This window comes from Bradyrhizobium sp. 956_D2_N1_4, assembly GCF_052076025.1.
Taxonomy (GTDB): Bacteria; Pseudomonadota; Alphaproteobacteria; order Rhizobiales; family Xanthobacteraceae; genus Bradyrhizobium; species Bradyrhizobium barranii.
Genome location: NZ_CP197237.1, coordinates 4,937,247 through 4,992,255, shown reverse-complemented (window position 1 = coordinate 4,992,255; position 55,009 = coordinate 4,937,247). Strand labels below are relative to the sequence as shown.

Annotated in this window: 58 protein-coding genes and 1 pseudogene (1 of these 59 running past the window's edge); 34 read left to right on the top strand and 25 right to left on the bottom strand. The window is 63.2% G+C overall.

Annotated elements, in window-relative coordinates:
* Positions 1-453: 453 nt before the first annotated feature.
* A complete protein-coding gene (locus AB7535_RS23705) occupies positions 454-627 on the top strand; it encodes a DUF3606 domain-containing protein (protein WP_439035344.1) in 174 nt (57 codons plus the stop codon).
* A gap of 34 nt (positions 628-661) precedes the next feature.
* Here AB7535_RS23705 and AB7535_RS23700 read toward each other — a convergent pair whose 3' ends face one another.
* Together AB7535_RS23700 and AB7535_RS23695 are read right to left on the bottom strand one after the other, a co-directional pair.
* Positions 662-847 carry a hypothetical protein gene (locus AB7535_RS23700; RefSeq protein ID WP_014493715.1) on the bottom strand — a complete coding sequence of 62 codons (186 nt, stop codon included), beginning with the start codon at positions 845-847 and terminating at the stop codon, positions 662-664.
* Between the two features lie 167 nt (positions 848-1,014).
* Positions 1,015-1,173, bottom strand: coding sequence for a hypothetical protein (locus AB7535_RS23695; RefSeq protein WP_193560894.1), 159 nt, complete (start codon positions 1,171-1,173; stop codon positions 1,015-1,017).
* A 127-nt stretch (positions 1,174-1,300) separates the two neighbouring features.
* Here AB7535_RS23695 and AB7535_RS23690 point away from each other — a divergent pair, with 127 nt between their 5' ends.
* From AB7535_RS23690 to AB7535_RS23680, 3 genes are all read left to right on the top strand, one after another.
* Positions 1,301-1,615, top strand: coding sequence for a hypothetical protein (locus AB7535_RS23690; RefSeq protein WP_135215132.1), 315 nt, complete (start codon positions 1,301-1,303; stop codon positions 1,613-1,615).
* A gap of 42 nt (positions 1,616-1,657) precedes the next feature.
* Positions 1,658-1,849 carry a hypothetical protein gene (locus AB7535_RS23685; protein WP_231142698.1) on the top strand — a complete coding sequence of 64 codons (192 nt, stop codon included), beginning with the start codon at positions 1,658-1,660 and terminating at the stop codon, positions 1,847-1,849.
* 454 nt (positions 1,850-2,303) lie between these two features.
* The gene (locus tag AB7535_RS23680) at positions 2,304-2,552 is read left to right on the top strand and encodes a hypothetical protein (protein ID WP_014493719.1); all 249 of its coding nucleotides are present in this window, start codon (positions 2,304-2,306) and stop codon (positions 2,550-2,552) included.
* 38 nt (positions 2,553-2,590) lie between these two features.
* On the opposite strand, the gene AB7535_RS23675 is transcribed toward AB7535_RS23680, so the two are convergent.
* The 5 genes and pseudogenes from AB7535_RS23675 to AB7535_RS23655 all read right to left on the bottom strand — a co-directional run bounded on the left by AB7535_RS23675 (position 2,591) and on the right by AB7535_RS23655 (position 5,519).
* Positions 2,591-2,788 (bottom strand): hypothetical protein, encoded by a 198-nt coding sequence (locus AB7535_RS23675; RefSeq protein ID WP_028153017.1) that lies wholly within the window; start codon positions 2,786-2,788, stop codon positions 2,591-2,593.
* Complete coding sequence (locus AB7535_RS23670) at positions 2,785-2,985, bottom strand: hypothetical protein (protein ID WP_439035343.1); 201 nt, start codon at positions 2,983-2,985, stop codon at positions 2,785-2,787. Before AB7535_RS23670 ends, AB7535_RS23675 begins: the two co-directional genes overlap by 4 nt.
* A 213-nt stretch (positions 2,986-3,198) precedes the next feature.
* Positions 3,199-3,576, bottom strand: a pseudogene (locus tag AB7535_RS23665) (SOS response-associated peptidase family protein); the annotation flags it as partial.
* Positions 3,577-4,155: 579 nt separating this feature from the next.
* Positions 4,156-4,470 carry a hypothetical protein gene (locus tag AB7535_RS23660; protein WP_439035342.1) on the bottom strand — a complete coding sequence of 105 codons (315 nt, stop codon included), beginning with the start codon at positions 4,468-4,470 and terminating at the stop codon, positions 4,156-4,158.
* A 446-nt stretch (positions 4,471-4,916) separates the two neighbouring features.
* Complete coding sequence (locus AB7535_RS23655) at positions 4,917-5,519, bottom strand: helix-turn-helix domain-containing transcriptional regulator (protein ID WP_439036990.1); 603 nt, start codon at positions 5,517-5,519, stop codon at positions 4,917-4,919.
* 111 nt (positions 5,520-5,630) lie between these two features.
* On the opposite strand from AB7535_RS23655, the gene AB7535_RS23650 reads away from it, so the two are divergent.
* The gene (locus AB7535_RS23650; protein ID WP_354078568.1) at positions 5,631-6,413 is read left to right on the top strand and encodes an outer membrane protein; all 783 of its coding nucleotides are present in this window, start codon (positions 5,631-5,633) and stop codon (positions 6,411-6,413) included.
* A gap of 1,155 nt (positions 6,414-7,568) precedes the next feature.
* Here the strand turns inward: AB7535_RS23650 and AB7535_RS23645 are convergent.
* Positions 7,569-9,098, bottom strand: a complete 1,530-nt coding sequence (locus AB7535_RS23645) for an FAD-dependent monooxygenase (protein ID WP_439035340.1) — start codon at positions 9,096-9,098, stop codon at positions 7,569-7,571.
* 239 nt (positions 9,099-9,337) lie between these two features.
* Entirely contained in the window at positions 9,338-9,772 is a 435-nt protein-coding gene (locus tag AB7535_RS23640) for a response regulator (RefSeq protein ID WP_439035339.1), read from the bottom strand.
* Positions 9,773-10,234: 462 nt separating this feature from the next.
* Here AB7535_RS23640 and AB7535_RS23635 point away from each other — a divergent pair, with 462 nt between their 5' ends.
* The 4 genes from AB7535_RS23635 to AB7535_RS23620 all read left to right on the top strand — a co-directional run bounded on the left by AB7535_RS23635 (position 10,235) and on the right by AB7535_RS23620 (position 14,489).
* Positions 10,235-10,558, top strand: coding sequence for a hypothetical protein (locus AB7535_RS23635; RefSeq protein WP_049813059.1), 324 nt, complete (start codon positions 10,235-10,237; stop codon positions 10,556-10,558).
* A gap of 671 nt (positions 10,559-11,229) precedes the next feature.
* Positions 11,230-12,498, top strand: coding sequence for a CaiB/BaiF CoA transferase family protein (locus tag AB7535_RS23630; RefSeq protein ID WP_439036989.1), 1,269 nt, complete (start codon positions 11,230-11,232; stop codon positions 12,496-12,498).
* A 188-nt stretch (positions 12,499-12,686) separates the two neighbouring features.
* The gene (locus tag AB7535_RS23625) at positions 12,687-13,916 is read left to right on the top strand and encodes an acyl-CoA dehydrogenase family protein (RefSeq protein ID WP_439036988.1); all 1,230 of its coding nucleotides are present in this window, start codon (positions 12,687-12,689) and stop codon (positions 13,914-13,916) included.
* A 9-nt stretch (positions 13,917-13,925) separates the two neighbouring features.
* Positions 13,926-14,489, top strand: coding sequence for a flavin reductase family protein (locus AB7535_RS23620; RefSeq protein ID WP_354123894.1), 564 nt, complete (start codon positions 13,926-13,928; stop codon positions 14,487-14,489).
* A 24-nt stretch (positions 14,490-14,513) separates the two neighbouring features.
* On the opposite strand, the gene AB7535_RS23615 is transcribed toward AB7535_RS23620, so the two are convergent.
* Positions 14,514-15,422, bottom strand: coding sequence for an NAD(P)-dependent oxidoreductase (locus AB7535_RS23615; protein ID WP_439035337.1), 909 nt, complete (start codon positions 15,420-15,422; stop codon positions 14,514-14,516).
* Between the two features lie 166 nt (positions 15,423-15,588).
* On the opposite strand from AB7535_RS23615, the gene AB7535_RS23610 reads away from it, so the two are divergent.
* From AB7535_RS23610 to AB7535_RS23585, 6 genes are all read left to right on the top strand, one after another.
* Positions 15,589-16,572, top strand: a complete 984-nt coding sequence (locus tag AB7535_RS23610; RefSeq protein WP_038958560.1) for an ABC transporter substrate-binding protein — start codon at positions 15,589-15,591, stop codon at positions 16,570-16,572.
* Positions 16,573-16,647: 75 nt separating this feature from the next.
* Entirely contained in the window at positions 16,648-18,342 is a 1,695-nt protein-coding gene (ilvD, locus tag AB7535_RS23605) for a dihydroxy-acid dehydratase (protein ID WP_439036987.1), read from the top strand.
* 124 nt (positions 18,343-18,466) lie between these two features.
* The gene (locus tag AB7535_RS23600) at positions 18,467-19,312 is read left to right on the top strand and encodes an ABC transporter ATP-binding protein (RefSeq protein WP_439036986.1); all 846 of its coding nucleotides are present in this window, start codon (positions 18,467-18,469) and stop codon (positions 19,310-19,312) included.
* Positions 19,309-20,094, top strand: a complete 786-nt coding sequence (locus AB7535_RS23595; RefSeq protein ID WP_439035334.1) for an ABC transporter permease — start codon at positions 19,309-19,311, stop codon at positions 20,092-20,094. Before AB7535_RS23600 ends, AB7535_RS23595 begins: the two co-directional genes overlap by 4 nt.
* Positions 20,091-20,858 carry an ABC transporter permease gene (locus AB7535_RS23590; RefSeq protein WP_439036985.1) on the top strand — a complete coding sequence of 256 codons (768 nt, stop codon included), beginning with the start codon at positions 20,091-20,093 and terminating at the stop codon, positions 20,856-20,858. Before AB7535_RS23595 ends, AB7535_RS23590 begins: the two co-directional genes overlap by 4 nt.
* Before the next feature lie 39 nt (positions 20,859-20,897).
* A complete protein-coding gene (locus AB7535_RS23585; protein WP_028156630.1) occupies positions 20,898-21,944 on the top strand; it encodes a peptidase M29 in 1,047 nt (348 codons plus the stop codon).
* Here AB7535_RS23585 and AB7535_RS23580 read toward each other — a convergent pair.
* The 5 genes from AB7535_RS23580 to AB7535_RS23560 are packed head-to-tail and all read right to left on the bottom strand — an operon-like array spanning position 21,941 to position 27,650.
* Entirely contained in the window at positions 21,941-22,933 is a 993-nt protein-coding gene (locus tag AB7535_RS23580; RefSeq protein ID WP_439036984.1) for a 3-hydroxybutyryl-CoA dehydrogenase, read from the bottom strand. The genes AB7535_RS23585 and AB7535_RS23580 overlap by 4 nt on opposite strands.
* Positions 22,934-22,936: 3 nt before the next feature.
* Positions 22,937-24,025, bottom strand: a complete 1,089-nt coding sequence (locus AB7535_RS23575) for an NAD/NADP octopine/nopaline dehydrogenase family protein (RefSeq protein ID WP_439036983.1) — start codon at positions 24,023-24,025, stop codon at positions 22,937-22,939.
* Positions 24,022-25,548 (bottom strand): class I adenylate-forming enzyme family protein, encoded by a 1,527-nt coding sequence (locus tag AB7535_RS23570; protein WP_439036982.1) that lies wholly within the window; start codon positions 25,546-25,548, stop codon positions 24,022-24,024. Before AB7535_RS23570 ends, AB7535_RS23575 begins: the two co-directional genes overlap by 4 nt.
* 2 nt (positions 25,549-25,550) lie before the next feature.
* Positions 25,551-26,840, bottom strand: coding sequence for an acyl-CoA dehydrogenase family protein (locus AB7535_RS23565; RefSeq protein WP_085405771.1), 1,290 nt, complete (start codon positions 26,838-26,840; stop codon positions 25,551-25,553).
* A gap of 12 nt (positions 26,841-26,852) precedes the next feature.
* The gene (locus AB7535_RS23560) at positions 26,853-27,650 is read right to left on the bottom strand and encodes an alpha/beta fold hydrolase (RefSeq protein WP_439035329.1); all 798 of its coding nucleotides are present in this window, start codon (positions 27,648-27,650) and stop codon (positions 26,853-26,855) included.
* Positions 27,651-27,860: 210 nt separating this feature from the next.
* On the opposite strand from AB7535_RS23560, the gene AB7535_RS23555 reads away from it, so the two are divergent.
* The 3 genes from AB7535_RS23555 (at position 27,861) to AB7535_RS23545 (ending at position 30,982) form a co-directional block, all read left to right on the top strand.
* A complete protein-coding gene (locus AB7535_RS23555) occupies positions 27,861-28,622 on the top strand; it encodes an SDR family NAD(P)-dependent oxidoreductase (protein ID WP_439036981.1) in 762 nt (253 codons plus the stop codon).
* Between the two features lie 31 nt (positions 28,623-28,653).
* Positions 28,654-29,490 carry an enoyl-CoA hydratase family protein gene (locus AB7535_RS23550; protein ID WP_014493756.1) on the top strand — a complete coding sequence of 279 codons (837 nt, stop codon included), beginning with the start codon at positions 28,654-28,656 and terminating at the stop codon, positions 29,488-29,490.
* Between the two features lie 241 nt (positions 29,491-29,731).
* Entirely contained in the window at positions 29,732-30,982 is a 1,251-nt protein-coding gene (locus tag AB7535_RS23545) for a flavin-dependent oxidoreductase (protein WP_439036980.1), read from the top strand.
* A gap of 9 nt (positions 30,983-30,991) precedes the next feature.
* Here AB7535_RS23545 and AB7535_RS23540 read toward each other — a convergent pair whose 3' ends face one another.
* Together AB7535_RS23540 and AB7535_RS23535 are read right to left on the bottom strand one after the other, a co-directional pair.
* The gene (locus tag AB7535_RS23540) at positions 30,992-31,447 is read right to left on the bottom strand and encodes a cupin domain-containing protein (RefSeq protein ID WP_007601580.1); all 456 of its coding nucleotides are present in this window, start codon (positions 31,445-31,447) and stop codon (positions 30,992-30,994) included.
* Between the two features lie 27 nt (positions 31,448-31,474).
* Positions 31,475-32,650 (bottom strand): ABC transporter substrate-binding protein, encoded by a 1,176-nt coding sequence (locus tag AB7535_RS23535; RefSeq protein ID WP_354246536.1) that lies wholly within the window; start codon positions 32,648-32,650, stop codon positions 31,475-31,477.
* 260 nt (positions 32,651-32,910) lie between these two features.
* Here AB7535_RS23535 and AB7535_RS23530 point away from each other — a divergent pair, with 260 nt between their 5' ends.
* From AB7535_RS23530 to AB7535_RS23520, 3 genes are all read left to right on the top strand, one after another.
* Entirely contained in the window at positions 32,911-33,420 is a 510-nt protein-coding gene (locus AB7535_RS23530; protein ID WP_439035326.1) for a MarR family winged helix-turn-helix transcriptional regulator, read from the top strand.
* Between the two features lie 148 nt (positions 33,421-33,568).
* Positions 33,569-35,260 (top strand): benzoate-CoA ligase family protein, encoded by a 1,692-nt coding sequence (locus tag AB7535_RS23525; RefSeq protein ID WP_439036979.1) that lies wholly within the window; start codon positions 33,569-33,571, stop codon positions 35,258-35,260.
* Between the two features lie 21 nt (positions 35,261-35,281).
* A complete protein-coding gene (locus tag AB7535_RS23520) occupies positions 35,282-35,740 on the top strand; it encodes a RidA family protein (protein ID WP_354123911.1) in 459 nt (152 codons plus the stop codon).
* Positions 35,741-35,758: 18 nt separating this feature from the next.
* On the opposite strand, the gene AB7535_RS23515 is transcribed toward AB7535_RS23520, so the two are convergent.
* The 3 genes from AB7535_RS23515 to AB7535_RS23505 form a co-directional block, all read right to left on the bottom strand.
* Positions 35,759-36,487 carry a CBS domain-containing protein gene (locus tag AB7535_RS23515; protein ID WP_439035324.1) on the bottom strand — a complete coding sequence of 243 codons (729 nt, stop codon included), beginning with the start codon at positions 36,485-36,487 and terminating at the stop codon, positions 35,759-35,761.
* A 91-nt stretch (positions 36,488-36,578) separates the two neighbouring features.
* Positions 36,579-37,553, bottom strand: a complete 975-nt coding sequence (locus AB7535_RS23510; RefSeq protein WP_439035323.1) for a CHAD domain-containing protein — start codon at positions 37,551-37,553, stop codon at positions 36,579-36,581.
* A gap of 25 nt (positions 37,554-37,578) precedes the next feature.
* A complete protein-coding gene (locus AB7535_RS23505) occupies positions 37,579-39,102 on the bottom strand; it encodes an AAA family ATPase (protein WP_439035322.1) in 1,524 nt (507 codons plus the stop codon).
* Positions 39,103-39,285: 183 nt separating this feature from the next.
* Between AB7535_RS23505 and AB7535_RS23500 the strand changes: the two genes are divergently transcribed.
* Both AB7535_RS23500 and AB7535_RS23495 read left to right on the top strand, forming a co-directional pair.
* Positions 39,286-40,125: a universal stress protein gene (locus AB7535_RS23500; RefSeq protein WP_439035321.1), complete on the top strand. Its 840-nt coding sequence runs from the start codon at positions 39,286-39,288 to the stop codon at positions 40,123-40,125.
* A 68-nt stretch (positions 40,126-40,193) separates the two neighbouring features.
* Positions 40,194-42,887: a bifunctional acetate--CoA ligase family protein/GNAT family N-acetyltransferase gene (locus AB7535_RS23495; RefSeq protein ID WP_439035320.1), complete on the top strand. Its 2,694-nt coding sequence runs from the start codon at positions 40,194-40,196 to the stop codon at positions 42,885-42,887.
* 9 nt (positions 42,888-42,896) lie between these two features.
* Here the strand turns inward: AB7535_RS23495 and AB7535_RS23490 are convergent, their stop codons facing one another.
* Positions 42,897-43,379, bottom strand: coding sequence for a phage holin family protein (locus tag AB7535_RS23490; RefSeq protein ID WP_439035319.1), 483 nt, complete (start codon positions 43,377-43,379; stop codon positions 42,897-42,899).
* Positions 43,380-43,655, bottom strand: a complete 276-nt coding sequence (locus AB7535_RS23485) for a hypothetical protein (protein ID WP_354134238.1) — start codon at positions 43,653-43,655, stop codon at positions 43,380-43,382.
* Between the two features lie 176 nt (positions 43,656-43,831).
* Between AB7535_RS23485 and AB7535_RS23480 the strand changes: the two genes are divergently transcribed.
* The 6 genes from AB7535_RS23480 (at position 43,832) to AB7535_RS23455 (ending at position 48,904) form a co-directional block, all read left to right on the top strand.
* On the top strand, positions 43,832-44,968 hold the full coding sequence (locus AB7535_RS23480) for an ABC transporter permease (protein WP_135215101.1): 1,137 nt from the start codon (positions 43,832-43,834) through the stop codon (positions 44,966-44,968).
* 2 nt (positions 44,969-44,970) lie between these two features.
* Positions 44,971-45,738 (top strand): ABC transporter ATP-binding protein, encoded by a 768-nt coding sequence (locus AB7535_RS23475; RefSeq protein ID WP_167768084.1) that lies wholly within the window; start codon positions 44,971-44,973, stop codon positions 45,736-45,738.
* A gap of 3 nt (positions 45,739-45,741) precedes the next feature.
* Positions 45,742-46,845: an ABC-type transport auxiliary lipoprotein family protein gene (locus AB7535_RS23470; RefSeq protein ID WP_439035318.1), complete on the top strand. Its 1,104-nt coding sequence runs from the start codon at positions 45,742-45,744 to the stop codon at positions 46,843-46,845.
* Between the two features lie 127 nt (positions 46,846-46,972).
* On the top strand, positions 46,973-47,686 hold the full coding sequence (locus tag AB7535_RS23465; protein WP_354134236.1) for a helix-turn-helix domain-containing protein: 714 nt from the start codon (positions 46,973-46,975) through the stop codon (positions 47,684-47,686).
* 83 nt (positions 47,687-47,769) lie between these two features.
* Entirely contained in the window at positions 47,770-47,895 is a 126-nt protein-coding gene (locus AB7535_RS23460; RefSeq protein WP_256376474.1) for a hypothetical protein, read from the top strand.
* A gap of 280 nt (positions 47,896-48,175) precedes the next feature.
* Positions 48,176-48,904, top strand: a complete 729-nt coding sequence (locus AB7535_RS23455; protein WP_085405788.1) for a Crp/Fnr family transcriptional regulator — start codon at positions 48,176-48,178, stop codon at positions 48,902-48,904.
* A gap of 3 nt (positions 48,905-48,907) precedes the next feature.
* Here the strand turns inward: AB7535_RS23455 and AB7535_RS23450 are convergent, their stop codons facing one another.
* A complete protein-coding gene (locus AB7535_RS23450) occupies positions 48,908-49,690 on the bottom strand; it encodes a cyclase family protein (RefSeq protein ID WP_085405925.1) in 783 nt (260 codons plus the stop codon).
* 430 nt (positions 49,691-50,120) lie between these two features.
* Here AB7535_RS23450 and AB7535_RS23445 point away from each other — a divergent pair, with 430 nt between their 5' ends.
* The 5 genes from AB7535_RS23445 (at position 50,121) to AB7535_RS23425 (ending at position 54,008) form a co-directional block, all read left to right on the top strand.
* Entirely contained in the window at positions 50,121-50,279 is a 159-nt protein-coding gene (locus tag AB7535_RS23445) for a hypothetical protein (RefSeq protein WP_439036978.1), read from the top strand.
* A gap of 21 nt (positions 50,280-50,300) precedes the next feature.
* Entirely contained in the window at positions 50,301-51,272 is a 972-nt protein-coding gene (locus AB7535_RS23440) for a TRAP transporter substrate-binding protein (protein WP_028149681.1), read from the top strand.
* 76 nt (positions 51,273-51,348) lie between these two features.
* Positions 51,349-51,897 (top strand): TRAP transporter small permease, encoded by a 549-nt coding sequence (locus AB7535_RS23435; protein ID WP_439036977.1) that lies wholly within the window; start codon positions 51,349-51,351, stop codon positions 51,895-51,897.
* Positions 51,888-53,180 carry a TRAP transporter large permease gene (locus tag AB7535_RS23430; RefSeq protein WP_028149682.1) on the top strand — a complete coding sequence of 431 codons (1,293 nt, stop codon included), beginning with the start codon at positions 51,888-51,890 and terminating at the stop codon, positions 53,178-53,180. The genes AB7535_RS23435 and AB7535_RS23430 overlap by 10 nt, the downstream gene beginning before the upstream one ends.
* A gap of 21 nt (positions 53,181-53,201) precedes the next feature.
* A complete protein-coding gene (locus tag AB7535_RS23425) occupies positions 53,202-54,008 on the top strand; it encodes an SDR family NAD(P)-dependent oxidoreductase (RefSeq protein ID WP_439036976.1) in 807 nt (268 codons plus the stop codon).
* A gap of 15 nt (positions 54,009-54,023) precedes the next feature.
* Here AB7535_RS23425 and AB7535_RS23420 read toward each other — a convergent pair whose 3' ends face one another.
* Complete coding sequence (locus AB7535_RS23420; RefSeq protein ID WP_439036975.1) at positions 54,024-54,722, bottom strand: molybdate ABC transporter substrate-binding protein; 699 nt, start codon at positions 54,720-54,722, stop codon at positions 54,024-54,026.
* Positions 54,719-55,009, bottom strand: the 3' end of a protein-coding gene (locus AB7535_RS23415; RefSeq protein ID WP_439036974.1) for a molybdopterin cofactor-binding domain-containing protein. 1,842 nt of this gene lie beyond the right edge of the window; only the last 291 of its 2,133 coding nucleotides appear in the window; its start codon lies beyond the right edge, outside the window; its stop codon occupies positions 54,719-54,721. Before AB7535_RS23415 ends, AB7535_RS23420 begins: the two co-directional genes overlap by 4 nt.

Sequence of the window (55,009 nt, the reverse complement as noted above, 5' to 3'; positions counted from 1 at the left end):
AGGCAGCACCTGCTCGGCTGTCCGCTGTCGCGCGCGGCACGGTTTGATTCTCATGCCAGTGGCGTCCGCCGACCGGTGGGGTTATCGTTGCTGTGATTCGCGCCTTCCGAAAACCTGGAACCAAAGCTGGATGAGCGCGTCGCGGTGCCGCTCGACGGGCCGTTCCAACCCGCCCCGGCAGCAAAGTCACGGTGCGGTCCTGCCCTTTCCAAGGCGGGGCCGGGCGCCGTACGAGCAAAGAATTTGCAACGACAAAAGGGGGCACATTTGGCCGCCGATCTGGTTTTCAGAATTGCAATTGTCGGGCTGTTTCTGTTTTCAGCGGTGCTCGCTTCCATGCTGTGGCTGAACGTGTGAGCCTCGACGCGTGAGCTCCGACGTATGGTCTCGTCCTGCCGTTTGGAACGGCCGGTCCATGGTGGCGTTTTGCTCTTCCATGAGGGAGGACACGCGATGGACAATCTGACGAAGCGCGGGCAACCGGACCGCAGCAAGATCAACATGCACGAGGCCTTCGAGGTCAAGTACTGGACGCACGCGCTCGGCATATCGAAGGAGGATTTGCAAAAGGCCGTCGACAAGGTCGGCAATTCCGCCGCCGCCGTCCGCAAGGAATTGGCGAGGTAACGCGCCCAATGCATGCGTGCCGACGCGCGTGCCGCTACTTGATGCTGACGAACATGCCCCAGGCGGCGGCCAGCGCGCCGCCGGTGAAGACGACCACCGGGTTGTCGCAGAACGTGCTGCCATAGCTGCACACGTTCGCACCGAACTGGCCGAGCTCGTGATGGCTCGCGGAGTAGAACAGTCCCGACAGCACCAGCAATGCGGCGGCGACGTAATACATCGACGGAATCTCCAGCTTGCCCATGCGCCCTCGCAAGGGACATGTCCCAGCATGACGCGGGGAGATTTCATTCCGCCGAATCCGCTTCGCTGCATTTGGATAAAGTTCGAAGCGTCAGGTAGCAGAGTGAACCGTGTGCCAACGCGCGGGCCACGACGGGCGACCCACTAGGCGCGCAGGCCCTGCCGGGTCGAAATCCTCTTCATGCCGCCGCAGGCGCAATGGACGATCGCATCATCGGCGTACATTCCCAAAATCGTTTCGATGTCGCCGGTGCGGTAGGCATCAAGCCAGTCAACCGCAGCGGCCATCGGGTCAAAGGACATGTTTCCTACCTACGTGCCGTTATTGGCCGCAGCTTTAGGCAAGGCACCGTGAACCCGAAGTGAAGATCGTATTGACTCATTGTTCATGATTTGTTCTTATTGTCCCGTCGTCAGGTGGAGATGGGCCGTGGATAACCGCATCAATGAAATCCGCAACATCGTCAGAGCGTTACGCGTCAGCATGCGAGAGGCCGAGGCCATCATGCATGAGCAGATCAATCGCGACGAGGACTGCACCTTCGTGGCGGAAGAGATCATGAAGATGCGCGTCGTGATGAGCGGCCTGGTTCACGAGCGGACACGGCTCGGCGACAGCGAACCTATTCTTGTGAACAGCCTCTTCGTTCCGCGCCGGCCGCCGGCAGCGCCGCGGACTGGTCTTGCCAAGCGCCGCCTCGTACCGCGCGGAATTGAGCAGCAACGGGGCCACGCACGCCAGTGATCATGGATGGACAATCTCAGGCGGTTTCCGGCGCCGTGGGTCATGATCGCGGAAGAGGAGTGCTTCCGAGTCAAGGACGCGAACGGCTTCACGATCTGCTGCGTTCTTCATCGCGATGATCTGCACTCGTGGGGCTACCAATATGCCCACCAGTATCTATCGCGCGACGAGGCGCGACGGATCGCAACGGCAATCGCGCGATTGCCGGAGCTGTTGAAGCGTCCTCAGTATTGAGCTGTTCGCTTTGCCAGGTCGCCCATTGGAACTTCTTGCTCCAAACTGGAATTAGCTTTGTGGTCGGCCCACCGCCGATGGCCGGCCTGGAATGGCGGCTCCGGCGCCCCCAGCCCCCCGTCCCGCGCCGGGGCCGTTTTCAGGAGTTAGGGCTGGTCCGACAAAAACATCGGCGCAGGCCCTTTGCATCATCGGCAGACCTTCAGCAGGCACCGGTAGATCGTGTTCTGGAGATCGTTTTCGGTCTCGACGAAACACGCCTGAAACATTGCTGAAACCCGATTGTCCTGAACGCCGCGCCCGTTGGCCCCGACCAACGGAGCGAGAAGGAGACAAGTCATGATCCAGGTCGGTTCGAAGGAAGAAGTCGCGTTTCTGCTGGCGCTGTTCGGCACCCACACCCAGCCGGTCAAGCGACCGAACCCGAAATCGCAGCAACGCTGAAGGCTGAGCCATGCCCGGTTTGGCCGATTGCCAGAGCCTCTTGCGTCTCTTGATCGCAAGGGGCGATCCGAGGGCTATTCCGCTCGCCAAAGGCGCCATCGATCAATATTTGAACACCGCGCCGGCCAGCCTCCGGGGGCGTGGCCTGCGTGTGCTCCAGCGCGACGCGCTCGACCAGCATGGTGCCGCGGTGGGGGTGCAGCGCTCCTTCGCCGAGACGGTGGACGCCTATATCGAGCGCAAGCTTGCGGAGGAGTGACGCCTTCCGGTGCGGCGGTTCAGGCGCGTGGCTGCCAGTCAGGCTGCGATGGGCGGCGTGGCTTGCGCCAGCAACAGCCCGATCTTCCGGTCGAGCTGCCAGACCTCGACGTTGCCCCGGCGCGTGAACTGTTGTGCAACGCGAAGCGCGGATGCATCGGAATCGGCCTCGAACGCTTCGGCGGAGCGAAACACGCCGTTCTCGCCGACCAGATAGGCGCGGTATTGCCGGCTCATGTCGGCGCCCTCAGGCCCGGCGAATGCAGCCAGGACTCGATCTGCATGGCCGTCTCGTCCTGTCGCGCCCGGCGCAGCAGGATCTCGCGGCGGCGTCCCGGCGCAAGCGCCTGGGCCTCCTCGCGAAGGCGAACGGCCTCGTCAGCGAGCCGCTCCTTGAGAGTTTTGGACTGTTTGTAACGACGTCGCTTCAGCATGGCATTGCTCCCTCGTTCGAGTGGGGCGGGAGCGCAACTGGCGTTCTCATCACCGACCGATGCCAAGTGCCGCTGCGGTGACATTTCAACTCTACGCTTCGGGCCGAGGAGAGTCAGTATCATTTGTTAAGTGGTTCGAAGAATCTCTCGGGCGTCATCGCAGCTCGGTTTGAGCAGTTTATTCCTGTCGCGTGCAGGTAGTTCCAAAGTTCACTATTGAACGGAAGTGGCGTCGGCGATTGAAGGGCTATCCTCCTTGTCTGCGCCCCGCGCCACGATTTTAAGCGCTTGATCTGACAAAGGCCGTTGCAGCGCCTTGGCCTCGTCCCATGGCGCCCGCAGCCAAACATCTCGTTCTTCGGCCGTCGTCAGGATCACCGGCATTGCCTTTGGATGAATGGGCTCGACAACGGCATTTGGCGCCGTCGTGAGAAAGCCATAGACCTGATGAGGTCCAGGCACGGGCTTTGACTTCGTACCGCGATCGCCCTTGAAAGTCGTCCAGATACCGGCGAACGCGAACAGTGGCCGCGTCTCGTCTATCGCAAACCACACGACGTCTTTCTTCTTTGTTTCCGGATTCGGCTCAGGCCGGCACGATCGAGGGCGAGGAACGCATACGTTACTCCGATACGATAAGGGCGGAGAGACGGCCCCGGCTCCGGGGGCAAAGGCAGGAGTCGCTCCGCCGGCTCTGGCAGCGAGCCAGCGACGACTCAAATATTCGCGCGCGGTTGTGGTTCCTTTTAAAACTCAAGCCGGCGCTGTCCGTATTTGACCCAGTGTCCGAAGCTGATTCAACGGGGCCTAACATGGTAGAAGGCAAGCTAGCGGGGAAAGGCGCTCCCACGTCCCGCGCGGGCAACAGGAAGGCTCAGCAACGGATCAACTTTGCTGAGTGCCGAGAACATGCTGACCACTATAAGAGACTTTCTCGCGCGAGCGGCATTTCCAAGGATCGCGCCGCCGTCCTGAAAAACATCGCCCGTAGTTTCGTGGGTTTGGCCGGCCAACTCGATAGACTGGCGTCGCTCGCGAGGAACGAGCAGAGGTAAGGCCACGGCCTCGGTAACGCTGCGATGTAGTTGCCGGCGTCGAGCAGCGTCACCAGCCTGCGGCCGTCCGGCAGCGCGATCAGTTCATTGAAACTTCGGCTCCATCCTGTCGGCCTCATCCGCGCTTGTGCCACGGCCGGCTGCGGTCGCCACCGATCGCACGCGCCTCCTTGATCTGGTCGTAGCTGAGCGGCGATTCCAGGTCCGTCCAGGCAGCCGGGAAAGCCGCCTTGGCCGCCTCGAGGCTGCCGGCACGCCCGCGGTGCGTGCTCGGCTGGGGCACATTTGGCAGGCACGACCATGACCATGCTTCCTTGCCCCCGACGGTGGTCGTCTTAAAGATCCGGCCGATCGAGAGGCGATCCCAGGTCACAATATAGTCGTCATAGTCGTCGGGCGCAGTTTCGCCGCCGATCACGGTTCGGCGCATGGAGAGGTCGTCGGGTGTGGGCCTTCATGAAAGCTTGTCTGGTCAGTGCGGATAGAACCGGCCGGTTTGCGGCGATTTTGCTGCGCGCAATGACTTGCGGTTCTCGCGACGGTTGAGTATTGACCACGCGGGGCTGTAGGAATGAATTCTCGCACGCATATATTGTGCGCGAGCATACTGTGTATGCTTGCGTGTTATTTTTTGGTTTGGCCGGTCTGGCGGGCTCAATTCCCGATCGAGATTTGGTTCACCGAGTCGTGGAACGCATTCCATCAGGATATCGCGGCCGCTGGGCTGAGGTACTCGCCCGCCGCCGCACTGGTCGCAGGACGCGGTCCTGCACATCATGCAAGGCCAGCGGGTTTTCTTTGCCGTTTTCTGGCTTGAAAGAGTTTCCCGTACGAGGCCGCATATAGGTGCCGGAACGGGGCTCAACTTGAGAAATGCTAAGGCCGCTCGACCAGGGTCTTTCGCGGTCGACCAAGCTTCGGACGGGGTGGTCTGACCTTGGGCTCAGTCGACGGCGCGACCTCCAGCCTGACCCGGAAAGTCTCAAAGAGACTTAGGACCCGGCTTAGTTGCGGATCCACGGTTCCTCCGAACGTCTTGTAGACCGTCGTCCGCATAATGCCGAGTTCGCGCGCGAGCGAGGTGACGTTCTGCGATTTGACGACGGTGCTCAGCTCCCGGATGGTGTCAGTCGGATCGTCGAAAGCGAAGGCTTGACTGAGCCGTGTAGCGATCGCGCTCGGGCTGGCGATCCTGGACGCAGGCGTAACCCGGGCCTTTACGTTCAGCGCTTCGAGCAGCCTAAGAACCCGGCTGAGCTGCGGGTCGATTCGACCGCCAAACGTCCTATAGAGGGTGTCGCGTCGAAGGCCCGCGTCCCGTGCCAGGATCTGTACGTTATGAGCTCGCGTGACGAGGCTGAGCGCCGTCTTAGCCTTTAGTATCTCGTTTTCTTCAAAGTTATCAGATAGATAGATGGCGATAGCCGCTGGATTGTCGCGGACTAAATTGGCTATGTCTTCTTCGTTGCCAGCCAGCATTTCCAGAGCGTTTGTCCGTCACTGTGGCCTTCCAGCTACAGCATTATCGGCCAATCCGTCTAGATTACCTCACAGACATCGACGACGCTTCCACTTGGGGTAATTTTGACAATGAAAAAGACTTTGCTCGCTCTCGCCGCGGTTGTGGCGATGACCGGTTCGGCCTCGGCCGCTGACCTGGCTGCCCGTCCTTACGTGAAGGCTCCGATGCCGGCGCCGGTCGCCAACTGGACCGGCTTCTACATTTTCGGCGGTGGCGGTGGCGGCCTCTCGAATGCTGACCAGAGCGTTGTGGATACGGTTTCCGGTACGCCGCTGACGATCACCCAGCGCCAGGGCGGCTCGGGCTGGTTCGGCACCGTGGGCGCCGGTTACGACTGGCAGTTCAGCGGCACCTGGGTCGCTGGCGTGTTCGCTGACGGTCAGTTCGGCAGCATCCGCGCCACCATCCAGGATCCGCTCAACGGTATCACGGGCAACCAGAAGCTGGAAACCTCCTGGGCCGCTGGTGTGCGCCTCGGCTGGCTGGCCGCTCCGAACGTTCTCACCTACGTCAACGGCGGTTACTCGGGCGCCCACTTCGGCCAGACCAACTTCACGGACCTCGCCGGCGTTCCCGTCGGTGCCCACCTCAACAGCTACAATCGTAACGGTTGGTTCATCGGTGGTGGCGTCGAGAACAGCCTGAACTTCTTCGGCATCAGCTCGCCGGGCTGGTTCATGAAGACCGAGTATCGTTCGGCCTTCTACGACCAAAAGACCCAGACCGAACTGCTCGACGTTGGCAACGTTCCGCTGGCCAACAGCATCCGTGCCAACAGCTGGAATCAGACGATCTCGACCTCGCTGGTCTACCGCTTCAATTGGACCGGTCCGGTCGTCGCGAAGTACTGATCTGAACTCAACTTCAGACGTCAAAGCCCCGGCATCGCCGGGGCTTTTTCGTTTGTCCTGAACGCTCGTGCAACACGAAGTGCGATGGGATCCAGGCAAACGCCTAGCGCTGGAATATGCAAAATGACCTGCACGATCACATTGAATGCCGAATTACGCTCGCCCGGACCTCCGCGGCGGGCTTTGTCGTTTCGGCCGGTAATGAAGGTCGGGGGTGCTTTCGGCCTCGGCTACGTTGCCGGCGGCTGTGGCTGAGCGTTCTTGGAAGCTTCGGCGCGACGGGCGATTTCGACGAAGAGCTTTGGCTGCGTTCGCAGGAGAATACATGAGCACTGACCGACAGAAGCGTAAGCGCTGTTCAGCGGCCACCTACCGGATGACGGGGTGATCTGCGAGTCTGCGGTTTGTTCGGACCGTTAGGCTTAGAATGGACACAGTGCATAGTGCTATCGCGGAGCCGGTGCGGCGGCTTGCCGATACCTCTCCCAACGCATTCCCGTACGAAACTGACCAGCGATATGATCGCGTAATTCGGTATGGTCGCAGCCGACCGCATAAGCGGGGCTGACGCGGCCCCTCAGAGCCATGCCAGTCCGTCTCAGCGTATTGCGGTACATCCTGAACGACGGATCTCTGAAGCCTCTCAGCGCCTCTCACTGGCGTGCCTTCTCATTGGTGACGTTGTCGCGATAGCGCGTGAGAAGCTGCGCAACAGTGATTGTATTGAGAGATCGTACGTCATTGGGGATCAAAGTCCGATCTAACTCGGCTTCGATCTGCCGTGCCCAACGTTGTGCATCAGATTTTGATTGAAACGACTTGGCTTGTTGTGTGTGTCCGTGGCGTCTGACTTGGACCTGCCACTTCCCGTTCCTGAACCGTAGGCTTGCCATTCAAAAAGCTCCTCACGCGTGACCAGCTTGTGACCGGCCGGTCTGAGGAGCTTTTGAGGAGCTACCACCAACGCTCTAAGAGGTTGGTAGATCGAGAGAAACACTGGCGCACCCGACACGATTCGAACGTGTGACCTTTGCCTTCGGAGAGCAGCGAGCGGCGTAATGTTCGGATATTGAGCCGTGTTTCGAAAACCTGATGCCAATCAAGCCCGCGGAATCCCGCGGGCTTTGTTTGTATGGCGCCTCTGACGTTCGCGCGCTACACCGCAGCAGCCGGTCCAAACCAGGTGGTCAGCGCGTCCTCGAGTCCTCGTTGGCTTTCATCGCCGACCCACGCCACGTGCCCGTCTGGCCGAACCAGCACGGCTTCGGGCGCGGCGACCTGCCCGATGGCGGGGAGCTCCCACGCGCCGTCGTGGCTGGCGTTGACGACCCTGATGCGGTCTGCCCAGGGTGCGATGTCGAACCCGCCGGACTTGCCGAAATTGATCAGCAGGGCCTGCGCTCCGTGCAGCAGCGTGAACAATCTCTGCGGATGGCCCTCGACGATCAGGTCGAGATCGGGCATCCGGCGCCCGAGCAGTTCGTGTCCTTCGCCGAGATCATAGCGGATGTCGAGTCCGCTCATCATCGCGCCAAAACGTTGGCGGGGCTCGTCCATGGCGAGCAGGTCGGACACCACGTCGCGCGCGGCCTTGAGGCCAGCCTCGCCGCGGCGGAGCATGGCGATTTGCGCCAGGGTGTTGCGCAAGACGCGCGCAGCAACGGGATGACGCTCGGCGTGGTAGGTATCGAGCAGGCCGTCGGGCGAAATTCCCCTGACCACCTGCGCCAGCTTCCAGCCGAGATTGACCGCGTCCTGCACGCCGGTGTTGAGGCCTTGCCCGCCGACGGAGTGATGGATATGCGCGGCATCGCCGGCGAGCAGCACGCGCTCCCGGCGATAGGACACGGCCTGCCGCGCCGCATCGGTGAAGCGGGAGATCCAGGCGGGATTTTGGAGCCCGAAGTCGGTGCCGTACACGGCGACGAGCGCATCGCTGAGATCGCGCAGGCCGGGTTCGCCGGTGCGGTCGAGCGTCGCTTCCGTCACGACGACCAGCACGCGACCGCTCTCCGCCTTGCTGAGGCCGTGAAAGCCGATGGCGTCGTGGCGGAGACCCCATACCGGCTCGTCGCGCATCTCGACTTCGGCCATGAGATTGCTGAGCGTCGGATCGGAGCCGACGAAATCGATGCCGGCCTTCTTGCGTACCCGGCTGCGACCGCCGTCGCAGCCGACGAGGTAGCTTGCGCGCAATGTCTTGCCGCCGGCGAACGCAACGTCGATGCTGGTCGCATCCTGAACGAAGCCGATCACTTCGGAGTTTCGATAGATCGGCACCGCGAGCTCCTCGACCCAGTCGGCCAGGATGCGCTCGATGTGGCTCTGCCGCAGCGCGAGGCCATAAGCGTGCCGGCTGGGGAGATCGCCGATGTCGAGCCTGGTCCAGGCGAAGCCCGCGAGCTGGGTGACTTGCCCCTCGCGCAGGAAGCGCTCCGCGACGCCGCGCTGATCGAGGATCTCGATGGTCCGCGCGTGCAATCCGCCGGCCCGCGTACCGACGAGCTCCTGATCCGGGCGCCGCTCGACCACGGCGACGTCGACATCCGCGAGCGCGAGCTCGGCGGCCAGCATCAAACCGGTCGGGCCGCCGCCGGCGATCAGCACGGCATGGTGACTCGCGCGGCTGGCGCCGGCCCGCTTGGTACGGCCGCGCGGCCGGGACGACGGAAGCAATACAGGCATGTGGACCCCCTCGCGTTGCTGCTTTGGATGCTCATTGGGGCGGGGGTTCTACGGCAGGGCGGGGGACTTGAAGCAAGCCCCTTGCGCACCACATATCAAACTGGGAGGAAGGGCTCCTTCTTCCGCGTTCGCCGTGTTGACACGTCGGGCAAAACACCGGCAGAATGGCATCATCGACCTGAGTTTGGTTCGACCCGCGCGGGAGCTCCCGCCGCGGGTTTTCTTTTGGGCTCTGGCGTTCAGCGAACGCCGGTGGTTCGCCGCATGGTGTCGGGGAGCTCCTCGAACGAAAACGGCTTCCTGATCATTGGCAGGCCCCCGCGCCGCGGTTCGCGCCCCGATAATTGCAGGATCTTCAATTCCGGGCGTAGCTGCTTCGCCAGTTCGGCCAGTTCGTGACCGTCCATGCCCGGCATACTGATGTCCGTGATGAGGATGGAGATGTTCTCGTTCTGCCTGAGCCGATCAAGCGCATCCGGGCCGCTTTGGGCGCTTGTCACCTCGCAGCCGAGATCTTCCAGCATGCCCACGATGACGTCGAGGACGCCGGGATCGTCGTCAACAACCAGTACAGTATGGCTCATCGCGCGCACGGTCCTTTGACCGAAGGAATAAACGCGCCGCTCTTCGGCTAAGTTCCGGCACGGTGTGGTCGAACGAGGGATGTTTGACATGTCGAAACACTGGCAAATGACATCATCGAGACGAGTTTGGTCACCCGCGCTGGAAGCACCCGCCGCGGGTTTTTCGTCTCGATTTTGAGATCGGACGGTGGCCGCGCATCCGGCCACGCACTCGCTAGACCACGTTCAAGGAACGCCGACCGGCGCGGCGCCGGGTCCGTTGCTCGCGCCGCTGCGGTCTCGGGGCTCACGGACATAGGGTTCGCGCCCGAAACGATCGCGCTTGGTCACGCGATCTGCCGCTTTTTTCCTTTTTAGTGGAGAGACGATGACCGCCTAACTGATATCGCTCGCACTCGCGGGCTTGGTTGCAATCGTGTTGTGGGAGACATTTTCTTGAAAGATGAGATCGAAGGCGAGCTCGCGAGCGAGCCGGCCCGCCCGCCCGCGCGACGGAAGACGTCTAAGGCGCGGATGCTGACCGAGACTGATTGTATCCTTCTACTTCGCCAAGTGTGGTTTCGAGAACGTTGCAAGGATCATCAACCAGATGATGAAATCAGGGCGATCGTGGCTGAGACACTTGCCGAGCAACACAGGCTGCAACAGGAGAGCATCGATGCCTTCGTACTGAAGGCCGTCGCATCGGTGCTAACTTCCTTCGGAATCGAACACGACGACCGGAAGGAGCTAAGGGCTGATCTCCAACACGTGCGGAGGTGGCGAAAGAGCGTGGAGCAGGCGCAGAGCTACACCTTCAAGGCCGTTATCACGGTGATCGCGACCGGACTGATGGGGGCCGTTTTGCTAGGCGTTAGGGTCGTGCTGGGCAAGTGAGCTCCCACGGTGCCGACATCTCTGCACTTGCACGCACGCTATTTCCCGCAAACGGGCCGTACAAAATTCGTATCGTTGATGCATCCGATGACGACGTCGTCGATACGTTGGCTGATCTGCATCGGTCGACGCTCTTCGACGCGGCGGCCATGCCGCAATTCGAGTTGGGAGCGTGGTGGCTTGCCTAACATGGCGATGAGGCGGTCGCATTTGCCGGCGTCATACCGTCGACGCACATTCGAAACGGCGCTACTTCTCGAGGGTCGGCGTGCTGCGACGGCATTCGGAGCGGGGACTTCAGGGGGCTGCGTATCGAAAGGGATGCCATTCTCTTGAATACGACGGACAACTTCATCCAGGCGGGCTATCGGCTCTTCGAGCCAGAGGTACCCGAGGCCTCGGCGCACACGCTCTATTGGCGGAAGTGGCTTCGCTGAGCGGGGTTTCCCGTAATGCGGAACGAGTTTTTCTCGGTGCAGGATGGCCAATGCGAGACACAGCGTAGCTCGCACTCCCAAAATGTTCGGGCCCGACGGCTTGATGGCTGCCGGGCTCTTTTTGCGTATTGAAGCGATGCGGGTGAAGCACTTGCGAAGTTGGCGGCGCCGGGCTTTAAGTTTGCTCTTGCAAGAAATTCGGCAACCATAAGCCGATGTAAGGGAGCGCCGTCGATGCCCACCAAGCCTCAATTGCCCGAACGTTCGTCGCGGGCGACGGGCGCGCCTACCGCGCTCGACGGTCTGTTGGTCGTCGATTTTACGCGCGTCGTGGCGGGGCCGGCCTGCACGCAGACGCTTGCCGATTTCGGTGCACGCGTCATCAAGATCGAGAATCCGGATGGCGGCGACGATACGCGCGCCTATGAGCACGCCGAAATCGGCGGCGAAAGCGCCGCTTATCTGAGCCTGAACCGCAACAAGCGCGGTATCGCGCTCGACCTAACCGTGCCGCAGGCTCGCGAGATCGCACTGGACCTGATCCGGAAGGCGGATGTGGTCGTGGAGAACTTTTCAAGCGGAGTCATGAAGAAATTCGGCCTCGACTACGAGGCGGTCGCGCCGCTCAACCCGCGGCTGGTCTATTGCTCGATCTCGGCTTACGGACGCTCAGGACCATTTGCCGCGCGGCCCGGCTTCGATCCCATCACGCAGGCGGAAAGCGGCTTCATGTCCCTCAATGGGTTTGCCGATGGACCTGCGGTTCGTACCGGCCCGCCGATCGTGGACATGGCGACGGGGATGTCCGCCTGCAACGCCATCCTGCTGGCGCTGTTGGCGCGCGATCGGCTCGGCCGTGGGCAGCATGTCGAGGTCGCCCTGTTCGACGTCGCCATGGGCATGACCGGCTTCTACGGTATGGCCTATCTGATCAACGGCGAGAACCCTGGCCGGTTCGGCAATTCGCCGAACGGGTCCCCCACTGTCGGTGTCTATGAAGCTTCCGATGGGCCGCTTTACATGGCCTGCGCCAACGATCGGCTCTATCGTCGGCTGGTGGTCGAGGTGCTGAACCGGCCCGATTTGATCACTGATCCGCAGTTCGCGTCGCGCAAGGCGCGCTCTGAGAACAAGGAGCTCCTGCGGGCAGCCATTGCAGCGGTCTTCGCGAGCGATACCCTCGAGAACTGGATGGCAAAGATGAAGCTTGCCAATATCCCGGTCGGCTATCTTCGAACGGTCGAGGAGGGGTTCAATGCGCCCGAGGCCCGCGAGCGCCATCGCCTGAACAGGATACCGCACAGTACGGCAGAGTGGGTCCCCAATATCGAACCTCCGATCAATATGAGCCTGACGGGAGCGATTGATCCCGTCGCTGCGCCCCTGTTAGGCGAGCATACCGAAGACGTCCTGCGTGATACGCTCGGTTACGACGAGCGCCGGATTTCGGAGTTCACTCAGAAGGGCGTCTTTGGATCAGGCAAGCCATCGACCTCAGGCTAAGCTCGAGCGGTCAGCTCCGTGGAGCCAGGCATCGCAAAGCTTGCGGAAAGCTGCTTTGAGAAGACGGTGTACGCGACATCGCATTCCTGCGAACAGCCGGGGTGCAGGGCGACCGCGCAACGTTAACTCTGCCCAGCTTGATTTGACGAAGTTCCCGCCGCATAACTATGTGAAAGCGAGGGACACGAATGGCGCCTGGTCAAGAGCCGAGCATGGGCCAGCCGACGGGGCAGGAAGCCGGCGAACGCGCCTATGCGGCAATGATCGCGAGGACCCGGGCGCTCGTGCCGCGGCTGCGAGAGCGGGCTGCCCGCACGGAGGAACTGCGGCATCTTCCGACGGAAACCGAGAAGGATCTCCACGACGCCGGCCTGTTCCGCATGCTGCAGCCGAAGCGCATCGGCGGTGCCGAGCTTGACTATGTCGCTCTTGTCGACTGCGCCGAACTGCTGGGAATGGCGGATGCGTCAGTGGCGTGGAATCTCGCTAACCTGGCGAGCCACCATTGGATGCTCGGCATGTTCGAGCAGAAGGCGCAGGATCTGGTCTGGCGCCGTGATCCCGACGCGCTGATTGCGTCCTCGTTCATTTTTCCAGCTGGTCGTGCCACGAGGGTCGAGGGCGGTTACAGGTTGCACGGGAGCTGGCCGTTCTCCTCGGGCGTTGCCTCCTGCGAATGGAACATGCTTGCAAGCGTCGTTTACTCCGACGACGAGGCGGATGGCATCGAGTATCGAATCTTTCTGCTGCCGAAGGACGATTACAAGGTGTTGGACACCTGGAATGTCACGGGACTGCGCGGTACCGGCTCCTGCGATGTCGAAGTCAGGGACGCTTTCGTGGCCGACTATATGACGGTCGCGGTTGGTGATCTTGCCGGCGGCCCGACGCCGGGAAGCAAGGTCAATCCCAATCCGCTGTATTCGCTACCTGTGTTCTCGCTTTTTCCTTACGTCCTCTCTGGCGTCGCGCTGGGGAACGCTCAAGTATGTCTCGACGATTATGCGGAGGTCGCGCGTCATCGCATCTCGACCTACAACCGTGCCAAGCTCAGCGACTTTCAAAGCACGCAGATCAAGATCGCGGAAGCCTCGGCCAAGATCGACGCTGCGCGCCTGATCATGCGTTCGGCCTGCGTCAATGCAATGGAAGATGCAAGGCGCGGCCGTACTCCCGATATGGCGACCAAGACCAGATATCGTCGCGATGGCGCATTTTCCGTGAATCTGTGCACCGACGCGGTCTCGATGCTGTTTGCGGCGAGCGGAGCGCGCGGTCTGTTCACGACGGGCGTGTTGCAGCGGCAGTTCCGCGATGCGCACGCGATAAACTCGCATCTTGCGTTCAACTTCGATGCGGCCGGAACCAATTACGGACGGGTGGCTCTGGGCCTGCCGTCCGAGAATCTCACGCTGTGAGGCCGGCCGATGAATGATCTGCCGAAGCAGCCGGCCATTTCCGATCCAGCCAACGAACTCGCCAGCGACAGCTCGCCGATCGATCCTCGTGATTTTCGCAACGCGCTTGGAACATACGGAACGGGCGTAACGATCATCACGGCCATGGCCGCTGATGGAAAGCCCTATGGCATCACCTGCAATTCGTTCGCGTCAGTCTCGCTGAATCCCCCTCTGGTCCTCTGGAGCCTCGGATTCTATTCCTCAAGCCTCCCCGTGTTTCAGAACGCCAGCCATTTCGCCGTTCACATACTCGGCACGTCGCAGCAGGCGCTTGCAAACAAATTTGCAAAATCGTCCGAGGACAAGTTCGCCGGGGTCGACTGGACCCCGGGCCTCGGGAACGCGCCGGTCCTTGCCGAGAGTGTCGCCAACTTTCAATGCCGATCGGTCAATCGCTATTATGGCGGTGACCACGTGATCTTTCTCGGCGCGGTCGAGGCCTATGCCTACAGTGCCAAGGAGCCCCTGCTGTTTGCGCGCGGGGGGTATGGCCGGTTCCTAGCTGATGATGAACGCAAGAAGTTGCCATAAGGCGATTCAAGGACGCGCGTCGGCTCAGCGGTCTGTGGCCGAGAGCTTGTAGATTTCCAAAGCGTCCGCGTCGGCGCCGCGTGCAGCCTTGGCCAGCCTGAATATCTGTCCCGCGAGGGTCGCCATCGGCACCGGCGTTGACGTCGCCTGGGCGACATCGGCGACCGTGTCGAGATCCTTGAGCATTGTCGCGATATGGCCAAGCGGCGGCGAGTGGATGCCCTGGACCATGCGCGGCACGAAGAGCTGAAGCGGGATGGAATCCGCAAAGCCGCCGGCGAGCGCCTCGGGCAGCCGGCTTGCGTCAATTCCTGCGTTCGAGGCAAGACGCGTTGCTTCCGCCAGAACGGCCATCGCGCATCCGACGATCACCTGGTTGCAGAGTTTTGTGGTTTGGCCAGCCCCGATCGGGCCCATGTGGGTGAACCTGCGTGCCATGTGCAGCACGTAGGGCCGTGCCCGCTCGATGTCAGCAGCTTCTCCGCCGGCCATGATGGCGAGCGTGCCTTCCTCTGCGCCCTTGGTGCCGCCGGACACCGGCGCATCTATCCAGCCTGCGCCATTCGCGTCTTTCAGCCGCGCTGCAAGATCGCGCGCGGCGTCGGGATGGATTGACGAGAAGTCAACGACGAGCTTGCCTGCGCCGGAAGCCGCTGCAAGACCGTCGGGGCCGAAAATCACGTCTTCGACGGCGGCGGCATCGGTTACGCACATAAAGACGATATCCGCGTTCGCCAACATGTCGCGGGGCGTGGCTGCGCGCCTGGCGCCGGCCGCGACGAGCGGAGCGACCTTGCCCTCCGAACGATTCCAGACAGCGACCTGATGGCCGGCTTTGAGCAAGCGCCGGGTCATCGGCGTTCCCATCAGTCCAAGGCCGAGATAGCCGAGCCTCTCGACGCCCTGCGGGTTTGTCTTGCTCGCATCAGCCATAGGTTGCCTCCTTCTGTCGCAGCGCAAACGCCGCCTTACCATACATTGCGGGTCGGACAGCGAAACCGTCCGGCTCGCATGGCTTGCCTGATTGTTTGAACCATGAAACATTTGAGTGGTCGGGTTGGGCGGCGCCGGTCGGCGCCGGAGCAGCGGAGTGGGCACGATGCGAACCGTTTCGAAGTGGATCCTGGCTTTGGGAGCGGCCGCGGCTGCGAGCGCGGGGGCAGGCCCGTCATGGGCACAGCAGACCATTCGCGTCGGCTGGACCATTCCGGCCGAGGAATCCAAGTACTGGATGATGCGCAGGCCGGCTGAGTTTCCCAATATCGGCAAGGCCTACAACATCGAATGGACCCAATTTCAGGGCACCGCGCCGATGACGCAGGCATTGGCGGCCGGCGCGCTGGACTGCGCGACGCAAGCGCCGCTGTCGCTCGCCAACGGTGTGGTTGGCGGCAATCTCAAGGCCTACATCGTGGCGCAGCACGTCTTCGAGAAGCCCGGCGGTTTCTCGGTCTATTGGGCGGTGATGGATGACTCGCCGATCAAGACGATCGCCGATCTCAAAGGCAAGACGGTCGGCATTTCCGTGATCGGCGGCGGCACGCAAGGCCCCTTCAACCTGTTGCTCAAGCAGAATGGCGTCGATCCGGCCAAGGACATCAAGCTGGTCGAGGTCGGATTTGCCGTCTCCGAAGATGCTCTGCGTCAGGGCCGCGTCGACGCAGTCAACATGAACCAGCCGTTTGCCGCACGTGCGGAGGCGAAGGGGGGCACAAGAAAGCTGTTCTCGTTGTCGCAGGCGATGCCGAACATCGTGCACATCCTGGAAGCCTGCCGCGCTGATTTCGTCGACAAGAACCCCGACTTGGTGAAGGCCTACGTGCGTGACATTACCTCAGGTATGAAGAAAGCGCTGGCCAACCGCGAAGAGACGCTAAAGGTCGTCAATGAGGTTCTGAAGGCGCCTATTCCGGTGCTCGAGACCTATCTGCTAAAGGACAACGATTTCGGCCGCGATCCGGGTGCGGCGCCGAACTTCCCCGCGATCCAGAAGATGCTGGACATCTACGCGGAGACCGGAATGCTGCCGAAGCTGGATGCCATGCAGTTCAAGCACGCGACGATCGTCGCGCCGCTGGAATAGGCGACGGGCGAATTGTCCCAACAAGGGGCGCGGCGTCCTGGATCATCCCGGACGTTGCATGAAAAAGATGCGCGCATGAAGAAGTTGCGATCACGGGTCACGACTGACGGCCTCGACCGGGCCCCGCACCGCGCTTTCATGCGCGCAATGGGGCTCGACGACGCAGCGATCGCCAAGCCGATGGTGGGCGTCGTCAGCATGAAGGGCGAGCAGACGCCCTGCAATATGACCCACGACTTCCAAGTGGCCGCGGCAAAGACGGGAATCGAGGAGGCTGGTGGCACGCCGCGCGAATTCTCCACCGTGTCGGTCTCCGACGGCATCAGCATGAATCACGAGGGAATGAAGTTTTCTCTCTTTTCGCGCGAGCTGATTGCCGATTCGATCGAGGCCGTCGTTCATGGTCTCGCCTATGACGCGCTGATCGGGTACGGCGGATGCGACAAGACGCTTCCCGGCGTGATGATGGGCATGGTTCGTTGCAACGTACCGTCCATTTTCATCTACGGCGGCAGCTCGCTGCCTGGCCGGGTGGATGGGCGGACTCTCACGGTGCTCGACTCCTATGAAGCTGTCGGCAGCTTCATGACCGGAGAGATCGACGGTGCCACGCTCGAGCGGATCGAGCGCGCCTGCCTGCCGACCATTGGCGCGTGCGCCGGCCAGTTTACCGCGAACACGATGGGGATGGTGTCGGAGGCGATGGGGCTGACCATTCCCAACGTCTCAATGGTGCCCGGTGTCTATGCGGAACGTGCACAGATCTCGCGCCGCGCCGGGCGGCTGGTGATGGAGATGCTGGAACGTGGCGGCCCGCTGCCGCGCGACCTCGTGACTCGGAAATCCCTCGAGAACGGTGCGGCGATTGTTGCCGCCACGGGCGGCTCGACCAACGCTGCGCTGCATCTGCCGGCGATCGCGAATGAGGCCGGGATCGCATTCACGATTGATGACGTCGGCAAGGTCTTTGCCAGGACGCCGCTGATTGGAAACTTGCGGCCGGGCGGCAAGTACACTGCGAAGGATGTCTACGACATCGGCGGCGCGGCCGTCGTGATCCGCGAGTTGATCCAGAGCGGGCACATCGATGGGAGCTGCTTGTCCGTCACGGGGCGCACGCTCGCCGAAGAATATGGCGCGGCCAACGCTCCCGATGGTGAAGTCGTTTACGCGTCTCGTGCGCCGATCATGCCTGATGGTGGCGTGGCGGTTCTGAAGGGCAATCTCTGTCCAGACGGTGCGGTGATCAAGGTCGCAGGTTTAAAGAGTCAGCACTTCGAGGGCGTTGCGCGCGTCTTCGAAGATGAGGAGGCGTGTGTCAAAGCGGTCCGTGACCGCGCCTACACGGCGGGCGAGGTGCTGGTGATCCGCAATGAAGGGCCAGTCGGCGGCCCGGGCATGCGTGAGATGCTCGGCGTTACCGCGCTGATCTACGGCCAGGGTATGGGCGAGAAAGTGGCCCTGATCACCGATGGACGGTTCTCCGGCGCTACTCGCGGCATGTGCATCGGCTACGTGTCCCCCGAAGCGTTCGTCGGCGGTCCGTTGGCGCTTGTTCGCGACGGCGACAGGATCCTGATCGATGCCGCAAACCGGCGGATGGATATGCTGGTCGACGAGCAGGAACTCACGGCGCGCCGACGCGATTGGAAGCCGAGGCCGCCCCGTCACCGTGCAGGTGCGCTCGCAAAGTATGCGCGGCTGGTCGGACAGGCGCCGGGCGGAGCCGTGACACACGAGGGCCCTGCAGAATGGCCCTGGTTCGAATGATGCGCCGCTCCCGCGCGAGAATGACCGCCTGTCTGGCAAGTTTCTTGCTAAGCTCGATCGGCTGATGGAGGACATCAGCGGATCGGCTGCGTGACGTTCGCGCGTGAGTCAAGCGAGAGACGGAATGAGGGTAGTGCCTTCGAGATCGAGCGAATGGGTGAATCCGGTGACGTCACAAAGGCCGGCTTCTGCGATCATCGAGATCGACCGCGTCTCCCAGGTTTTCCAGACCTCGGCGCGCAAGGATCATTTGGCGCTATCGGACATCTCGCTGACGATCGAGGAAGGAGCCTTCGTCTCCATCCTTGGTCCGTCCGGCTGCGGCAAGTCGACACTTCTTTATATCGTCGGCGGCTTCGTCCGCCCGACCAGCGGCGTGGCGCGGATGAAGGGACAGACGATCACGGGCCCGGGTCCGGATCGCGGACCAGTGTTTCAGGAGTTCGCTCTGTTTCCCTGGAAGACCGTGTTGGGCAATGTGATGTATGGCCCGCGCCAGCAAGGTGTGCCTGCCACCGAGGCCGGAGCACAGAGCCAGGCCTTGATCGAGATGGTCGGCCTCAAAGGCTATGAGAACTTTTATCCCAAGGAGCTCTCGGGTGGCATGAAGCAGCGCGTCGCGCTGGCCCGGACATTGGCTTACCACCCTGAAGTTCTGCTGATGGACGAGCCGTTCGGCGCGCTCGACGCGCACACCCGTACACGTCTCCAGAATGATCTCCTGAACATCTGGGAGCGTGACCGCAAGACGGTGCTGTTCGTGACCCATTCGGTCGACGAGGCCGTCTTCCTGTCGGACAAAGTCGTGATGATGTCGAAATCTCCCGGCCGCATTCGGCAGGTGATCGACATCGATCTGCCTCGGCCGCGTCGCCGCAACGAGCTGTTGCTCGATCCGCGCTACCAGAAATACGTCGTCGACATCGAGCGCATGTTCGACGAGGTCGACGAGACCGGATCGCCGTCATGACATCGCTGGCTGCCGCCGCCAGACGTGCCGCCCCGGTGTTCGCTTGCATCGGGCTGCTGGCGGTGTGGCAGGTCGCGTCGCTCGTACTGAAGAATGACAGCTTTCCGACGGCGATCGAGGCGATCCGCGCAATCCCGGATATCCTTGGCGACAAGGAGTCGCTGATCAACATCCTGGCCTCGCTTCGCCGCATGGCGATCGGGTTCGGCGTAGCCGTGCTGGTTTCGATCCCGCTGGGTCTGTTGATGGGGCGCAGTCGTGCCGTCGCGGCCTTCTTCAACCCGCTTCTAATGGTGATCTATCCCGTGCCGAAAGCGGCGCTGATGCCGATCATCATGCTTTGGCTGGGCGTCGGCGACATCACGAAGACGCTGGTGATCTTCCTCGGCGTCAGCCTCCCCGTGATCTATCACAGCTTTGAGGGAGCCCAAGCCGTCGAAGAGAAGATGCTGTGGTCGGGCGCCGCGATGGGACTTTCGCCGCTGCAACGGCTGGTGCGGATCGTGCTGCCGGCGGCGCTGCCGGAGATCCTGACCGGATGTCGCACCGGTCTCGTGCTGGCGCTGATCACGATGATCACCAGCGAGATGATCGCCCGCCAGTCCGGCGCCGGCAACATTCTGTTCAATGCGCTGGACATGGGCCAATACGACACCGTCTTCGCGATGATCATCATCGTGGGGGCGATGGGAATTTGCCTCGATGCGATTTTCGAGCGGGTCCGCGCACGGCTGGTGCGCTGGTCCGAGCCTCAGTTCGACATGCCGCTGAGCTTCTCATGACATCGCGTCTTCCCTCAGCAAACGTCGTTCTCGGGCTCACGCCAATTGTGCTGGTGATCGCGGTTTGGCAAGGCCTCGTATCGTTCGGCTTTGCGCCTGCGGTCTTGCTGCCGCCGCCGGGATACGTCTTCAGCAGGTTGCTCCAGCAACTCGTGACGTGGACGTTTCAGCAGGAGATCGCGGCGACCCTGATCCGGCTGTTTGCCGGCTTTACGATTGCGGTCGTGCTCGGTGTAAGTATCGGCATCGCCGCGGCCGCCAATCCAGCGATCAATGCCGTGGTTCGGCCAATCGTGCGCGTATTGGCGCCGTTGCCTAAAGTCGCACTCTATCCGGCGCTGCTGCTTCTGCTCGGCTTCGGTCACGGATCGAAGATTACGCTGGTGGCTGCGGATGCGCTTTTTCCCATTTTGCTGTCCACCTATTACGGCGCGTCAGCCGTCGAGCAGAAGCTGATCTGGTCGGCGATGGCAGCGGGAACGCCGCGCTATGAAATCTTGTTCAAGGTGGTCTTGCCGGCGGCGATGCCGTCGATCCTGACGGGCTGCCGGATCGGCCTTGTCATTTCCTGCATCGTGGTGTTTCTGGCCGAGATGATCACGTCGACGGACGGGTTGGGGCACGTGCTGGTGACGGCGGCCCGAACTTTTCAGGCCGTCGACATGTTCGTACCGCTGATCACGATTTCGCTGCTGGGGTTGATCCTGAACGGCTTGCTGGGTGCCCTGCGATCGTATCTCTTGCGGGGCTTCCCCGAAGAGTGATCTGACTGAACAAAGAAACCAGAAGACCGGGAGTGAACCATGCTGGCGGATCGCATCGAGGCAAAATGGATCGACGCGTTTTGCGAGATCTTTGAGCGCTGCGCCGTCAAGGCCGGCGACACCGCGGCAATCCTCTCGGAAACCCAATCGCGCGCGCTGAACGTTCATTTGGCGGAGCTCGCCCTGCTGCGGATGGGCGCGCGGCCGTTTCATGTGGTGATGCCGACGCCACGTAACCGGAATATCGTGCCGGTTCGCTCGACCGGGGCAAGCGAGGCAATCCAGCGGCTTGGTCCGGTCATCACCGCACTCCAGCAGGCCGGCTTTGTGGTGGATTGCACCATCGAGGGCCTGATGCATGCGGTGGAGACGCCGGAGATCCTCAAGGCCGGTGCGCGGATACTGGTGATCTCCAACGAACACCCGGAAGCGCTGGAGCGGATGGTGCCGGATCCCGCACTCGAGAAGCGCGTTCGCGCGGCGGCGAAGTTGTTGCGTGGGACGAAGCGGATGCGCGTGACATCGAAAGCCGGCACGGCGCTCGACGTTGACATGGTCGGTGCGTCCACGGTCGGCGTGTGGGGCTGGACCGACAAGCCCGGCACGTTGGCGCACTGGCCCGGTGGCATTGTGGTCAGCTTTCCCAAGAGCGGAACGATCAACGGGACCTTGGTGATGGCGCCCGGTGACATCAATCTGACCTTCAAGCGCTACCTGGCGTCCCCGGTGAAAATGACGCTGAAGGACGATTATGTCGTCGAGCTGGAGGGCGAGGGCACGGATGCGGCGATGATGCGCGCCTATCTCGCGGCGTGGGGCGATCGCGAGGCCTATGCGGTCTCGCATGTCGGGTTCGGCATGAATCCGGGAGCCCGCTACGAAGCCCTCTCGATGTATGACCAGCGCGACACCAATGGCACTGAAATTCGTGCCGTCTCCGGCAATTTCCTGTTCTCGACCGGCGCGAACGAATTTGCCGGCCGCTACACGGCGGGCCACTTTGATTTGCCGATGATGGGAACGACGATCGAACTCGACGGCGTCGCGGTCGTTCGCGAAGGCGTGCTGCAGGACGTCTTCGGCTAGCTGCGGTCGAGGACCGGCGGGCGCGCGAGGCCGAAATGCCGGAGCAGGTCGACCATGGCCTGAAGCCGCTTCACGCGATAGGCGTCGACGTCCATGCTTGAATAATCGAGGAAGCCGGCACCCGTTCGCAAGCCGATGCGGCCTTCTTGCATATTGCGGGCAATGACGTCCGGCGCGCGATAGCGGTCGCTGCCGAGCGCGCCCTCGAGATACCGGCTCGCGTAGTACAAGATATCGCCGCCGCCCCAGTCGATGAACTCGAGCAGTCCGAGCACGGCATAGCGGAAGCCAAAGCCGTAACGGATCGCTTTGTCGATCTCCTCGGCGCTGGCGACGCCTTCCTCGACCATGCGTGCGGCCTCGTTCATCGCAAGCGCCTGAATGCGCGGGACGATGAAGCCGGGCGTCGCCGCGCAGACCACGGGGACCTTTCCGATGGCTTCGAGCAGCGCCTTGACCTCATCGATGATGGCGGGATCGGTGGCTTTGCCGGGTGAAACCTCGACCAGCGGGATCAGATAGGCCGGATTGAGCCAGTGCACATTGAGGAAGCGGCGAGGGTTCACGATCGCACCGGAGAGATCGTCGACGAGGATGGTCGACGTGGTCGAAGCGATGATCGTATCCGGGCCGACTTGTTTTGAAGCCGCCCCCAGCACCTCGCGCTTGAGCTCGACGACCTCAGGAACGCCCTCGAAAACCATTCCGGCGCCGGACAGCGCTGTGCCGCTTCGGCTGGCTGGTACCACCGAGACCCGTGCGATAAGCGGATCGACATCTGCCTCGCTCAGCAGTCCCAGCTTCGACAGGCTGGCAAAGGTCTTCCTGACTTCGTCGAGCGCGTCCGCCTCCAGCCTGGCGAAATCTTCCGCGGAACGGCCCTTGATATCGATCATCGTGACCGTATGCCCTGCGTAGGCGAACGCGACGGCGATGCCGCGCCCCATGCGGCCGGCCCCGAGGCAGGCAATGTTGGCGCGGCTGGTCATCGGTCAAAATCCCCTGCGAAGAAGCGCCTGGAGCTCGGCCTTGCCAAGATTACCAAGCCCCAGCGTCTCGAGCGTTCGGCCGCCCTGTGCAAAATCCTCGCCGCAAATCGCGCCGCCGATGGCCAGAAAGGCCTTGGCCAACGGCGTGGGCGTGCCCGCCAGGGCAGCGACTGAGACCAGCAGCGACAGCCCAAGCCGCAGATCCTCACGCATATAGCGGTGCTCGGTCAGCATGATCCGCTCACGCCAGTCGCCGGAATCGGTCAGCCGGTCGTGCGAGCCACGGCCATACATCCAGATCTCGCCTTCTTTGGCGTAGTGGTGGGCCAGCGGAAAATGCGGTGCGCCATAGCCAAGCGCTTCGCGCACCGCGATCCGTTCTGCGTCGAACGCGTCGGTCACCCGGCGGATCGCGGCCTGCGTTCCTTCCTTGTGGATGTCCCATCGTTCGAAATGCTCGATCGCGCCCGCGTTCATCACGATCAGCGGCGGGTGAATAATGGGCCCAGCATTCATCAGCGCGCCGGAGAGCGCATCGCCGCAGGGTTCGATCGCATCAGGGAAAGCGCGTCCGATCACTTCGAGTGCATGCGCGGCCTGATCGAGCGGAAACACGCCGACCGGCAGCCGCTTGGCACGGATGGTGATTGCGACCTCGAACGGCCCGTGCTTGCGGGTCAGCCAAGGCAGCGTGCCGGTCTCGGCAAAGCTTGCCTTGGCGTGGTTTCCGGCATCCCGCGCGGCTTGGGCGAAGATCATCGAGCCGAATGTGGCGGGCGGCAGGAATACGACCTGGCCGTCCCGCAAATGCGGAGCGAGCAAACGAGCAATGTCCGGCTGCGCGAAGGCAGGGGCGGGGCACAGAATCAGCTCGGTGCCATCAATTGCTTCGGCGATGTCCGTCGTCACCAGCGCGAGCTTCACATCGTGCCGGCCATTATGATCCTTCACCAGGATGCGCGAGCCGGCCGCGCGATGCGCCGTCACCTGATCGGTGTCGCGGCGCCAGAGCCGGACCTCATGTCCCGACAGCGCAAAATCGCCCGCGGCCGCGAAAGAGCCGTTTCCCCCACCCAGAACTGCAATCTTCAAGATGCTTCTCCTTGCGCGCGCGACTGCGCATCAAGCTGCTTCAGCAGGAAATGCTGGACCTTGCCCAGTGCCGTGCGCGGCAGGTCGTCGACGAAGACGATGTCGCGCGGAACCTTGTAACGGGCGAGCTGCGTCTGAAGATGCGCTCTCAGCTCGTCCACTTCGAGCCGGGAGCCGGACCGCCCGATGACATAGGCGATCGGTACCTCGTCCCAGCGCGGGTCCGGCCGGCCGATCACGGCGCATTCGCTGACATCGGGATGTTCGAGCAGGACGCGCTCGACCTCGGCCGGATAGACGTTCTCGCCGCCGGAAATGATCACATTCTTCTTGCGGTCGCGGACCCAGAAATACCCGTCGGCATCGCACAGGCCGATATCGCCGGTGCGATACCAACCGTCGTGCAGCGCATCGTGCGTGGCATCCGCATTGCCCCAATATTCGAAGAACACGTTGGGCCCGCGCACGGCGATTTCGCCCGGCGTACCCGCAGGGACCTCATTGCCGGCCTGATCGATCACCTTCGCTTCGCAGCACAGGCCGGCAAGTCCGGTCGATCCCGCGCGCGAAAGATCGCCGCCAAGCCGGGTGTAGACTGCGATGGGGCAGGTTTCCGTCGATCCATAAACCTGAAGCACCGGAACATCGCGCGCCACGAAGCGATCGATCAGGTGCGGTGGCACGATGGTCGAGCCGGTCGAGACGGCTTTGAGCGACGAGAGATCGGTCGTTGTCCAGGCGGGATGCTCGCTCACGGCCTGGAGGATTGCAGGCACCATCACCGTCAGGGTCGGTCTTTCCCGTTCAATGGCCGCGAGCGCGGTATCCGGCGTGAAGCGGGCGTGGATCGTGACGGTCGCACCAAGCTGCAGCGCCGGCGTGGTCTGGATGTTGAGGCCGCCGACATGGAAGAACGGCAGCACCGTCAGCACGTGATCATCCGACGTCATGTTGTGCATGTGCTGGCTCATGACGCCGTTCCAGAACAAGGCTTCTTGCCGCAGAACTGCGCCCTTCGGCCGTCCCGTCGTTCCTGACGTGTAGACGATCAGAAGCGGGCAGGAGAGATCAGTGTGCGGATTGCGGCCGCTGCCTTCGCTGCGAGCCAGCAACGCCTCGAATATCGCGCCACGAGGTGGCGTGAAGTCGAGTCCGATGACGGCCGTCCCCGGCGCAAGCTCCGGGAGAACTCCCGCAAATGCCTGCTCGAGTACCAGGACCTTTGCGCCCGCATCGGTGAGAATAAAGCGCTGCTCGGCAACCGCCAGCCGCCAGTTCAGCGGCACCAGAATCGCACCAAGTCGCGCGCATGCGTAGAGCAGAACCAGATAGTCCGGTCGGTTCAGGCTCAGGATTGCGACGCGGTCGCCTCGGCCGACGCCGAACTCCTGCTTCAACGCCGTGGCGGTCCGTTCGATGCGCGCGGCGAGTGCGCCGTAGCTCAGCCGCTCACCTTCGAAGGCGATCGCCGTCTTGTCTGGCGCGAACGCCGCGTTGCGATCGATCAGACTACAGAGGTCCACCGTCAGTCGTCCGTTTCACCGGCCTCGTACAGCGCCTCGCGCCCGATCCGGTCGAGGCAGAGCTCGGCGGTCCAGGGCAGCATCAGCGAGCCGCAGCGGCTGTCGCGATAGATGCGCTCCAGCGGCAGCGAGCGGAGCATGGCCTGACCGCCGCAGGTGCGGATCGCGAGCGCGGCGAGCTCATTGGCGCCCTCCATCACCGAATATTGCGCGGCATAGGCGCGCAGCACCTGCTCCTTGCTTGGATTGGCGCGGGCCTCGGTGACGGCCTGGAACCAGATCGCCTTGATCTGCTCGAGCTTGATCTGCATCTGCGCGACCGCGATCTGTTTGGTCGGGTACATCCGGCGCTTGACCGGCGGCATGCCCGGTACCTCGCCGCGAAGATAGCGCACGGTGAAATCATAGGCGGCTTGCGCCAGGCCCATATAGGTCGGCGACAGCGTCAGGAACATATGAGGCCAGCGCATCGCCGCCTGGAAATAGACGCCGCGCGGCATCAGCGCGGAATCCTCAGGGACGAACACATCCTTGAACAGCAGCGTGCGAGAGACTGTGCCGCGCATGCCGAGTGGATCCCAGTCGCCGACCACCGAGACACCGTCCGATTTCGCGGAGATCGCGAGGTAAAGGGTGTTGCGGCGCGAGGCTTTTTCGCCCTCCTCGATCTCGGTGCAGAGCACGCCGTAATAGTCGGCATGACCGGACAGCGATGCAAAGATCTTCCTGCCGTTGACGATCCAACCGCCCTTCACGGGCTTTGCTTCCGTGCCGAACGCGACGCCGCCGGCCGCGGCCGCTCCACCCTCGGAAAAGGGCTGCGAGTAGATCGCGCCATCCTCGACGATACGCTTGTAATGCACCGCGCGCCGCCGCTCGTGCTCGGCGCGGGTCTCCGCGTCCATGTCGAGATCGTCGGCGAGCGGACCGGACCACAGGGTCGAGCAGACGTGCATGTTCCAGGTGAGGGCGGTCGCGCCGCAATAGCGGCCGATTTCCGCTGCCGCCAGTGCGTAGGTTTGATAGTTCGCGCCGAGCCCGCCATGCTTCTTGGGTACCGCGATGCCGAGCAGGCCGACGCGATGCAGGTCGCGATAGTTCTCAGTCGGGAAAATCGCCTCGCGATCGTAAGTCGCCGCGCGACCAGCGAACACGCTTTGGCCGATCTCGCGGGCGCGCGCGATGATGCCGGCCTGCTCGTCGTTCAGGCGGAATGCGACGGGATCGAAGATCGGCGTATCCAGTGCGACCTTGTCGGTTACGCCGATGTTCTTGCTGACTTGCATGGTCATTGCGCAGCCACCTTACGTTTTGGTTGCGACGGAATTCAGGAACCGGCCGAGGGCTTCGTCGAACGCGTCAGGGCGTTCAAGATTGGCGAGATGGCCGACCCCAGCCAGCTCGACATATTCGGCAGAGGGAATGAATGTTGCCGTCTTTGCCATCATGGGGGCAGGCGCATTATTGTCCTTGGAGCCGGACAACAACAGCGTCGGGACGGAAATGTCCTTGAGTGTGCTGCGCTGATCGAAGCCCATCAAAGCCAGCATCATGGCGCGATAGCTCGCCTCGGGCACGCTTGCCATGCACTCGCGCGCAAGCTCCATTCCCTTCGGATCGGGATCGTCGCCGACAAGCTCCTTCACCAGGGAGGGAGCCAGCGACTTCATGGTCTCACCGCGATCGAGCGGCCCAAGCCGCGCCGCGATGAACGATTTTTGCCAATCGCCATCGGCCTTGCCGAAGGCCGGGCTGGTCTGCGCGAGGACGACCGCGCGGGCCAGCTTCGGAAATTGCGCCAGCCATTTCTGCACGATCATGCCACCGATCGAATGGCCGACCAGAATTGGCTTGCTTGCACCAAGCTGCTCAATGAATTGCTGGAGCACATCGGCAAGGGCCGTGATGCTGACGGTGGCGAGTGGCGCCGATCCGCCGTAGCCCGGCATGTCCCACGCAATCGCGCGGAACTGGTTGCTGAATCTGGCAAGCTGCTGCCGCCAGGCCCGTGCCGCGCCGCCAATGCCATGCAGGAAGATCAGGGGCGTCGCGTCCAGATCGCCCGCGGCTTCATAGGCGAAGCGGCCGTCTTTTGTTATCATTGGCGCAGGCTGCGACACGCGACATCCTTTTGCTCGGCCGGGCGATGCTAACAGGCCTGTGGGGGATGGGAAGCGATAATTTTATACTTAAAGCAATTTTCGGGCCGGTCTCTCGCGCGAAGGCGTTCGCGGCGCTGCGGCAGCTTCGTTGCAAAAACTTGAAGGTTAAAATATATCGAGGAACGATCAGCAGAGCCAAGGAGCCAGCGCATGTCCGGATTGCCGCACTCGCCGCACGCGCTCGTGACCGGTGGCGGTCGCGGCATTGGCCGCGCCATCGCAGCCTCTCTTGTCGGGGTAGGTGCAACCGTGACGGTGCTCGGCCGGAACGCGGCTGCTCTAGAAGAGGCGGTCAGCGCAGGTGCCGCGCATTTTGCTGCGGTCGCCGACGTCTCGAACGAATTATCACTGAAAGCCGCTATCGCTGAAGCGAGCGCGCGAAAGCCGATCGACATCCTGATCGCCAACGCGGGAAGTGCAGAATCCGCGCCGTTCGCGAAATCGGACGCTGCCCTGTTTGCGCGCATGATGGACGTCAATTTCATGGGCGTTGTCCATGCCATCCAGGGCGTTCTGCCGGGCATGAAGGATCGTCCCTATGGCCGCATCGTCGCGATTGCCTCGACGGCGGGGCTCAAGGGCTACGCCTATGTCAGCGCGTATACGGCGGCGAAGCACGCCGTCGTCGGTCTCGTGCGCTCTCTTGCCCTCGAGACGGCCGGAAGCAATGTGACTGTGAATGCGGTGTGTCCGGGCTTCACCGACACCGATCTGGTCGCCGGCAGCATTGAAAACATCATGAGGAAGACCGGCAGGAGCCGCGAGCAGGCGATCGCCGAGCTCGCGAAGCACAATCCGCAGGGACGGCTGATCACGCCTCAAGAGGTGGCTGACGCAGTGCTTTGGTTGTGCGGCGAAGGCGCCGGTGCGATCACCGGGCAGGCGATTGCAGTCGCAGGCGGCGAAATCTAGTAGCGCGGAACAAACATAGTTAGGAGATCGCATGAGCAGACCAGCCAATCCTGTGACCGTGCCGCTCGCGGATTATTCGCCGCAGCACTTCCTGCTGGCGGTGGTCGACAGCGTTGCCACGGTGACGCTCAACCGTCCCGAGCGGAAGAATCCACTGACCTTCGAGAGCTATCGGGAACTGACGGATTTCTTCCGCGCCTGCGCTTTCGATGATGCAGTCAAGGCCATCATCGTCACCGGCGCCGGCGGTAACTTCTCGTCCGGCGGCGATGTGTTCGAGATCATCGGCCCGCTCGTGAAGATGGACACCAAGGGGCTGACCGCCTTCACGCGGATGACCGGCGACCTCGTCAAAGCGATGCGGGCCTGCCCTCAACCCATTGTGGCCGCGGTCGAAGGCATCTGCGCCGGCGCCGGCGCGATCATCGCGATGGCATCGGATATGCGGCTCGCGGCGAGCGGCGCGAAGGTCGCGTTCCTCTTCAACAAGGTCGGCCTTGGCGGCTGCGACATGGGCGCCTGCGCGATCCTGCCGCGGATCATTGGACAGTCCCGCGCCTCCGAGCTGCTCTACACCGGCCGGTTCATGACGGCGGAGGAGGGCGAGCGCTGGGGCTTTTTCAGCCGCATCGTCACGCCCGAGCAGGTGCTGCCCCAGGCGCAGTTGCTGGCCAAGCAGGTCGCGGAAGGCCCGACCTTCGGCAACACCATGACCAAGCGGATGCTGGCGATGGAATGGGCGATGTCGATTGAAGAGGCGATCGAAGCGGAAGCCGTTGCCCAGGCCTTGTGCATGACCACAGCGGATTTCGAGCGCGCCTTTGAAGCGTTCGCCAACAAGGTCAAGCCGGTCTTCAGGGGCGACTGAGCCCCGGACTTGCTGCGGGAAGCCAGCAATGGGGATTTGCGCCGCAGTACTTGCCCGGAACAGATCAGATTTTCTGCAACGACGTGCGCGACCGGCGGGATCTCGAGAAGCTGAGAATTAAGGCTAAGCCCAAGACCCGGGCCGAGCTCAAGGCGGAGGCGACAAAGCCGCTTGCGGCGGAGTGACCGCCCGTGCGACTTTAACCCCATTGCCTGGCGTATTTTCGAGTGGAGTAAGGGCGATGAAGGCGATTATCGTCGGTGGCGGTATCGGTGGTCTCACCACGGCATTGATGCTGCGCTCGCGCGGCATCGGATGCGAGATTTTCGAGCAGGCCGACACCATCCGCGAACTCGGCGTCGGCATCAACACGCTGCCGCATGCGATGCGGGAGCTTGCCGGCCTCGGTCTCCTCCAGCAGCTCGACGACGTCGCGATCCGCACCGACCAGCTCTATTACCTCAATCGCCACGGCCAGGAGGTCTGGCGTGAAGCCCGCGGCATCGACGCCGGCCATGACGTGCCGCAATTCTCGATTCACCGCGGCCGCCTTCAGGGCGTCATCCATCGCGCCGTCGAGGAGCGGCTCGGACCGGAGGCAATTCACACCGGCTGCCGCCTCGGCGCCTTCACGCAGGACGAGGGCGGCGTCACCGCTTATTTCTTCGACCGCTCGGGCGCGCACATCCATACTGCGCGCGGCGATATCCTGATCGGCGCTGACGGCATCCATTCACGCATTCGCGACACGCTGTTCCCGAACGAGGGACCGCCGTGCTGGAACGGCCTGATGCTATGGCGCGGTGCGCGCGATTGGCCGCTGTTCCTCACCGGCAAGTCGATGATCGTGGCCGGCGGCCTCAACGCCAAGGTGGTGATCTATCCGATCGCAGAGGGATCGAGCCCGGCGAGCCGTCTCACCAACTGGGCGGTGCTGGTGAAGGTCGGCGAAGGTAATGCCCCGCCGCCCCGGAAGGAAGACTGGTCGCGGCCCGGCCGGCGCGAGGAGTTGATGCCGCATGTCGCGCGCTTCTCGGTGCCTTATATCGACGTCAAGAGCCTGATCTCGGCAACGCCGGAATTCTACGAATATCCGACCTGCGACCGCGATCCCTTGCCTTACTGGTCGTCCGGGCGCGTTACGCTGCTCGGTGACGCCGCGCATCCGATGTATCCGGTCGGCTCCAACGGCGCATCTCAGGCGATCCTCGACGCGCGCTGCCTTGCCGATGCGCTGGTGCGCGCCGAGCATCCGCGCCAGGCTTTGCTTGAATATGAGAAGAAGCGTCTGCCGATGACCGCTGACATCGTCCGATCCAACCGGCGCGGCGGTCCCGAGGGCGTCATCGACGCAGTCGAGCAGCTTGCGCCCGATGGCTTCGACAACGTCGATAACGTGCTGAGCTATTCCCAGCGCGAGGCGATCGTCCGCGGCTACGCCACCAAGGCCGGCTTCGCCGCAGTGCCGGGTCTGGCGGCGGTGCGCGCTTAGGACTCGCTGCTAGCCGCCGGGCGGCGGCGGCAGGAAGTGGATGTTGAACTCGGCGGCCATCGCCACCACGTCCTCGGGCTTCTGTTCCTTCATATTGTGAAGGCCCCAGAACAGGTCGAACAGCTTGCGGGTCGGCGACACCCAGAACAGCACCTTTGCGGTCTGCTCCGACTTGTTGAAGATGCCGTGCGGCACACCCATGCCGAGGCGGATCAGATCGCCCGCGGTCGCCTGCGACTCCGAATTGCCGAGCATGAAGTCGAGCTTGCCCTCGAGCATGTAGAGATACTCATCCTGGTCGGGATGGATGTGCGGCGGCACGAATGTGCCCGGCGGCAATGTCGCGTGCCAGGAGAAGCTGTGCTCGGTATTGCTCTTCGGCACGTAGGTCTGGCCGAGGATGTTCCAGGAAATGCCCTGGATCCCTTCATTGGCCCGTGTGATGCCGGTGATTTCGCTTTTCATTGCAGTCCTCCCGTAATGCGGTGCGGCTTAGTTTGCCGCCTTGCAGTCCTTGGCATAGCGGTCGCCATAGTTCTCAAAGACTTTCTGAACGATCTCGGTCTGGAACTTGCCGTCCGCACGCTTGGCGACCTTGGTCAGATAGAAATCCTGGATCGGATAGCCGTTGGTGTTGAACTTGAAGGCGCCGCGCAGAGAGGTGAAGTCGGCCTTCTTCAGCGCAGCTCCAACCGCATCCTTGTTCGAGAGATCGCCTTTCACGGCCTTGACCGCGCTGTCGATCAGCATCGCGGCGTCATAGGCCTGGAAAGCGTAGGTGCCGGGCACGACGTTGTAGGCGGCTTCATAGGCCGCGACGAACTTCTTGTTCTGGGGGTTGTCGAGATTGGGCGCCCAGTTCGCGCCGCCAAACATGCCGACGGCCGCATCCTGCTGCGCCGGCAAGGTCGATTCATCCACCGTGAAAGCCGAGAGCACCGGAATGCTGTCGGCAAGGCCAGCCTGCCGGTATTGCTTGACGAGATTGACGCCGAGGCCGCCCGGCATGAACGTGAACAGCGCATCGGGCTTCTGCGACGAGATCTTGGAAAGTTCCGGCTGGAAGTCCAGCGTGTTCAGCGGCATGTAGGATTCTTCGACGATCTCGCCCTTGTAGTCGAGCTTGAAGCCCGCCACTGAATCTTTGCCGGCCTGATAGTTCGGCACCATCAGATACATGCGCTTGTAGCCGCGATCCTGCGCGACCTTGCCGAGGATCTCGTGGACCTGGTCGTTCTGATACGACGTCACATAGAAGAACGGGTTGCAGTCCTTGCCGGCGAAAGTCGATGGGCCGGCGTTGGGGCTGATCAGGAACGTCTTGGACTCCGTAATGGGGCGGTGGATCGCCTGGAGGATGTTGGAGAAGATCGGGCCCACCACGAAGTCGACCTTGTCGCGCTCCAGAAGGCCCTTGACCTTCGTGACCGCTGCGTCGGGCTTCAACTCGTCATCGGCGACGATCACCTCGACATCTCGGCCGCCCATCTTGCCGCCGAGATCTTTCACGGCGAGCGCAAAGCCGTCGCGGACCTGCTGGCCAAGTGCGGCGGCGGGGCCCGACAGGGTCACGACCACGCCCAGCTTGATCTTCTCCTGGGCGAGGGAAGGGCTCACCGCGGTGCCGAGCAGCAGGGCGGCAGCGGCCAAGGTCATTTGCGTCTTCATGATGTGTCCCCCGTGACGATCGGGCTTGCGCAGCAAGCCGCGTTCTCCAATCCAAGCTTATGCCGATGATGGCGGCCGCGGCAAGCAAGCTCAAGGCGCGGCCATCCTGCAGGCCGTGGCGCATGCAAGCGGCGCGCCAGTTATTTGAAGCCTAAAGAAATTCGGATGTGGTCGATTGTTGCAGCTTTAGGCTTGCGGCCGGGGCCGATTTATTTGAAGCTCAAAACGTTGGGGAATCCGTGCTGGCGCCAAGGCCGGCCATGAGTGACTGCATCGAGATGCTCGATTCCGAGACCAAGGCCGTCGAGACGCCGGAGGACCACGCCGAAGAGCTTCGGCTGTGGCTGCGTCTGCTCACCTGCACGAACCTGATCGAAGGCGAAGTCCGCGGCCGCCTGCGACAGCGCTTCGACGTCACGCTGCCCCGGTTCGACCTGATGGCGCAGCTCGACAAGGCGCCCGACGGCATGACGCTGTCCGACGTCTCCAAGCGCATGATGGTGTCCAACGGTAACGTCACCGGCCTCGTCGAACGGCTGGTGGAATCGGGCCATCTCGACCGGCGCACCTCGGAGACGGACCGCCGCGTCCAGGTGATCCGCCTCACAAAGCTGGGTCGCGCCGAGTTTCGCAGGATGGCCGCGGAGCACGAGACCTGGATCGCCGATCTCTTCGCCGACCTGACCCCGAAGGATGTCCGCGAATTGATGCGGCTCCTGGCCAAGACAAAGGCGTCGGCGCAGAAATCGGCCGGTCGCCGCCGGCCGTAGTCCGCCAGCCGCGGCCCCCGCCAGTCCCACCTTGCCGCAGGAAAATGCATGGGATGCCCAAAATCCGCTATTGCGCCGAATTGTTTTAAGCCTAAAATGTTTCCCAGATGATGCTGCCGGGTGCTTTCCATGCTGAAAGGAGCGTGCGATGGCCAACGCCGCTAAGGCTCAAGAGTCGGGCTCGTATGACGGCAACGCCGCGACAGCCCACGTCGATACATTCGCACGGCAGCATCTGCCGCCGCGAGAGTTCTGGCCTGAATTCATCTTCACGCGGCCGGAGCTGCACTACCCGCCGCGATTGAACTGCGTCAGCTATTTTCTCGACCGCTGGGTCGAGCAGGGCCACGGCGACGCGCCGTGCGTCATCAGTCCGGCCGTCAGCTACACCTATCGCGAGCTGCAAGCGCTCGTGAACCGCATCGCCAACGTGCTGGTTCGCAAGCAAGGTCTCGTAACCGGCGGACGCGTGCTGCTGCGCTCCGCCAACAATCCGATGATGGTTGCGACCTATCTCGCGGTGATCAAGGCTGGCGGCATCGTCGTGGCGACCATGCCTCTGCTGCGCGCCAAGGAACTATCTTATCCGATCCAGAAGGCGGAGATTACGCTGGCGCTCTGCGATGGAAAACTCTCGGAGGAGATGGAGAAGGCGAAAGCGGCGGCGCCCGGCCTCAAGCACGTGGTCTATTGGGGCAACGGCGCGTCGGACTCGCTCGAGGCGCTGATTGCTGATGCGAGCCCGGAGTTCAAGGCGGTCGATACCGCCGCCGATGACATCTGCCTGATCGCCTTCACGTCGGGCACGACGGGCGATCCCAAGGGCACCATGCATTTCCATCGGGATATGCTGGCGGTCTGCGACGGTTATGCGCACAACATCTTGAGGGCGGAGCAGAAGGATCGCTTCGTCGGTTCAGCGCCGCTCGCCTTTACCTTCGGCTTCGGCGGCGTGTTGTTTCCGATGCATATCGGCGCTTCCTTCGTCGTGCTGGAGAAGACGACGCCGGACGACATGCTGACGGCGATCGAGCAATACAAGACCTCGGTCTGCTTCACCGCGCCAACCGCCTATCGCGCCATGATCGGCAAGCTCGCAGGTCGCGACATTTCCTCGCTGCGAAAGTGCGTCTCTGCCGGCGAGACCCTCCCCAAGCCGACATTCGATGCCTGGCTCAAGGCCACCGGCATCAAGCTGATGGACGGCATCGGTTCGACCGAGCTGCTGCACATCTTCATCAGCGCGACCGAGGACGAGATCCGTCCCGGCGCAACCGGCAAACCCGTGCCGGGTTACGAAGCAAAAATCGTCGATGACGACGGCAATGACCTGCCGCCGGGCACGATAGGGCGGCTCGCGGTGCGCGGTCCGACCGGCTGCCGCTATCTCGCCGACGAGCGGCAGCGCAAATACGTCCAGAACGGCTGGAACATCACCGGCGATACCTATCTGATGGATAGCGACGGCTACTTCTGGTACCAGTCGCGCTCCGACGACATGATCGTGTCAGCCGGGTACAACATCGCGGGCACGGATGTGGAGGCAGCGCTGCTGACGCATCCATCCGTAGCCGAGTGCGGCGTCGTCGGTGCGCCGGACGAGGCGCGTGGCATGATCGTGAAGGCCTATGTCATCGCCGCCCCCGGCGTGACGCCGGACGCTCAACTCGCAGCGGAGTTGCAGGAGCATGTCAAACGTGAGATTGCGCCTTACAAATATCCGCGCGCGATCGAGTTCGTGGCGCAACTGCCGAAGACCGAGACCGGCAAGTTGAAGCGATTTGCCCTGCGGCAGTTGGCGCAGGCTGCAGCGACGTCCTCTGGCGTTGCGGCGGAATAAGAGAAGGATGAAGAATTGTCCGTGACGACGCCGAAAGGTCCGCACCTCGCGGTGCTGCCGACAGCAGCCGAGGACGAAACCGGCTCCAGGGCGCAGGTGCTCCAACCGTCTGGCTGGCCGCTACCGAAAGGCTATGCCAACGGCATGGCCGCCGAGGGACGCATCGTCGTCACCGGCGGCGTGATCGGCTGGGACGCCGAGGAGCGTCTCGCGGACGGCTTTGTCGCGCAGGTGCGCCAAGCCCTGAGCAACATCGCCGAGATATTGGCGGAGGCGGGTGCGCGGCCCGAGCACCTCGTGCGCCTGACCTGGTACGTCGTCGACATGGACGAATACCTGGCGAACCTGAGGGAGCTCGGCAAGAGCTACCGCGCCACCTTCGGTGCGCACTATCCTGCGATGGCACTGGTGCAGGTCGTCCGCCTCGTCGAGAAGGCGGCGCGCGTCGAGATCGAAGCCACCGCCGTCATTCCCCGCTAAGCCGCCTTTGGTTCGCACCTAGCTGGCCTTGGCGAGATCGTCGTCCTCGGGCGAATTCAGATAGACGCCCGATACGGTGTCGACCCAGCACAGATGGTCGTGCACCTTCTTGACACCCTCGACGTTCTCCGCCGCAACGACGGCGGCCTGACGCGCGCGTTCCTCGGTGATGACGCCGCTGAGATGAACGATGCCGCCCCGGACGATGACGTTCAGTCCGAACGGGCACCAGTCGTTTTTCTCCATGGTGTCGATGATACGGCCGCGAATGTGATCGTCGTCGGCCGTCGGATCCGGTACCTCGCGGGCGAGCCCCGCCACCGCCTGCAACAGATTCGCGCGGGAGACGATGCCGACGACCTTGTCGCCGCGCACCACCGGCAACCGCTTTACGTTGTTCCGTTCCATGAGATCAACGATCTCCGCGAGCGCCGTATCCTCGGTGATGGTCACGACCGAGGCGGTCATCACCTCCGAGACCGTGCGGCCATGTTCGTGGACGAAATCGCTGGCGGATGCGCCGGGGCCGAGGATGAACCGCAGCCAGCGGCCTCGCTTGCGCCCGGTGCCGATTTCGCTGCGGCGGACGAAATCCCCCTCGGAGACCACGCCGACCAGCTTGCCGGCATCGTCGACCACGGTGAGGCCGCTGACGTGCCGCTTCAGCATGATGTTTGCCGCCTCGACGATGCTGGTGTGGGGGGCAACCGAGATGACCGAGCGGGTCATGATCTGGTGGGCGCGCATGGGGAAGCTCCGCAAGTTCACACGAATATCGATGTGTGGAGCTTAGGTCACCGGCAGGAAGCTGATTTGACCCAAGTCAAGCTGGTCGCACCTAATCCTCGGGCTCTGCATTCGGGGCGAGGTCGGAGGAGCGGAACGGCTTGGCCTTGTCCAGTTTCCGGTAGGCGTTCGAGGCGGTCCGCAACAGCTTCTTTTCTCGCTTCCGGTTGAGGAAACGAATGCCCGCCTCGGGGACGGCCTCGTTCAGTGACGCTGCCAGGGTTTGCCCTCGCGCATCGTCGTTCAATTGCCCGAGGGACTTCTGCGCCTTGCGCAATTGCTTGAGGATCGACTTCTGTTTTGTCAGCGATTCGTCTGCAAACAAATCCTCCAGCGATTCGATCGAATAGGTCAGGCGCTTGTTGAGGAGCCGCAGCCTGTGCCGCTTTTCGACGTCGAGCTTGCGCAGTTTCCGCGCCTTCCTGAGCAGCGTCGTTTCCCATTCCGTGAGCTGCGCCGTCGCGTGGTCGGCAAGCGGGCAGCGGCGCAATCGGATGGCTTCCTTGCTGCGCCGGGTCGACCAAGGACCGCTCTCGATCCAGGCCGAGGTCTGCTCGACAAGACGGCGATACCGCGCCGATTGCAGCGCGCGCGCCAGCAGGCGGTGGCTCTCGGCGCGCTTCTCGTCCCAATGCTGAAGCTCGGCGATCACGTCAAGCTCGCCCCCGCTCTCGGCGATAACCCGCTCGATCGCCACGTCGAGGTCGCGCACCATGCCGAGCTGGCTGTTCAGCCATTTCAGTTCGGCCCAGACATTCGGCCGCAGGGCATCGTCGACCATGGGCGAGAAGAAGCGGATGGCGGTGCGCAGATGCGTCAGTGCGATCCGGATCTGATGCAGCGCCTCCGGATCGCCGTGGCAGGTGCCATCGTGCTGGGCGAGGACGGCATCGAGGTGACGGCGGGCGATGATCCGGAACGCGGTGTCGCAGGCCATACCGGGGCTGAGGCGGCCGGGCAGAACATTGCGTCGCGCCGCAGGCTTGGCGCGAGCGGTCGCCATCGAACTCGTGGTGGGTCGCGCCATCCTAGCCCGCGCCAATCGGATTGCCTTATTTGCCCTCAGCGATTACGTCCCGGCAGTTCTGGAGCGTCTGCGCTTGTGTCCCGGATGCATCGATGGTCGCCCAACCGACATGGCCGATACTATAGTGCTCTTGCTGCGCGGCAACCTCTTGCGTGGCGTCGGAAGCGTCGCCCCGGCGGCCGCCGATTCGCGCCTGGCGGGTGGCGAGGTCGGCGACGAGGAATAGTCCATTGAGCGGTGCGCCGCACTCGCGTGCCAGGGCGGCCATCTCGTTTCGCTCGGACTCGCGCGCAAAGACGGCGTCGACGATGGCCGAATGGCCTTGCGCCAGAACCTGCCGGGCGCGCTGCATCAGCACCTCGTAGACGCGCGCCGTCACGTCAGGCCGGTACGTGGACGGCGGTAGCCGTTCGGTGTGTCCCACCTGAAACAGCTGCTTGCGAATGACGTCGCTGCGCAGCACGACGGCGCCGGGCTGTGGCGCCACGGCGGGCGCCAGCGCGCGGGCGAGCACGGATTTGCCGGTGCCCGATAGTCCGCCAACCGCGATCAGGCGAGGGGCGGGGGGATGAATCAGAGCCTGGGCGCGCTCGAAATAGCGGCGCGCCTCGTCGAGAGTGCCGGGGCCGTCGGCATCAGGCCGCCTCAGCCGCGCCAGCGCCACCTGCGCACGGATCGCCGCGCGCATGGACATGAACAGTGGCAGCGCAGCCAGGGCGTCGAGCGTTTCGCCGGGCGCCGTCATCAGATAATGGTTCAGGACGGCATTGGCCGTGGCCGACTGGTCGTGGCGCAGCAGGTCCATCAGCGTGAACGCAAGATCATAGAGCATGTCCACGGTCGCCATCTGCGCGTCGAATTCGATCGCGTCGAACAGGACAGGCTGCCGGTCGATCAGCACGATATTGGCAAGATGCAAGTCACCGTGACAGCGGCGCACGAAACCGTGGCGCGCGCGTTGTTCCAGTGTAGCGCGGACGCGCAGGAATGCCTGATGTGAGGCTTCGCAGAGTTGCTCGATCTGGGCGGCTTCGAAATGATCGCCATTGCGCAGCCCGGTGCTGTTGCCATCGATCAGAGCAGGAATGGAGGCAATCCACGCGGCGCCATCCGCGACGGGCGCTCTCGCATGCGATGCTGCGATCGCATCCGCGATGGCCGGGGCGAGCGCTGCATCCAGCGGGCCGGCATTTGCCACATGGTCCAGCGTCCGGTTTTCGTCGAAGCGGGACATGTCGACTGCATACTCGACCGGCCGGCCGCGACCGTCGATCTCGATCGATCCATCCGGCTCCTCCGTGATCGCCACGACGCGGTGATAGATTTGCGGCGCGAGCGGCCGGTTGATCCTGATCTCCTCTTCGCAGGCCGCCTCGCGCTTTTCGAGCGTCGAATAGTCGAGGAATGGAAACTTGACAGCCCGCTTGATCTTCAGGGCGCGCGTTCCGTCGAGAAACACCGACGCTGCGTGGGTGTCGATCCGCTTTACGCCAGGACGCGCGTTTAGAGCTTCGAAGACCCGTTCCTGGATTGCAGAATCGTCTGTCATCTCAGCAGGCATTTCCAGATGCGTCAGCGGTGAGGCAGCAGGCTAATCCTTAGAGGCGGATCGGGGCCAGTCCTTGACACCGGTCAAAGCCTGTCGTCGGCTGGCTGCGCGGTGTTCCCGCCTTGAGGAGGATCAAGCTTCCCGGCGAAAGGTGGCTTATCCTGACCGGTAAGGAGAAACCCGATGCCCATCAAGGATGTCTTTCTGCCGCTTGTCGGCCAGCCGCGCGGGCCGGCCCTCGCTGCGATCGCGACATGCGTGGCTGTCGCCGCCGACCTCGGCGCCAGGATCACCGCGCTCGCGCTCGAGGAAGATGTTTTCGTGCGGCCGACGGTCATCAGCCCTGGCGATCTGGATTCCGCGGAGGCGAGCGGTTCGCGTGAGGTAAGCGACGTGCAGCAACTCCTCAACGCCTTCACCAATGCAGCCTCCCGCGCCAACATTCGCGCCCAAAGCCGATCGGGTAAGGTGCCGGCGGACCAGATCGCGTCGATCCTGGCCGAGCATGCGCGCTTCAGCGATCTGATGCTGGTCCCCGTGAGGCCGCATGACAGCCGAACGGAGCGCATCATCGAAACGCTCCTGTTCGAATCCGGCCGGCCGCTGCTGCTCTGCCCGGAACAGCATGTGGACGAGCTGCGACCGGAGTTCGAGAACGTCATGATCGCCTGGGATCACTCCGCCCGTGCCGCGCGGGCCGTTGGCGACGCGCTGCCCATTCTTCAGGCTGCGGCATCCGTCCGGGTGGTTACGGTGGCGGACGACAAGACCGATGCCATCGTGCAATCCGGAACCGCGCTCGTCGACCATCTGAGGGAACACGGGGTCTACGCCTCGTTCGAAACCGCGAAGGGCGGCGGCAGCTCGATCGGCAAGGTGCTCGGAAGCTGGGCGAATTCCCATGCCATGGACGCGATCGTGATGGGGGCCTACCATCATTCACGCCTGAACGAGATCGTCTGGGGTGGTGTGACAAAGACTGTCATTGGCCAGCCGCCGTGCTGGGTTATGATCTCGCACTAGGCGCATCGCCAGTTTATCGGCCGATCGTCAACCATCGGAATCGCCACCGACCGGGCGCATATGCTTTCATGTCAACCTATCGCTTGAAGAATCTGCTGTCGCCGCGTTCGGTTGCGCTCGTCGGCGCGAGCGCCCGCCCGGTCTCGGTCGGACGCGCCGTTCTCGAGAACATTCACAAAGCCGAGTTCAAGGGTCGGTTCGGCCTCGTCAATCCGCGCCATGCCGAGATCGGCGGCATCGCTGCGGTGGGCAGTCTGGACAGGCTGGACTTCGTGCCCGAGCTCGTGGTCATCACCGCGCCGGCGCGAGAGGTCCCTGGCATCATTGATCAGGCCGGACGTCGGGGCTCGGCCGGCGCGCTGATCGTCTCGGCGGGCCTCGGTCATGGACCGGGATCCCTGCACGAGGCCGCGATCGCTGCGGCACGCAAATACGGCATGCGGCTGATTGGGCCGAACTGCCTCGGCATCATGATGCCCGGCGTCAGCCTCAATGCCAGCTTTGCCGCACACATGCCGGGGGCGGGCAACCTCGCGCTGATCTCGCAGTCCGGCGCGATCGCGGCCGGAATGGTGGATTGGGCTGCGCAGCGCGGCGTCGGGTTCTCCGGCATTGTCACGATCGGCGATCAGATCGATGTCGATATTGCCGACCTGCTCGACCATTTCGCGATGGATCACAAGACCCGCGCGATCCTGCTTTATATCGAAGCCATCAAGGACGCGCGCAAGTTCATGTCGGCGGCACGGGCCGCGGCGCGCGTGAAGCCGGTCGTCGTGGTCAAGTCCGGCCGCATGGCGCAGGGTGCCAAAGCCGCGGCAACCCATACGGGCGCGCTCGCCGGCGCCGACGCCGTCTATGATGCCGCGTTCCGCCGTGCGGGCGTCCTGCGAGTCTCCGATCTGCGCGAGCTGTTCGATTGCGCCGAGACGCTCGGTCGCGTCGAGCCGCCGGCGGGAAAGCGTCTCGCTATCCTCACCAATGGCGGCGGCATCGGTGTCCTGGCCGTGGATCGGCTGGTGGACCTTGGTGGAATCCCGGCGTCCATCTCGGCCGCGACGCGCAAGAGCCTCGATGCGGTGCTGCCGCCGACCTGGTCCGGTGCGAATCCCGTCGACATCGTCGGTGATGCCGATGCATCGCGCTACGCGGCGGCGCTGGAGGTGCTGCTCGCGGACCCTGATAATGATGCCGTCCTCGTCCTCAACGTGCAGACCGCGATCGCCCCGGCGGCCGACATCGCCGCGACCGTGACCGAGCTCGTCGGCAAATATCGCGAGCAGCAGCGCCGATGGGCGAAGCCCGTGCTGGCGGCTTGGGTCGGAGCCGATCAGAACATCATTCAGGCGCTCTCCGGCGCGGGCATTCCGAATTATCCGACCGAAGATGATGCGGTGCGCGGCTTCATGCATCTCGTGAGGCATCGCGAGGTCGTAGAGGAGCTGAGCCAGGTCCCTCCCGCGATGCCCGACACGTTCGTGCCTGACGCCCGGGCTGCCAGGCAGATCGTCGCCGCTGCGATCGCGGACGGCCGCAAATGGCTCGATCCCGTCGAGATCAAGCACCTGCTCGGAGCCTATGATATCGCGATGGTACCGACTCGTGCTGCGACCGATGTCGAGCAGGCCGTCGCCTACGCCAGCGAGATGTTCGTGCAGGGCGTCACGGTCGTGCTGAAGATCATGTCGCGCGACATTGTCCACAAATCGGACGTCGGCGGCGTCGTCCTCAATCTGACCACGCCGGAGGCCGTGCGCGCGGCTGCCACCGACATTCTCGCGCGGGCGAGGAAGCTCCGTCCCGAAGCCCGCATCGAGGGCGTCATCGTGCAGGCGATGGTCGTCAAGGCGAAGGCGCGTGAGCTGATCCTGGGTCTTGCCGACGATCCCACCTTTGGCACCGTCGTCGTCTTCGGCCGGGGCGGGACGGCGGTCGAGATCATCAACGACAAGGCACTGGCGCTTCCGCCGCTTGATCTGCAGCTCGCCCGCGACCTGATCGGCCGCACGCGCGTATCACGGCTGCTGCAGGCCTATCGCGACGTACCCGCGGTCGAGCAGGACGCCGTCGCGATGGTGTTGGTCAAGCTCGCCCAGATGGCCGCTGACATTCCCGAGATCCGTGAATTCGACATCAACCCACTGCTTGCGGACGAGACCGGCGTGACTGCGGTCGACGCCCGCGTCGCGGTGGGGCCGCCGCAGCGCAAATTCGCCGGCTCCGGCCCGGCCAACTTCGCCGTCCGGGCCTATCCGTCGCAGTGGGAGCGCCGCCTGGCGCTCAAGGACGACTGGCGCATCTTCGTACGGCCCTTGCGTCCCGAGGACGAGCCGACCATCCACGAATTCCTGCGTCACGTCACGGCGCACGACCTCCGCCTGCGCTTCTTCGCGCCGATGAAGGAGTTCACCCACGAGTTCATCGCGCGCCTGACCCAGCTCGACTATGCGCGCGCAATGGCCTTCATCGCATTCGACGAAGCGACCGGCGAGATGGTCGGCGTGGTCCGGCTCCATTCGGACTCGGTCTATGAGAGCGGCGAATATGCGATCCTGCTGCGGTCGGACCTCAAGGGCAGGGGGCTCGGATGGGCGTTGATGCAGTTGATCATCGACTATGCGAGGTCGGAGGGGCTGAAGACCATCTCGGGTGATGTTCTCAGGGAGAACACCACAATGCTTGAGATGTGCCGCCAGCTCGGCTTCGACGTGAAGCCGGATTCGACCGAGCCCGACCTCTGTGACGTCAGGCTCAAGCTCTGAGCGTTCCGATCACGAGTGCGCTTCGCGCGATGCGGCGGATTCCGTGGCCGTTTTCCGCAGACTCTTGACGATGATCGCGATCAGCGGCACCAGCACCGGCACAATCGTGCTGAGCGGATGATGGACCGCGCCTGACACCTGGGCTTGGAGCGCCCGCGCCTCGAGCTGCAAGGCTTCGATAGATGCGCCATGAATTTCATTGGCGAGCTCGATGTCGCGGCCGGATGGAGGACGGCCGGCAACGATGAGGAGAATCGCCGCGATGGCGAAATTGACGGTGCCGAGGATGGCGGCCGCCGCAATTGCGCTCCAGATCTGGACCAGGGCGAAATAGGCCGACAGCTCCAGCATCAGGAGCCCGAATGTCGCGATCAGCGCCGCGAAGGCCCGCAGGCCGAGACCGATCAACAGATGGCGCAGCCTGATGTCCGCGATGATCCTGTCGGTGCGCCACAGTGCACGCAGATGTTTGACGACATTTTCCGTGTTCACCTAGTGACTCCTCAGCATGACGCCGACGACCACGCCGAGCGCGAAAGCCGAGGCCAGCGACGTGACCGGGCGTTCCGCAATGAGGCGCTGAAGCTGCTCCTGCTCGTCGCTGACGGTTTCTCCGAGCTCGGCAAGCGCAGCCTTGATCTGATCGGCCAGAGCCTCGGTCCGGTCTTTCGAGCTGTCGAACATCTCTTCGCCTGCGGTGCTCAGCAGACGCGTGACGTCAACCTTCAGCGCTCGCAGTTCTTCGCTCATCCTGTCGCTGTTGAACATGGATTTGAGAACTCCCTTGAATGGAAGAGACCCTAAGGCCCGGCGGCGCGGCCGCGCTTGATTTGCGTCAAGGGACGGCGCGCGGTCCTGGTGTTGAGACAGGTCAACCCGGCCGCCATATGCTGGCCTAGAAGTGGCGGCTGAATGGGGGCCAATTGTCCCGATGAGGTGGATGCGTGAACTCCGAACCGCTGTTGCTGGCAACGCCCTCCGGCGATGCGCTGAAATTGCGCCCGGAAGGGCCGTGGACGGCAGCCAACGTCTCGGCGCTCGAGACGCTGTCCCGTTCGGTCGGGGCCGATGTCGATCGATCCAGCGCCGTGACGCTGGACATGTCCGGCGTCAGTGCGCTCGACACGCTCGGCGCCTGGGTGTTGGAGAAGCTGTCGCGACGGGCCGCATCATCCGGCAGATCGGCCGAATTCGTCGGCGTCGCCGATCATTTCAGCGGCCTGATGGACGAGGTGCGCCAGGTCAACCGCCACACCCCGGCGGTTGCGGCCGCGCCAAACCCGGTCCTGCTCAGGCTCGGCGATCTCGGCAAATCCACGGTTGGCGCGCGCGAAGACGTCACGATTTTTCTTCAAATGCTCGGTGCATTGTTCATCGCCGTGATCGGCGTGCTGCGCCGGCCACGCTCGCTGCGGCTGACATCGCTTGTCTATCAGCTCTACCGGATCGGCTGGCAGGCCATTCCGATTGTCGTTCTCATTACCTTCCTGATCGGTGCCATCATCGCCCAGCAGGGGTTCTTTCATTTCCGTAGGTTCGGTGCGGAGTCCTACACTGTCGACATGGTCGGAATCCTGGTGCTGCGCGAGCTGGGTGTGCTGATCGTCGCCATCATGGTCGCCGGCCGGTCGGGGAGCGCGTACACCGCCGAGCTCGGCTCGATGAAGATGCGCGAGGAGATCGACGCGCTCTCGACCATGGGCCTCGATCCCGTCCATGTCCTGATACTGCCGCGAGTAGCAGCCCTCGTCATCGCGCTGCCGATCCTCGCGTTCATTGGGGCAGTTGCGGCGCTTTATGGCGGAGGGCTGGTCGCGCAATTCTACGGCGGCATGGCGCCGGCGATCTATATCGCGCGGCTGCATGAGGCCATCTCCGTCACCCATTTCGAGGTCGGCATCCTGAAGGCGCCCTTCATGGCTCTGGTGATCGGGATCGTCGCCTGCAGCGAAGGATTGCGCGTGAAGGGCAGCGCCGAGTCGCTGGGGCGGCAAACCACGACGTCAGTGGTGAAGTCGATCTTCCTGGTGATCGTTCTCGACGGCCTCTTCGCGATCTTCTTTGCCTCGATCGGAATGTGACGATGGAGCAGTCGCAAGAGGAGTTCGCGATCCGCGTCCGCGACCTCGTGGTCGGCTTTGGCCGCCAGACCGTGCTCGATCATCTCTCGCTCGACGTCCGCCGGGGCGAAATCCTAGGGCTCGTCGGTGCGTCCGGCGGCGGCAAGTCGGTGTTGATGCGCACCATCATCGGCCTGATCCCACGCCAGGCCGGCACCATCGACGTGATGGGACAGCCCGTCGGCGGTCGCAAGGAGGGCGCAGCCACGACATGGGGCATCCTTTTCCAGCAGGGTGCGCTGTTCTCCTCGCTGACGGTCCGGCAGAACGTCCAGTTTCCGTTGCGCGAAAATCTGGTGTTGTCGCAAGAGCTGATGGACGAGATCGCGATCGCCAAGCTCGAGATGGTCGGGCTGCGGGCGCAGGACGCCGACAAATATCCGTCCGAGCTCTCGGGCGGCATGACCAAACGCGTGGCGCTGGCCCGCGCACTCGCGCTCGATCCGCCGATCCTGTTCCTGGACGAGCCGACCTCCGGTCTCGACCCGATCGCCGCCGGCGATTTTGACGCGCTGATCGGGACGCTGCAGAAGACCCTCGGCCTCACCGTGTTCATGGTCACCCATGATCTTGCGAGCCTCACCACAGTCTGCGACCGCGTCGCCGCGCTCGCCGACGGCAAGATCGTGGCGATCGGCCCGATGCACGAATTGCTGCAATCCGAGCATCCCTGGGTGCGCGCCTATTTCCACGGCAAGCGCTCGCAGATGCTGCAACACCAGATGAGATGAGACATGGAAACCCGCGCTCCCTACGTGCTGATCGGCAGCTTCGTGCTGGCCGCTATCCTCGCGGTGTTCGGCTTCGTCTATTGGCTGAACAACACGGGCGGCATCGGGCCGCGCGCAAACTATCATGTGCAATTCCAGGGGCCGGTGCCGGGCCTGCTGGTCGGTGCCGGTGTGCTGTTCAACGGCATCCGGGTCGGCGAGGTGACGCAGATCGGCCTCGCGCCGGATAATCCGCGCTTTGTCAATGCGACGATCTCGGTTGCCTCGACGACACCCGTGCGTACCGACACGAAGGTCGGGCTGGATTTCCAGGGGCTGACCGGCGTGCCGGTGGTGACGCTGGAGGGCGGCATGATCGTTGCCAAGGCCGGCGAGCCCGTGACCCTGATCGCCGAAGCCGGTGCAGGCCAGAGCATGACGCAGGCTGCGCGCGATGCGCTGCGACGGGTCGACACCGTGCTGGAGGACAATTCCGGTCCGCTGAAGGACACCATCGCGAACCTCAAGACATTCTCCGACGGGCTCGCGCGCAACACCGGCAAAATCGACGGTATTCTGGCAGGCCTCGAAAAGATGACCGGCGGCGGGACGCCGGCGCAGAAGATCACCTACGACCTGCGCACGCCGCAGAATTTTGGGCCGGCCGGCAAGACGCTTTCGGCGTCACTGGCGATTCCCGAGCCGACCGCGGTCGCGATGCTCCAGACCCAGCGGATGTTGTTTGCACCCAGCGGGGATAATCCGGGCTTTGCGGAATTCCTCTGGGCCGACAGCATTCCAAAACTGGTGCAGGCGCGGCTGATCGACAGTTTTGAGAATTACGACATCGTTCACGCGCCGTTGCGCACGAGCGATCTCGGCCAGGCGGACTACCAGCTCCTGATCGACATCAGGCGCTTCCGGATCGCCACGGAAGGCGAGGCTCGGGTCGAGATCGGACTGTCGGCACGCATCGTCGACAAGAACGGCAAGGTGGTGGCGTCGCGCCTCGTCGAGACCAGCGAGACGCTTGACAAGGTCGAGCCGGCCGCAGCGGTCGCAGCGTTCGACACAGCTTTCGCCCGCATTGCAAAGGAGCTGATCGGCTGGACGGTGCAGGCGGTCTAGCAACAGCACAAGACGGCCATGCCCGCCAAAATTGATCTGGGTCAATCGGCTTTGGCGCAGTGCAGTAAAATGCAGCCCGCGCGGTGGGCTCGGCCTGATGCGGGGCAGCCGGTGCTTGGAGCGGTAGATGAAGGCTTCCGTGGTGACGATCGAGCCGAACGGGCATTTCTGCAGCGATTGTGCGGTCCGCGACTTCGCGGTGTGTTCGTCGCTGGACCCGGCCGAGCTCAGGGAATTCGAGCATCTGGGACGCCGCGTCCTCTTTGAGGGGGGCGAGACCGTCTTCTCCGAGGAGGACACCACGACCTCGTTCTACAATCTCCTCGACGGCGTCATGCGGCTCTACAAGCTGTTGCCCGACGGTCGGCGGCAGATCGTGGGATTTGCGTTACCAGGCGATTTCCTGGGGATGAATATTTCCGGCCGTCACAATTTTTCGGCCGATGCGATCGGTGGCGTCACACTGTGCCAGTTCGCAAAGGCGCCCTTCGGCCGCTTCGTCGAGAGCCGGCCGCATCTGCTCAGGCGGATCAACGAGCTGGCGATTCGCGAGTTGAGCCAGGCGCGCGACCACATGGTCCTGCTCGGCCGCCGATCGGCGGACGAGAAAGTTGCGACGTTTCTGCTCGCCTGGCGCGAGCGGCTATTCTCGCTGAAGGGGGCGTCGGACACGGTTCAGCTGCCGATGAGTCGTCAGGACATCGCCGATTATCTCGGCCTGACCATCGAAACCGTCAGTCGCACCTTCACCAAGCTGGAACGACATGGGGTGATCGAGATCGTTCAAGGCGGCATCAGCCTGCTCGATCCGGCGAAGGTCGAGGCCTTGGCTGCGGCCTGATCCGGCGCTCGCCAATTTTGATCCCAATCAATGACGGCGGTCGTGCGCCGCCAATAATGCCCAAAATAACAGGGGAGGGCATCATGCCGACTGACGCACTGCTGGTGACGATCGCTGTCGTGGTCGTTTTTGTCACATTCGCCGGGGCTTTGGCATGGGCAGACCGGCAAACCAGCGCAGGTCGGCCCGATTCGGAGGCCAAGCACTGACGGTCCTGAGATCACAATCGCGTTTTACCGTGCTTGCCGCGGAGGCTTCCACGGCCAGCTCGCGGCCGGCGGCAGCGCCTCAACGCAATGGTGCGCGCGATAGTGCAACTCTGCATCGACCGGGACACATTGGCTCATCCCCCGGATGCCGCTTTGGCGCCCGACCGCGGCATTTTCGCCGTATTTGGCTCAAACCGTGCACATGCTTTCCGGTTGAAAAGCCTGCTAACGTTGACTACGCAGGAACTCCAGTGCCTCGCAGTCTTAGGAGCCGAGCGGCGTGCCTCAGGACAAGACCGGCGACCCCCGACAAGCGGCGGGCAACAAATTATCGGTCCTGCGCAAGCATCCGATCTTCGCGGATCTGGAGCCAGATGCGCTCGATCAGCTCTGCCGCTACGCCAAACACACCACGGTGAAGCGCGGTGCGACGATCGCCGCCAAGGGCGATCCCGGCAACAACCTGTTCGCGGTGATCACGGGAACAGTGAAGATTTCCTCCTCTTCGCCGGATGGAAGGAACGCTATTCTCAATCTGATCGGTCCTGGAGAAATCTTTGGCGAGATCGCGGTTCTCGACGGCGCGCCGCGCTCGGCTGACGCGACTGCCAACACCAATTGCGAACTCTACATCATCGACCGTCGCGACTTCCTGCCATTCGTGAAGAGCCAGCCGGCGCTGGCGATGAAATTCATCGAGTTGCTTTGCGCGCGCCTGCGCTGGACCAGCCAGCAGGTCGAGCAGGTAATCCTGCAAAATCTGCCGGGCCGGCTTGCGAGCGCGCTGCTCGGTCTCACCGAAGAGCGCAAGTTCGACTCCGGCAGCGGCACGCTCGCCATCACGCAGCAGGAGATCAGCGAGATGGTGGGGATGACGCGCGAGAGCATCAACAAGCAATTGCGCGCCTGGGCCGGCCGCAGCTGGGTTCGTCTCGAGCACGGCGCCATCGTCGTGCTGGATACCGATGCGCTGCGCGACCTCGCCGAGAGCGGCCTCGACGGCGAGTGAAGCTCAGACCTGACTGTCGACGATGGCGACCGCTCGGGTCCACCCTGCGGACGCTCGCTCGATCTTTACCGGGAAGCATGAGATCGTGAATCCGGTCGACGGCAGCTTGTCGAGATTGTGCAGCTTCTCGAGATGGCAATAGCCGATGTGTCGTCCCGCCTTGTGACCTTCCCAGATCAGGCCGGCATCTTTTGTTTCGGCATATTTCTTCGCGGTATAGACGAACGGCGCGTCCCAGCTCCAGCCGTCGGTGCCGGTCAGCCGCACGCCGCGTTCGAGCAGGTACATGGTGGCCTCATAGCCCATGCCGCAGCCGGAGTTGACGTAATCGGCCTGGCCGAATTTGGCGCCGGCGCTGGTGTTGACGACCACGATCTCCAGCGGCGACAGCGTGTGCCCGATCCGTTTCAGCTCCTTCTCGACGTCGTCGGCAGTCACCACGTACCCATCGGGCAGGTGGCGGAAGTCGAGCTTCACGCCGGGCTGCAGGCACCATTCGAGCGGCACCTCGTCGATCGTCCATGACCGCTCGCCGCGATTCATGGTCGGGTGGAAGTGCCAGGGCGCGTCGAGATGCGTGCCGTTGTGGGTGGACAGCGAGACCTGCTCGACCGCCCAGCCCTGGCCATCCGGCAAATCCTCCGCCTTGAGGCCGTCGAAGAACTGCAGCATGCGGGGCAGGCCCTGCTGGTGATCAATATACTGGATCGTCGGGTGATTGCCCGGCGGATCGGCCGTCACGTCGTTTCTGAGCGGCACGGAAATATCGATCAGCTTCCGCGGCATGGGCATTTCCCTCGCGATGTTCCGTTTCGGCGCATCTTGGGCGGGCTCTACCTCTGGCGTCAAGTAACGCGCCGGTGCAGGCGATTTCGGAAAAACGGGGGCATTCGCCGGTCGCGCCCTCGAAGTGATGCATGATCGATCGATGCAACTCCAGCATTGATCGATGCCGGATTTGGCTTGGACTCAGAATGCCGCCCGCCCTAGGGACGACGTTGGCGACATCGCGCTGATCAGCGCGCATCGCACAAGGATGGGGCGACCGTCACGTCTGCACCTCCAAGCCGCAACCAATAGCGGTCGATTCTAAAACCAGAGGAACGTCCATGGATATGACGAGCATCGTCACCTCGCGTCCGGCATTGGCCGACGGCGAGGCGGGATTAAAGGGAAGCCGGCACCTGCCGCGCAAGTCCCTGCCGGAGAGGGCGCGATGAAGCTCGCACCTTTCCTCGCCGTGATCATCCACCAGTCAAATCCGCTCGACTCCGCCGCGCAATCCTACCAAGGTGGTGCGTTTGCAACGCTTGACTTTACACCCGAAGTGGAGCGACCCAAGGCGGCCTGCACAATCGGCTCAACGACGACATAATCAACTCAGGAGGAAGCCCAGATGAAGACACTCACCGGCATCATCGCAGCCGCCGTACTGGCGGTCTCAGCGCCGCTGGCGACCGCACGCGATTTCCGTTCGGCCGACATCCACCCCGCCGATTATCCGACCGTCGAAGCCGTCAAGTTCATGGGCAAGCAGCTCGCGACGGCGAGCGGCGGCAAGCTTGGCGTGAAGGTGTTTCCCAATGGAGCCCTGGGCTCCGAGAAGGACACCATCGAGCAGCTGAAGATCGGCGCCCTCGACATGATGCGGATCAACGCATCGCCGCTGAACAACTTCGTGCCCGAGACCATCGCGTTGTGCCTGCCCTTCGTGTTCCGGGACACGCAGCACATGCGCACGGTTCTCGATGGTCCGATCGGCGACGAAATCCTGGCGTCCATGGCGCCCGCGGGCCTGATCGGCCTTGCCTATTACGACAGCGGCGCCCGGTCCATTTACACCGTCAAGGCGCCGGTCAAATCGCTCGCCGACCTCAAGGGCCTGAAGATCCGCGTCCAGCAGTCCGACCTCTGGGTCGGCATGATCCAGAGCCTCGGCGCCAACCCGACACCGATGCCGTATGGCGAGGTCTATACCGCGCTCAAGACCGGCCTCGTGGACGCCGCCGAGAACAACTGGCCGTCCTACGAATCCTCGCGTCACTTCGAGGCCGCCAAGTTCTACAACGTCACCGAGCACTCGCTCGCGCCGGAAGTTCTCGTGATGTCCAAGACGGTCTGGGACACGTTGAGCAAGGAGGATCAGGCGATGGTCCGCAAGGCGGCCAAGGAATCGGTGCCCGTCATGCGCAAGCTCTGGGACGAGCGTGAGCAGGCCTCGCGCAAGACCGTCGAGGCCGCCGGCGTTCAGGTCGTCACGATCGCCAACAAGGCGGAATTCGTCGACGCGATGAAGCCGGTGTACGACAAATTCGCAGGTGACGAAAAGCTGAAGGGCCTCGTCAAGCGGATCCAGGACACGAAGTAGGACCACAGCGTCGGGTCCGGCGTCGCCGCGAGGCGGGCGCCCGACCCTCGCGAAGGGGACGCGCAAGGAGACGCCGATGACAGACCCACATGTCGCAAGCCACGAGCAGGAGGTAACCGGCCGACCGTCGACCGGCTTGCTGTCGCGGATCAATGCCGTCGTTGCTCGCCTCGGCATGTATCTGTCCGTGACCGGCCTGCTCGTCATCGTCACCATCGTGTTCTACCAGGTGTTCGGACGTTACGTGCTCAATTCCAGCCCGACCTGGACGGAGAACCTTGCGCTGGTCCTGATCCTGTATGTCACGCTGATCGGCGCCGCCGTCGGCGTTCGCGACGCCGGACATATCGGCATGGACAGTTTGCTGGTGATGCTTCCGGATCACGTGCGCGAGAAGATCGAACTCGTGATCCACGTTCTGGTGGCCGTGTTCGGCATTGCGATGGCCTACAACGGCTGGATCCTCGGAGCGTCGGTCGGAACCGTGAAGATCCCCAATCTCGGGCTCCCCGAGGTCATCCGCTACGTCCCGCTGATCGCCTCCGGCGTCCTGATCGTCTCCTTTTCAATCGAGCACATCATTGCGCTTCTGCGCGGCGAAGAGGTCGTCCCCTCATGGAACTGATCATTCTGGGCGCGACCTTCTTCGGCTTCCTGATCCTCGGCGTACCCGTCGCCTTCGCGATCGGTCTCTCCGCGATCTGCACCATCCTCTACGAAGGCCTGCCGGTCGCAGTCATCTTCCAGCAGATGATGTCGGGGATGAACATCTTCTCCTTCCTCGCCATTCCGTTCTTCGTCTTCAGCGGTGAGCTGATGCTGCATGGCGGGGTCGCCGACAAGATCGTGCAGCTCGCCAAGAATCTCGTCGGACACATCCGCGGCGGGCTCGGCATGTCGAACGTGGTCGCCTGCACGCTGTTCGGCGGCGTCTCCGGCTCGCCCGTGGCCGACGTGTCGGCGATGGGCGCGGTGATGATCCCGATGATGAAAAAGGAAGGGTTCGATACCGACTACGCCGTCAACGTCACCACCCATGCCTCTCTGGTGGGCGCGCTCATGCCGACCAGCCACAACATGATCATCTATGCGCTCGCTGCCGGCGGCAAGGTCTCGATCGGCGCGCTGATCGCCGCCGGACTTCTGCCGGCGATCGTGCTGATGGTGTGCATGCTGGTCGCCGCCTACGCGGTCGCGGTGAAGCGCGGCTATCCGGCCGGCAAGTTCCCGGGCTGGGCCGAGGTTTTCCGCTCGTTCGCAGCCGCGCTGCCCGGACTTCTGATCGTCGGCATCATCCTGGCGGGCATCCTGTCCGGTGTCTTCACCGCAACTGAGTCCGCTGCCGTCGCGGTCACCTACACGATCCTGCTGACCTTCTTCATCTACCGCACCATGACCCTGCCGAACTTCCTGCGGGCTGCCGCCAAGGCCGTGAAGACGACGGGCGTGGTGCTGCTGCTGATCGGTGTCTCCACCATGTTCCAGTATTTGATGGGACTCTACGAGGTGGCCGACTTCGCCGGCGACTTGATGAGCAAGGTGTCCTCGCAGCCCTGGGTCATCTTCCTGCTCATCAACGTCATCCTGTTCGTGCTCGGCACGTTCATGGACATGGCGGCGACCATCCTGATCTGCACCCCGATCTTCCTGCCGATTGCGATGAAGGCGGGCATGGACCCCGTGCAATTCGGCATGCTGATGCTGATCAACTGCGCGCTGGGGCTGAACACCCCGCCGGTCGGAACGACGCAATTCGTCGGCTGCGCCATCGGCGGCATTTCGGTGGGCGCAGTGATGCGCACCATCCTGCCGTTCTATGCTGCCCTAATCGCAGCTCTGATGTTCGTGACCTACGTCCCCGCGTTCTCGCTGTGGCTGCCCCGCCTGCTGATGGGCTACAAGGGATAGCAGCAACAGGAGAATCCGTCCGTGACCGACTATCGCAAGCTCTTCGATCTCACCGGCAAGACGGCCGCGGTGCTCGGCGCCGCCTCGGGCATCGGCAAATCGTCGGCCGAGGCGCTGGCCGGGCTCGGCGCCCGCGTCGTTTGCGCAGATCGTGCGCTTGACGCCGCCGAGGCGACGGCAGCCGGCATTCGCGACAAGGGCGGCTGGGCGGAAGCAGCTAGCTGCGACGCCGCGAGCGCGGCGGACGTCAACGCGCTCGCCAAGATCGTGATGCAGAAATTCTCGCGGCTCGACATCGCCGTGACGACGCCCGGGCTCAACATCCGCAAGACCATCCTCGACTACACCGAGGAGGATCTCGACCGCGTCCTGAACCTCAACGTCAAGGGCACGGTCTGGTTCTTCCAGGCCTTCGGCCGCATCATGGTCGAGCAGAAGGGCGGCAGCATCATCGCCTGCTCTTCGGTGCGCGCGGTGACCATCGAGCCGGGCCTTGGCGTCTACGGCTCGACCAAGGCGGCGATCGGCCTCCTGGTGAAGGGTTTTGCTTCAGAGGTCGGCCACGCTGGCGTCCGCGTCAACGCGATCGCGCCGAGCATTGCCGAGACCGCGCTGACCGGCCCGTTCAAGCAGCGGCCCGATATCTACAATCTCTATGCCGGCCATACCGTGTTCAACCGCTGGAGCAGCGCCGACGAGGTCGCGACCGCCGTGGCCTACCTCGCTTCGGATGCCGCGAGCTATGTCAGCGGCAGCACGCTGTTCGTCGACGGCGGCTGGACCGCGGTCGATGGGCCGCCGACCGGTCTCACCCAGTTGCACAAATAGGGCGGCCGTCGGCACCTAGCCGGTAAAGCCCATGCTCCGGCGCAGCTCTTTTCGGTCTACGTCGGTCAGCAGAGCGATCAGCGCGGCCGCCTCCTTCGGGTGTGCGGCCCGCGCGGTCACGCCGGCCGTGTACATCGTCACGAGCTCGCAGCCCGGCGGCAGCGACCCCGACAGCGCGATGCCGTCGGTCGCGATGATCTCGGTCGCCTGGGTGCATCCGATCGGCCGAGTTGCGGTGGATTCAGCAAGCTCGCGCATCGCGGTCGCGCCGTTCGGAAAGATCTTGAGACGCGATGCGACCTCATAGGCGATCCCAAGCTGATCCAGGACTTTTGCGACATGCTGTCCCGCGGTCGAGGCTTTGGTGTCCGGAACATAGATGGCATCCGCGGATCGCAGCACCTCGCGGAGATCGGCCTCAGTCTTCACCGTGACTTTGGGATCGCGGTTACGGACCGCCAGCGCGGTCTCGACCCGGCCGATATCTGCGATCGAGGAGGGGACGACGAGCTTCTCTGCGGCGAGCTTCGCAAGGAGCGCCTGCGTCAGGATCACGAGATCCGCCGGCGTGCTGGCGCGCAGCTTGTCGGCCATGAGACCAACCGCACCGAACTCGCCATCGAAACTGAGGCCGGTCTGCACCTTGAAGGGCTCGCTGAGGCCGCGCACCAGGCCTTGCGCCGCGCCGCCGCTCAAAATGGTCACTGTCGTCACGATGCAAGCTCCATGGCTGCGATGATCCTGTCGCGCGTGATCGGCAGGTCGCGTACGCGCACGCCGAGGCAATCGTAGACCGCATTGGCGATCGCCGCCGTCACGGGACCGTGCGCGGCCTCGCCGGCGCCGACCGGCTCGATCTCCGGCCGCTGGATGATTTCGACATCCACCGCCGGCACCTCGCTGAAGGTCAGGATCGGATAGTCCGTCCAGGACGTTGATGTAATGTGCGTGCGATCAAAGCGCACGCGTTCCTTCAGCACCCAGCTCGTGACCTGGATCGC

Excerpts from the sequence above, each read along its gene's own strand:
- AB7535_RS23465 (WP_354134236.1), top strand. The coding sequence starts at position 46,973 with ATGAAGGCTTCCGTGGTGACGATCGAGCCGAACGGGCATTTCTGCAGC.
- AB7535_RS23645 (WP_439035340.1), bottom strand. The coding sequence starts at position 9,098 with ATGCCTGTATTGCTTCCGTCGTCCCGGCCGCGCGGCCGTACCAAGCGG.
- AB7535_RS23435 (WP_439036977.1), top strand. The coding sequence starts at position 51,349 with ATGACAGACCCACATGTCGCAAGCCACGAGCAGGAGGTAACCGGCCGA.
- AB7535_RS23620 (WP_354123894.1), top strand. The coding sequence starts at position 13,926 with ATGAATGATCTGCCGAAGCAGCCGGCCATTTCCGATCCAGCCAACGAA.
- ilvD (WP_439036987.1), top strand. The coding sequence starts at position 16,648 with ATGAAGAAGTTGCGATCACGGGTCACGACTGACGGCCTCGACCGGGCC.
- AB7535_RS23545 (WP_439036980.1), top strand. The coding sequence starts at position 29,732 with ATGAAGGCGATTATCGTCGGTGGCGGTATCGGTGGTCTCACCACGGCA.
- AB7535_RS23580 (WP_439036984.1), bottom strand. The coding sequence starts at position 22,933 with ATGACCAGCCGCGCCAACATTGCCTGCCTCGGGGCCGGCCGCATGGGG.
- AB7535_RS23565 (WP_085405771.1), bottom strand. The coding sequence starts at position 26,840 with ATGACCATGCAAGTCAGCAAGAACATCGGCGTAACCGACAAGGTCGCA.
- AB7535_RS23475 (WP_167768084.1), top strand. The coding sequence starts at position 44,971 with ATGGAGCAGTCGCAAGAGGAGTTCGCGATCCGCGTCCGCGACCTCGTG.
- AB7535_RS23590 (WP_439036985.1), top strand. The coding sequence starts at position 20,091 with ATGACATCGCGTCTTCCCTCAGCAAACGTCGTTCTCGGGCTCACGCCA.
- AB7535_RS23470 (WP_439035318.1), top strand. The coding sequence starts at position 45,742 with ATGGAAACCCGCGCTCCCTACGTGCTGATCGGCAGCTTCGTGCTGGCC.
- AB7535_RS23510 (WP_439035323.1), bottom strand. The coding sequence starts at position 37,553 with ATGGCGCGACCCACCACGAGTTCGATGGCGACCGCTCGCGCCAAGCCT.
- AB7535_RS23440 (WP_028149681.1), top strand. The coding sequence starts at position 50,301 with ATGAAGACACTCACCGGCATCATCGCAGCCGCCGTACTGGCGGTCTCA.
- AB7535_RS23550 (WP_014493756.1), top strand. The coding sequence starts at position 28,654 with ATGAGCAGACCAGCCAATCCTGTGACCGTGCCGCTCGCGGATTATTCG.
- AB7535_RS23615 (WP_439035337.1), bottom strand. The coding sequence starts at position 15,422 with ATGGCTGATGCGAGCAAGACAAACCCGCAGGGCGTCGAGAGGCTCGGC.
- AB7535_RS23625 (WP_439036988.1), top strand. The coding sequence starts at position 12,687 with ATGGCGCCTGGTCAAGAGCCGAGCATGGGCCAGCCGACGGGGCAGGAA.
- AB7535_RS23670 (WP_439035343.1), bottom strand. The coding sequence starts at position 2,985 with ATGCTGAAGCGACGTCGTTACAAACAGTCCAAAACTCTCAAGGAGCGG.
- AB7535_RS23460 (WP_256376474.1), top strand. The coding sequence starts at position 47,770 with ATGCCGACTGACGCACTGCTGGTGACGATCGCTGTCGTGGTCGTTTTT.
- AB7535_RS23540 (WP_007601580.1), bottom strand. The coding sequence starts at position 31,447 with ATGAAAAGCGAAATCACCGGCATCACACGGGCCAATGAAGGGATCCAG.
- AB7535_RS23660 (WP_439035342.1), bottom strand. The coding sequence starts at position 4,470 with ATGCGCCGAACCGTGATCGGCGGCGAAACTGCGCCCGACGACTATGAC.
- AB7535_RS23430 (WP_028149682.1), top strand. The coding sequence starts at position 51,888 with ATGGAACTGATCATTCTGGGCGCGACCTTCTTCGGCTTCCTGATCCTC.
- AB7535_RS23655 (WP_439036990.1), bottom strand. The coding sequence starts at position 5,519 with ATGCTGGCTGGCAACGAAGAAGACATAGCCAATTTAGTCCGCGACAAT.
- AB7535_RS23705 (WP_439035344.1), top strand. The coding sequence starts at position 454 with ATGGACAATCTGACGAAGCGCGGGCAACCGGACCGCAGCAAGATCAAC.
- AB7535_RS23515 (WP_439035324.1), bottom strand. The coding sequence starts at position 36,487 with ATGCGCGCCCACCAGATCATGACCCGCTCGGTCATCTCGGTTGCCCCC.
- AB7535_RS23560 (WP_439035329.1), bottom strand. The coding sequence starts at position 27,650 with ATGATAACAAAAGACGGCCGCTTCGCCTATGAAGCCGCGGGCGATCTG.
- AB7535_RS23585 (WP_028156630.1), top strand. The coding sequence starts at position 20,898 with ATGCTGGCGGATCGCATCGAGGCAAAATGGATCGACGCGTTTTGCGAG.
- AB7535_RS23525 (WP_439036979.1), top strand. The coding sequence starts at position 33,569 with ATGGCCAACGCCGCTAAGGCTCAAGAGTCGGGCTCGTATGACGGCAAC.
- AB7535_RS23630 (WP_439036989.1), top strand. The coding sequence starts at position 11,230 with ATGCCCACCAAGCCTCAATTGCCCGAACGTTCGTCGCGGGCGACGGGC.
- AB7535_RS23595 (WP_439035334.1), top strand. The coding sequence starts at position 19,309 with ATGACATCGCTGGCTGCCGCCGCCAGACGTGCCGCCCCGGTGTTCGCT.
- AB7535_RS23600 (WP_439036986.1), top strand. The coding sequence starts at position 18,467 with ATGAGGGTAGTGCCTTCGAGATCGAGCGAATGGGTGAATCCGGTGACG.
- AB7535_RS23675 (WP_028153017.1), bottom strand. The coding sequence starts at position 2,788 with ATGAGCCGGCAATACCGCGCCTATCTGGTCGGCGAGAACGGCGTGTTT.
- AB7535_RS23610 (WP_038958560.1), top strand. The coding sequence starts at position 15,589 with ATGCGAACCGTTTCGAAGTGGATCCTGGCTTTGGGAGCGGCCGCGGCT.
- AB7535_RS23450 (WP_085405925.1), bottom strand. The coding sequence starts at position 49,690 with ATGCCGCGGAAGCTGATCGATATTTCCGTGCCGCTCAGAAACGACGTG.
- AB7535_RS23685 (WP_231142698.1), top strand. The coding sequence starts at position 1,658 with ATGATCGCGGAAGAGGAGTGCTTCCGAGTCAAGGACGCGAACGGCTTC.
- AB7535_RS23530 (WP_439035326.1), top strand. The coding sequence starts at position 32,911 with ATGAGTGACTGCATCGAGATGCTCGATTCCGAGACCAAGGCCGTCGAG.
- AB7535_RS23650 (WP_354078568.1), top strand. The coding sequence starts at position 5,631 with ATGAAAAAGACTTTGCTCGCTCTCGCCGCGGTTGTGGCGATGACCGGT.
- AB7535_RS23495 (WP_439035320.1), top strand. The coding sequence starts at position 40,194 with ATGTCAACCTATCGCTTGAAGAATCTGCTGTCGCCGCGTTCGGTTGCG.
- AB7535_RS23700 (WP_014493715.1), bottom strand. The coding sequence starts at position 847 with ATGTATTACGTCGCCGCCGCATTGCTGGTGCTGTCGGGACTGTTCTAC.
- AB7535_RS23695 (WP_193560894.1), bottom strand. The coding sequence starts at position 1,173 with ATGTCCTTTGACCCGATGGCCGCTGCGGTTGACTGGCTTGATGCCTAC.
- AB7535_RS23640 (WP_439035339.1), bottom strand. The coding sequence starts at position 9,772 with ATGTCAAACATCCCTCGTTCGACCACACCGTGCCGGAACTTAGCCGAA.
- AB7535_RS23535 (WP_354246536.1), bottom strand. The coding sequence starts at position 32,650 with ATGAAGACGCAAATGACCTTGGCCGCTGCCGCCCTGCTGCTCGGCACC.
- AB7535_RS23680 (WP_014493719.1), top strand. The coding sequence starts at position 2,304 with ATGCCCGGTTTGGCCGATTGCCAGAGCCTCTTGCGTCTCTTGATCGCA.
- AB7535_RS23485 (WP_354134238.1), bottom strand. The coding sequence starts at position 43,655 with ATGTTCAACAGCGACAGGATGAGCGAAGAACTGCGAGCGCTGAAGGTT.
- AB7535_RS23555 (WP_439036981.1), top strand. The coding sequence starts at position 27,861 with ATGTCCGGATTGCCGCACTCGCCGCACGCGCTCGTGACCGGTGGCGGT.
- AB7535_RS23445 (WP_439036978.1), top strand. The coding sequence starts at position 50,121 with ATGAAGCTCGCACCTTTCCTCGCCGTGATCATCCACCAGTCAAATCCG.
- AB7535_RS23500 (WP_439035321.1), top strand. The coding sequence starts at position 39,286 with ATGCCCATCAAGGATGTCTTTCTGCCGCTTGTCGGCCAGCCGCGCGGG.
- AB7535_RS23505 (WP_439035322.1), bottom strand. The coding sequence starts at position 39,102 with ATGACAGACGATTCTGCAATCCAGGAACGGGTCTTCGAAGCTCTAAAC.